Source organism: Arthrobacter sp. AL05, assembly GCF_029960715.1.
Classification (GTDB): Bacteria; Actinomycetota; Actinomycetes; order Actinomycetales; family Micrococcaceae; genus Arthrobacter.
This window is the reverse complement of record NZ_JASBRC010000002.1, coordinates 237,168-294,838: the sequence shown is the minus strand read 5'-3', so window position 1 is coordinate 294,838 and position 57,671 is coordinate 237,168. Positions and strand designations below refer to the sequence as shown.

42 protein-coding genes and 2 riboswitches (2 of these 44 cut by a window edge) are annotated in these 57,671 nt (G+C 67.7%); of the genes, 9 read left to right on the top strand and 33 right to left on the bottom strand.

Going from position 1 to position 57,671, the window contains the following annotated elements; translation table 11 throughout:
- Both QK287_RS03575 and QK287_RS03570 read right to left on the bottom strand, forming a co-directional pair.
- On the bottom strand, positions 1–1,077 hold the 5' portion of the coding sequence (locus QK287_RS03575; protein WP_282359281.1) for a homoserine O-acetyltransferase. The gene continues 108 nt to the left of window position 1, outside the view; the window shows 1,077 of its 1,185 coding nt (coding positions 1–1,077); its start codon is at positions 1,075–1,077; the stop codon falls past the left edge of the window.
- An 11-nt stretch (positions 1,078–1,088) separates the two neighbouring features.
- Positions 1,089–1,204: riboswitch (SAM riboswitch) on the bottom strand.
- Between the two features lie 81 nt (positions 1,205–1,285).
- Positions 1,286–2,602: a bifunctional o-acetylhomoserine/o-acetylserine sulfhydrylase gene (locus QK287_RS03570; RefSeq protein WP_282359280.1), complete on the bottom strand. Its 1,317-nt coding sequence runs from the start codon at positions 2,600–2,602 to the stop codon at positions 1,286–1,288.
- A gap of 64 nt (positions 2,603–2,666) precedes the next feature.
- Positions 2,667–2,782, bottom strand: a riboswitch (SAM riboswitch).
- A gap of 204 nt (positions 2,783–2,986) precedes the next feature.
- Here QK287_RS03570 and QK287_RS03565 point away from each other — a divergent pair.
- On the top strand, positions 2,987–3,625 hold the full coding sequence (locus QK287_RS03565; protein WP_226774623.1) for a VOC family protein: 639 nt from the start codon (positions 2,987–2,989) through the stop codon (positions 3,623–3,625).
- 142 nt (positions 3,626–3,767) lie between these two features.
- Here the strand turns inward: QK287_RS03565 and QK287_RS03560 are convergent, their stop codons facing one another.
- A complete protein-coding gene (locus QK287_RS03560; RefSeq protein WP_282359279.1) occupies positions 3,768–4,541 on the bottom strand; it encodes a CPBP family intramembrane glutamic endopeptidase in 774 nt (257 codons plus the stop codon).
- 51 nt (positions 4,542–4,592) lie between these two features.
- Between QK287_RS03560 and QK287_RS03555 the strand changes: the two genes are divergently transcribed.
- The gene (locus QK287_RS03555; RefSeq protein ID WP_226774625.1) at positions 4,593–5,273 is read left to right on the top strand and encodes a histidine phosphatase family protein; all 681 of its coding nucleotides are present in this window, start codon (positions 4,593–4,595) and stop codon (positions 5,271–5,273) included.
- An 18-nt stretch (positions 5,274–5,291) separates the two neighbouring features.
- On the opposite strand, the gene QK287_RS03550 is transcribed toward QK287_RS03555, so the two are convergent.
- From QK287_RS03550 to tdh, 4 genes are all read right to left on the bottom strand, one after another.
- A complete protein-coding gene (locus QK287_RS03550; RefSeq protein WP_282359277.1) occupies positions 5,292–6,521 on the bottom strand; it encodes an amidohydrolase family protein in 1,230 nt (409 codons plus the stop codon).
- A gap of 12 nt (positions 6,522–6,533) precedes the next feature.
- On the bottom strand, positions 6,534–7,643 hold the full coding sequence (locus QK287_RS03545) for an FAD-dependent oxidoreductase (RefSeq protein WP_282359274.1): 1,110 nt from the start codon (positions 7,641–7,643) through the stop codon (positions 6,534–6,536).
- 70 nt (positions 7,644–7,713) lie between these two features.
- Positions 7,714–8,922 (bottom strand): glycine C-acetyltransferase, encoded by a 1,209-nt coding sequence (locus QK287_RS03540; protein WP_282359273.1) that lies wholly within the window; start codon positions 8,920–8,922, stop codon positions 7,714–7,716.
- A 48-nt stretch (positions 8,923–8,970) separates the two neighbouring features.
- On the bottom strand, positions 8,971–10,017 hold the full coding sequence (gene tdh, locus QK287_RS03535) for an L-threonine 3-dehydrogenase (RefSeq protein WP_282359272.1): 1,047 nt from the start codon (positions 10,015–10,017) through the stop codon (positions 8,971–8,973).
- Between the two features lie 156 nt (positions 10,018–10,173).
- On the opposite strand from tdh, the gene QK287_RS03530 reads away from it, so the two are divergent.
- On the top strand, positions 10,174–11,079 hold the full coding sequence (locus QK287_RS03530; protein ID WP_282359270.1) for a LysR family transcriptional regulator: 906 nt from the start codon (positions 10,174–10,176) through the stop codon (positions 11,077–11,079).
- Between the two features lie 85 nt (positions 11,080–11,164).
- Here the strand turns inward: QK287_RS03530 and gatB are convergent, their stop codons facing one another.
- From gatB to QK287_RS03510, 4 genes are all read right to left on the bottom strand, one after another.
- Complete coding sequence (gene gatB, locus QK287_RS03525; RefSeq protein WP_282359269.1) at positions 11,165–12,670, bottom strand: Asp-tRNA(Asn)/Glu-tRNA(Gln) amidotransferase subunit GatB; 1,506 nt, start codon at positions 12,668–12,670, stop codon at positions 11,165–11,167.
- Positions 12,670–14,235 carry an Asp-tRNA(Asn)/Glu-tRNA(Gln) amidotransferase subunit GatA gene (gatA, locus tag QK287_RS03520; RefSeq protein WP_226774632.1) on the bottom strand — a complete coding sequence of 522 codons (1,566 nt, stop codon included), beginning with the start codon at positions 14,233–14,235 and terminating at the stop codon, positions 12,670–12,672. The genes gatB and gatA overlap by 1 nt, the downstream gene beginning before the upstream one ends.
- Positions 14,236–14,239: 4 nt before the next feature.
- Positions 14,240–14,536 carry an Asp-tRNA(Asn)/Glu-tRNA(Gln) amidotransferase subunit GatC gene (gene gatC / locus QK287_RS03515; protein ID WP_226774633.1) on the bottom strand — a complete coding sequence of 99 codons (297 nt, stop codon included), beginning with the start codon at positions 14,534–14,536 and terminating at the stop codon, positions 14,240–14,242.
- 222 nt (positions 14,537–14,758) lie between these two features.
- Positions 14,759–16,234, bottom strand: a complete 1,476-nt coding sequence (locus tag QK287_RS03510) for an SLC13 family permease (RefSeq protein WP_282359267.1) — start codon at positions 16,232–16,234, stop codon at positions 14,759–14,761.
- A gap of 159 nt (positions 16,235–16,393) precedes the next feature.
- Between QK287_RS03510 and QK287_RS03505 the strand changes: the two genes are divergently transcribed.
- Both QK287_RS03505 and QK287_RS03500 read left to right on the top strand, forming a co-directional pair.
- Complete coding sequence (locus QK287_RS03505; RefSeq protein WP_282359265.1) at positions 16,394–18,115, top strand: ATP-binding protein; 1,722 nt, start codon at positions 16,394–16,396, stop codon at positions 18,113–18,115.
- Positions 18,108–18,779, top strand: coding sequence for a response regulator (locus QK287_RS03500; RefSeq protein ID WP_282359264.1), 672 nt, complete (start codon positions 18,108–18,110; stop codon positions 18,777–18,779). Before QK287_RS03505 ends, QK287_RS03500 begins: the two co-directional genes overlap by 8 nt.
- Here QK287_RS03500 and QK287_RS03495 read toward each other — a convergent pair.
- The 7 genes from QK287_RS03495 to QK287_RS03465 form a co-directional block, all read right to left on the bottom strand.
- Complete coding sequence (locus tag QK287_RS03495) at positions 18,776–19,294, bottom strand: hypothetical protein (protein WP_282359263.1); 519 nt, start codon at positions 19,292–19,294, stop codon at positions 18,776–18,778. The genes QK287_RS03500 and QK287_RS03495 overlap by 4 nt on opposite strands.
- A gap of 89 nt (positions 19,295–19,383) precedes the next feature.
- Entirely contained in the window at positions 19,384–19,887 is a 504-nt protein-coding gene (locus tag QK287_RS03490) for a GNAT family N-acetyltransferase (RefSeq protein ID WP_253033302.1), read from the bottom strand.
- Between the two features lie 107 nt (positions 19,888–19,994).
- Positions 19,995–20,831 carry an inositol monophosphatase family protein gene (locus QK287_RS03485; protein ID WP_282359260.1) on the bottom strand — a complete coding sequence of 279 codons (837 nt, stop codon included), beginning with the start codon at positions 20,829–20,831 and terminating at the stop codon, positions 19,995–19,997.
- Positions 20,828–23,161 (bottom strand): NAD-dependent DNA ligase LigA, encoded by a 2,334-nt coding sequence (ligA, locus tag QK287_RS03480; RefSeq protein WP_282359258.1) that lies wholly within the window; start codon positions 23,159–23,161, stop codon positions 20,828–20,830. The genes QK287_RS03485 and ligA overlap by 4 nt, the downstream gene beginning before the upstream one ends.
- A gap of 106 nt (positions 23,162–23,267) precedes the next feature.
- Positions 23,268–24,242 carry a thioredoxin-disulfide reductase gene (gene trxB / locus QK287_RS03475; protein ID WP_282359256.1) on the bottom strand — a complete coding sequence of 325 codons (975 nt, stop codon included), beginning with the start codon at positions 24,240–24,242 and terminating at the stop codon, positions 23,268–23,270.
- 9 nt (positions 24,243–24,251) lie between these two features.
- Complete coding sequence (locus tag QK287_RS03470; RefSeq protein WP_282359254.1) at positions 24,252–24,674, bottom strand: arsenate reductase ArsC; 423 nt, start codon at positions 24,672–24,674, stop codon at positions 24,252–24,254.
- A 186-nt stretch (positions 24,675–24,860) separates the two neighbouring features.
- Entirely contained in the window at positions 24,861–25,532 is a 672-nt protein-coding gene (locus QK287_RS03465; protein ID WP_226774643.1) for a metalloregulator ArsR/SmtB family transcription factor, read from the bottom strand.
- A gap of 45 nt (positions 25,533–25,577) precedes the next feature.
- Here QK287_RS03465 and QK287_RS03460 point away from each other — a divergent pair, with 45 nt between their 5' ends.
- Positions 25,578–26,318 carry an MIP/aquaporin family protein gene (locus QK287_RS03460; RefSeq protein ID WP_226774644.1) on the top strand — a complete coding sequence of 247 codons (741 nt, stop codon included), beginning with the start codon at positions 25,578–25,580 and terminating at the stop codon, positions 26,316–26,318.
- Positions 26,319–26,351: 33 nt separating this feature from the next.
- On the opposite strand, the gene arsA is transcribed toward QK287_RS03460, so the two are convergent.
- From arsA to QK287_RS03385, 15 genes are all read right to left on the bottom strand, one after another.
- On the bottom strand, positions 26,352–28,118 hold the full coding sequence (gene arsA, locus QK287_RS03455) for an arsenical pump-driving ATPase (RefSeq protein WP_282359253.1): 1,767 nt from the start codon (positions 28,116–28,118) through the stop codon (positions 26,352–26,354).
- 238 nt (positions 28,119–28,356) lie between these two features.
- Complete coding sequence (locus tag QK287_RS03450) at positions 28,357–32,802, bottom strand: FtsK/SpoIIIE domain-containing protein (RefSeq protein ID WP_282359252.1); 4,446 nt, start codon at positions 32,800–32,802, stop codon at positions 28,357–28,359.
- A complete protein-coding gene (locus QK287_RS03445; RefSeq protein WP_226774649.1) occupies positions 32,799–33,530 on the bottom strand; it encodes a hypothetical protein in 732 nt (243 codons plus the stop codon). Before QK287_RS03445 ends, QK287_RS03450 begins: the two co-directional genes overlap by 4 nt.
- Positions 33,531–33,559: 29 nt before the next feature.
- On the bottom strand, positions 33,560–35,191 hold the full coding sequence (locus QK287_RS03440) for a serine/threonine-protein kinase (RefSeq protein WP_226774647.1): 1,632 nt from the start codon (positions 35,189–35,191) through the stop codon (positions 33,560–33,562).
- Entirely contained in the window at positions 35,188–36,900 is a 1,713-nt protein-coding gene (locus tag QK287_RS03435; RefSeq protein WP_282359250.1) for an FHA domain-containing protein, read from the bottom strand. Before QK287_RS03435 ends, QK287_RS03440 begins: the two co-directional genes overlap by 4 nt.
- The gene (locus QK287_RS03430) at positions 36,887–37,867 is read right to left on the bottom strand and encodes a protein phosphatase 2C domain-containing protein (protein ID WP_282359248.1); all 981 of its coding nucleotides are present in this window, start codon (positions 37,865–37,867) and stop codon (positions 36,887–36,889) included. Before QK287_RS03430 ends, QK287_RS03435 begins: the two co-directional genes overlap by 14 nt.
- Positions 37,864–39,330 (bottom strand): RDD family protein, encoded by a 1,467-nt coding sequence (locus QK287_RS03425; protein WP_282359246.1) that lies wholly within the window; start codon positions 39,328–39,330, stop codon positions 37,864–37,866. The genes QK287_RS03430 and QK287_RS03425 overlap by 4 nt, the downstream gene beginning before the upstream one ends.
- A complete protein-coding gene (locus QK287_RS03420; protein ID WP_226773095.1) occupies positions 39,327–41,885 on the bottom strand; it encodes a transglutaminase-like domain-containing protein in 2,559 nt (852 codons plus the stop codon). The genes QK287_RS03425 and QK287_RS03420 overlap by 4 nt, the downstream gene beginning before the upstream one ends.
- Positions 41,882–43,213: a DUF58 domain-containing protein gene (locus tag QK287_RS03415; RefSeq protein WP_226773094.1), complete on the bottom strand. Its 1,332-nt coding sequence runs from the start codon at positions 43,211–43,213 to the stop codon at positions 41,882–41,884. The genes QK287_RS03420 and QK287_RS03415 overlap by 4 nt, the downstream gene beginning before the upstream one ends.
- Before the next feature lie 49 nt (positions 43,214–43,262).
- Positions 43,263–44,237: a MoxR family ATPase gene (locus QK287_RS03410; RefSeq protein WP_226773093.1), complete on the bottom strand. Its 975-nt coding sequence runs from the start codon at positions 44,235–44,237 to the stop codon at positions 43,263–43,265.
- Between the two features lie 91 nt (positions 44,238–44,328).
- Entirely contained in the window at positions 44,329–50,046 is a 5,718-nt protein-coding gene (locus QK287_RS03405; RefSeq protein ID WP_282359245.1) for an Ig-like domain-containing protein, read from the bottom strand.
- A 676-nt stretch (positions 50,047–50,722) separates the two neighbouring features.
- Positions 50,723–51,847, bottom strand: a complete 1,125-nt coding sequence (locus QK287_RS03400; protein WP_282359244.1) for an adenylate/guanylate cyclase domain-containing protein — start codon at positions 51,845–51,847, stop codon at positions 50,723–50,725.
- Positions 51,837–52,442, bottom strand: a complete 606-nt coding sequence (locus QK287_RS03395) for a PH domain-containing protein (RefSeq protein WP_226773626.1) — start codon at positions 52,440–52,442, stop codon at positions 51,837–51,839. The genes QK287_RS03400 and QK287_RS03395 overlap by 11 nt, the downstream gene beginning before the upstream one ends.
- Positions 52,435–53,364: a biotin--[acetyl-CoA-carboxylase] ligase gene (locus tag QK287_RS03390; RefSeq protein WP_226773627.1), complete on the bottom strand. Its 930-nt coding sequence runs from the start codon at positions 53,362–53,364 to the stop codon at positions 52,435–52,437. The genes QK287_RS03395 and QK287_RS03390 overlap by 8 nt, the downstream gene beginning before the upstream one ends.
- A gap of 73 nt (positions 53,365–53,437) precedes the next feature.
- Positions 53,438–54,328 (bottom strand): NAD(P)-dependent oxidoreductase, encoded by an 891-nt coding sequence (locus QK287_RS03385; RefSeq protein WP_226773628.1) that lies wholly within the window; start codon positions 54,326–54,328, stop codon positions 53,438–53,440.
- Positions 54,329–54,620: 292 nt separating this feature from the next.
- On the opposite strand from QK287_RS03385, the gene QK287_RS03380 reads away from it, so the two are divergent.
- The 3 genes from QK287_RS03380 to QK287_RS03370 form a co-directional block, all read left to right on the top strand.
- Positions 54,621–56,204 (top strand): acyl-CoA carboxylase subunit beta, encoded by a 1,584-nt coding sequence (locus QK287_RS03380; protein WP_226773629.1) that lies wholly within the window; start codon positions 54,621–54,623, stop codon positions 56,202–56,204.
- The gene (locus QK287_RS03375; protein ID WP_282359243.1) at positions 56,201–56,437 is read left to right on the top strand and encodes an acyl-CoA carboxylase subunit epsilon; all 237 of its coding nucleotides are present in this window, start codon (positions 56,201–56,203) and stop codon (positions 56,435–56,437) included. The genes QK287_RS03380 and QK287_RS03375 overlap by 4 nt, the downstream gene beginning before the upstream one ends.
- 93 nt (positions 56,438–56,530) lie before the next feature.
- Positions 56,531–57,671: the 5' portion of a DUF885 domain-containing protein gene (locus tag QK287_RS03370; protein ID WP_226773631.1), read on the top strand. The gene runs 569 nt beyond the window's last position; 1,141 of the gene's 1,710 nt are visible here — the first part of the coding sequence; its start codon is at positions 56,531–56,533; the stop codon falls past the right edge of the window.

Here is a 57,671-nt window from a genome sequence, read left to right as displayed (position 1 = left end):
CAGGGCAGCCGCGAGCGCCCGGGACTGGTCCGGGAAGTACAACCGGTCCGAGTCGACGGCCGCCACAAGGAAAGCCGCCGTCGCAGGGGCGAGCGCCTCCGTCAGCGCGCCGCGGCCCCGGCAGACGTCATGGCTCATCAGCGCCTCGGTGATGGCGATGTAGCTGTTCGCATCGAAGCGGCGGACCAGCTTGTTGCCCTGGTGGTCCAGGTAGCTCTCCACCTGGTAACGCCCGCGCCCGGCGAGTGACCCGGCACGCAGCGGAGCCTCGGAGTCCTGGGCGTTCCGGCCGAACCGTCCATCCAGCTCTGCGGCCGAACGGTAGGTGATATGCGCTATCCGCCGGGCCAGGGCCAGTCCCGCCTCCGGCCCGGGACCGCCGTAGTAATCCCCGCCGTTGAAGTTGGGGTCCTGCCGGATGGCGAGTGTTTGCGCCTGGGCGAAGGCAATCTGCTCGGCGGTGCTGCTGGCTCCGATTGAAATAACCCCGCAGCGCCGGACCCGGTCCGGGTAGCTGACGGCCCATTCGAGGGCACGCGCCCCGCCCAGGGAACCGCCGAGCACGGCGTACCAGCTCCGGATTCCCAGCGCGTCCGCGAGCCGGGCCTCGGCGTCGGTGGTATCGCGCAGCGTGACCAGCGGGAACCGTGAGCCCCAGGGCTTCCCGTCGGGTGCCGTCGACGAGGGTCCGGTGGAGCCGTAGCAGCCGCCCAGGATATTGATCGAAACGACAAAGTACTTCCCCGTGTCCACCGGGGCGCCCGGGCCCGCGAGCTGCTCCCACCAGCCCGGCTCCGCACTGGCGCCGCGCGTGACGTGGGTGTCCCCCGTCAACGCGTGCTCGATCAGCACGGCATTGGAGCGTTCGGCGTTGAGGGTCCCCCATGTTTCGTAGCCGAGGGTGGCGTCCGGCAGCCGGGCGCCGGATTCGAGAACCAGGTCACCGATCCGGAGGTACCGGACGGTTCCGTCCGGTACAGCCGCGCCGTCCGCGGCGACGCTGCCGCCGGGGTCCGGGGCATGGGAATGGGAGGTCTTGCTTGCGGATTCACCCTGGCGGGTGGCGGCAATCGTCATGTGAGGACCTAACTTCGCGCTTGCCCGCCGGCAGCTCACCGGCAGGCCAGGTCTTCACCCGGGGCACCCCGCCGCAAATGGAGGGTTGCCGGCCAGCAAGCCGGGGCTGTCGCTGGCACTCATGACCTCCCCTGAGTGTACGAAATGCGGCCGCCCGGTGGCGAAGAATGTGACGCCCGTGTGACTTCCCCCCCCGGGGAACGGTTGGTCAGACGGTCTTGGCGGCGCGGAAACCGGCATCCAGGTCGGCGAGGATGTCGTCGATGTGCTCCAGGCCGACGGAGAGCCGCACCAGGCCGGGGTTCACCCCGGCAACGACCTGCTGCTCCGGCGAGAGTTGGCTGTGTGTCGTCGACGCCGGGTGAATGACCAGCGAGCGCACATCGCCGATATTGGCGACGTGCGAGTGCAATTCAAGGGCGTCCACAAAGCTCTTGCCGGCCTCGCCTCCGCCGGCGATGTTAAAGGAGACAACGGCGCCGGTCCCCTTCGGTCCGTACTTGCGGCCGCGCTCGAACCAAGGGCTGGACGGCAGGCCGGCATAGGCGACGGATTCGACGTCGTCCCTGGCCTCCAGCCATTCGGCGACCCGGCCGGCGTTGGCAACGTGCCGCTCCATCCGCAGGCTAAGGGTCTCGATGCCTTGGGCGATAAGGAAGGCGTTGAACGGGGACACCGCAGAGCCCAGGTCGCGCAACAACTGCACGCGCGCCTTGAGGATATAGGAGAGGTTCGCGCCGAGGGCACCGTCCACGCCGAGGTCCCGGGCGTAGACCAGCCCGTTGTAGCTGGGATCCGGGGTGTTGAAGCCGGGGAACCGTTCCGGGTCCTTGCCGAAGTCGAAATTGCCCGAGTCCACTATCACGCCCGCGATCGCCGTTCCATGGCCGCCGAGGTACTTGGTGGCCGAATGCACCACAATGTCCGCACCCCACTCGATCGGCCGGATAAGGTACGGCGTGGAGAGGGTGTTGTCTACGATCAGCGGGACACCGGCCGCGTGGGCCACCTGGGAGATGCCCTCAAGATCCAGCACGTCCTGGCGCGGGTTGGAGACCACTTCGCCAAAAAAGAGCTTGGTATTGGGCTGCACGGCGTCACGCCACTGTGCCAGGTTGTCCGGGTCCGCCACGAAGGTCACGGAAATGCCAAACTTCTTCAGTGTGTGCGCCAGCAGGTTGTAAGTACCGCCGTAAAGGCTGGGACTTGCCACCACGTGGTCTCCGGCTTCGGCGACATTCAGGATGGCCAGGGTCTCCGCCGCCTGTCCGGAGCTCAGCAGCAGAGCCGCGAGTCCGCCTTCCAGGCTGGCAACCCGCTGCTCCACGGCATCCTGGGTGGGGTTGCCGATCCTGGTGTAAATGGGGGCCAGCTCCGCCAGGGCAAAGCGGTTCGCGGCACTCTCGGCGCTGGGGAACACAAACGACGTCGTCTGGTAAATCGGCAGCGAGCGGGCGCCGGTGGCGCTGTCGGGCTCCTGGCCGGCATGGATCTGACGGGTTTCGAAGGACCAGGCACTTGACATCGGGACACTCCTTAGGGGAGCGGGCACAGCCTGAGCCTGGGCACCGTGGCCCGGGCCCGTGCTGGCGCCGCGCTTGCCTCCCGGCGGGCGCCGGACGGCCAGGTCCTCACCCGGGGCACCCCACCGCGATACGAGGGTTGCCGGCCAGCAAGCCGGGGCTGTGCGCTGGCACTCATGACCTCACCCCAGTCTAGGAACCGGTTGCAGGCGGTGGATAGCTTTATGACAAAGATGAAGCTGGCCCGGCCGCGGCGCTGCTGATGCCATGCCAATGCTGCCACGTGTGCTGCCGAGAGTGTGGCCGGAACAGTCCGGATCCGACCCCAACTGCCAGTAAGGGTACCCTAAGCTGAGAGGCGCATCACAAAGTGCCAAGATGATGGCATGCGCATGGATCACGTCTCTTACGCCTGTGAACAAGATGGCCTCGCTGCCACCACCGAACGAATTGCGTCTGCCCTCGGCGTGGAAGCCGTGAAGGGCGGAGTACACCCCCGATTCGGGACCCGCAACATGATCATCCCGCTAGCGGGACACAAGTACCTCGAGGTGGTGGAGGTCCTGAACCACCCGGCCTCCGACAAGGCCCCCTTCGGCCAGGCCGTCCGCGCCCGCTCCGAAGCCGGCGGCGGCTGGATGGGCTGGTGTGTGGAGGTCGACGACCTCGCCCCGTTCGAAGTCCGGCTCGGCCGCGCCGCCGTCAACGGCAACCGCAAGTTCCCGGACGGCCGGGAGCTGGTCTGGAAGCAGATTGGCATCCTTGGGCTCATCGCCGATCCCCAGGTCCCGTACATGCTCAAATGGGAAGGCGATCCGGAACTCCACCCGTCGAAGGCCTACGAGGGCAACGTCAAAATGTCCGCCCTCACGATTGCCGGTTCGGCCGAGCGCGTCACCGAATGGCTCGGCGTCCCGGTGGAGAAGCCGCTCGAAGACGTGGCCGTGCACTGGATTGCTCCGCGCGGGACACCCGGCATCCTCTCCGTCACGTTTGAGACGGCCTCCGGAGCCGTCACGATCTGAGGCTTCACCGCCCCGCACTTCGGCCGCCATCAGCGGGTGTCAACGACGTCACCCACCGATGGTGGCCGAATTTCTTAAAGCACGTATGGGCCGCCGCAGCCGTGCCCCGCAGATCCCCTCCGCGCAGAACCCCTCCGGCGGCTCAGCCCAGGCCGATGGCCTTGCCAAAGAGGCTGAAGCCGACGAAGGCCACGGTGTCCAGCAGCGCGTGGGCGATCACCAGCGGCATCACGCGCCGCGTTCGGGTGTACACCAGTGCAAAAACGACGCCCATGATCGCGTTGCCGATGAACGGGCCGAAGCCCTGGTACAAGTGGTAGCTTCCGCGCAGCATGGAACTGGCGAAGATGGCCAGCGGCAGGCTCCAGCCGAACTTGCCGAGCCGGTCCAGCAGGTAGCCCACCACAATCACTTCCTCCACGATCCCGTGCCGGACCGCGGAGAGGATGAGCACCGGCACCGTCCACCAGTAGGAATCAAGGGCACTGGGGATAATCGCCGTGGTGATCCCCAGCGCCCGGCCCGCAGCGTACAGGCCCAGGGAAGGTACACCGATCAGGGCCGCCAGCCCGAGGCCCTGGATCAGGTCCCTGCCCGGGCGGGCAAACGTGAATCCCAGTTTCCCGAACGCCGTGGCCCCGCTGCCGGCCGCACCGGACACCCGGTGTTCGGTGAGGAAATAGAGCACCAGGACCACCGGTACCAGCGCGAAGACAATGTCCAGCAGCTGGTAGCTCAGGTCAAAGTATTCGCGGCTGCTCTGGGAGCGGTTCAGGGTGGAAGTCCCCTCCGCCAGCGGCCCCCGGGTCAGCTTGTCCAGCAGCTGAACGACCGAGTACACGGCGGATTGGCCCAGGGACAGGCCCAGGACGATCCAGACTTCTAGCCGCAGGCGACGGCGGGAGGGAACCAGCATGGTCCTATCTTGCCCGGTTTTTCCCGGTCGTCACGCCTATGCTTGGGGTTTATGAGTGCGCCCGGGAAAATCATCATGATCCGGCACGGCCAGTCCGCCGCCAATGCCGACACCTCGATCTACAACCGGGTGCCCGACTACCGGATCCCGCTGACCGGGCTTGGCATCGACCAGGCACGGGCAGCCGGCGAACGGGTACGGCGGCTGCTGGACGGGCAGCCGGCCTGCGTCTATGTCTCCCCGTACCTGCGCGCCTATCAGACCCTGGAGGCGATGAACCTCGGCGCGCTGGTTGAACGCGTGATCGAGGAGCCGCGGCTGCGTGAGCAGGACTGGGCCAACTTCCAGATCGCCGGTGAGATCGAAGACCAGAAGGAACTCCGCAACGCCTACGGCCACTTCTTCTACCGCTTCCGCGAAGGCGAATCCGGCTCCGATGTCTATGACCGGATCTCCTCATTTATGGAAACGCTGTACCGGCACTGGTCCAAACCCAGCTACGCCCCCAATGCGCTGTTTGTGACCCACGGGCTGACCATGCGGCTGTTCTGCATGCGCTGGTTCCACTGGTCCGTGGAGTACTTCGAATCACTCAACAACCCGGACAACGCCGAGGTCCGCACCCTGTACCGCACCGCAGAGAAAAAGTATGAACTCGACAAACCGTTCAGCCAGTGGGAGGCCCGGCGTGTTGATGAGACCGTGCTGAACGCTCCGCGGATGGTGTTCTAGCGGCCGCAGCGGCAGGCGTCAGCGCGCCCGGACCCCGGCCCGCCAGACCGCGTGGGTCAACGGGATGCCGGGCCGGTAAGCCAGATGGGTGGCGGACGGCGCGTTCAGCAGATGGAGGTCCGCGCGGTGCCCGACGGCGATCGAACCGACAGCGCGTTCTCCGTCGGCGTCGTTACCGGACTCCCGGCCAAGGGCCAGCGCACCGCCGTACGTTGCGGCGCGCACGGCCTCATGGACGCTGAGCCGCATCTGCAGCACCGCCGTGGTGACGCAAAACGCCATCGAGCTGGTATAGGAGGTGCCCGGGTTGCAGTTCGTGGCCAGGGCGATTTGCACGCCGGCGTCAAGCAGTTCCCGGCCCGGCGCCAGCGGCTGCCGGGTGGACAGGTCGCAGGCCGGCAGGCAGGTCGCCACAGTCCCGCGTCCGGCGCCAGTGCCGGGGCGCTTCCCGCCGTTACCGCCGTCCCAGCCGGACCAGCTGCCCGCGAGGGCGTCGACGTCGGCGGCGGACAGGTAGTTGACGTGGTCCACGCTGGCAGCGCCGAACTCCACGGCGAGCCTGACGCCGGGGCCCTCGCCGAGCTGGTTGCCGTGCACACGCAGGCCCAGCCCGGCGTCCCGGCAGGCCTGGAGCACGCGCCGGGACTGGTCCTCGGTGAACGCTCCCCGTTCGCAGAAGACGTCGGCCCAGCGCACAAACGGCCGGACGGCGGAGAGCATCGGGCCGCACACGAGCTCCGTGTATTCCTCGGCGTCAATCCCCGCGGGGACAAGGTGCGCGCCGAGGTACGTGACCTCGTCGACGACTGTGGAAGCGATCCGCGCGCTCCGGGCCTCGTTGTCAACGTCCAGGCCGTAACCGGTTTTGGTTTCAAGATAGGTGGTGCCCTGCGAAACAGCTTCGGCTACCCGGCCCATCGCCAGCCGGGTGAGGTCGAAGTCGCCGGTGGCGCGGGTGGCCCCGGCGGTTACGGCGATCCCGCCCGCACTGTAGCTCTCCCCCGCCATCCGGGCCTCGAATTCGGCGGTCCGGTCACCCGCAAAGATGAGGTGGGTGTGCGAATCGACCCAGCCCGGCAGCAGGGCACGGCCGCTGGCGTCGACGGTGCCGTCGGCGGCCGGCGCGTCGGACGCCCGGCCCAGCCAGGCGATCCGTTCGCCGTCTATCACCAGCGCGGCGTCCTTCAGGACCCGGTGGTCCCGGTCCTGGGTCATCAGCTCGGCAATGTTTGTGATCAGGGTACTCATTAAGACCATTCTTCAGTGCCGGATGGACCAGCGCGTCGCCGCCAGCGGCGCCGCTGCACGGGATGCCGGACCGGCGGCAATGGATCCGGCGCCCTGGCCTGCGAGGATAAGTTCCGCGGCCAGCTCGGCGATGCCGGAGGAGGTCTGGAAGCCGTAGCCGCCCTGCCCGGCCAGCCAGAAAAATCCCCGGGCTTCGGCGTCGAATCCCACCACGGGCACACCGTCGGCCGCCTCCGTCCGCAATCCGGTCCAGGCCCGGCGGACACCGCGGATGCCGAGGGTGGTCAGGGTATTAAGCCGGGCGCTCAGCGCCTCGATGTCCCCCGGGTGCGGCTGCGCGTCCTCGGGGCCGCTGGGCACCGATTCCGACGGCGAGATCAGCACCTGCCCGCCGTCCCGGCGGAAGTAGAAGGAATTGTCGGCCGCGCACACCATGGGGCTGGACTCCGGAAGGGGATGCTCGACGTCGACGATAGCCGCGGTGCGCCGGTACGGCTGCAGCTGGACTTTCTCGACCCCGCTGAGTACTGCCAGTTCGTCCGCCCACGCGCCCGCGGCATTGACCACAACGGCGGCTGCGAAGCCTTCCTGCCCGGCTCCGAGTTCCCAGCCGGACCCGAGCCGCTGGGCCGAGTGGACCTTTGCGCCGGTAATGATGTCCACGCCGCCGGCGGCCGCGCGCCGGCGGTGGTCCTCGAGCAGCAGGGGTGCGTCACAGCCGAAGGAGCCGGTGTCCAGGCCCGCGGCGGAGAAGGAGCCGGGGAGCAACGCCGGGCAGAGCTCCATCGCCGCGGCGTGGCTAATCGGCACCATCTGCCCGCTGGACTCGCCGCGGACAGCCTCGTCGTCGCCGATCAGCATAAAGCTGCGGGGCGAGAGCACCGGTTCCGGTAGTTCGGCGTCCCGGGCGGCGATCAGCGCGAGGGTCCGCACCGTAAGCTCCTGGACAACTGCCGGGCCGTAGCTGGGGATCAGCTGCCGGGCCGAGCGTGCCGAGGTGTGGTAAGCCAGGCTCTGCTCGGCTTCCACCAACGCGACGCTGCACTTCCCGGCGAGGGCTGAGGCAAGGGACAGGCCGGCGATCCCGCCGCCGACAATCACAACATCGTAATTAGCTGACATGGTTCCATCCTCGCAGACGCAGAGCCTGCGGCGCCGTTTCCGGCGCCGCAGGCTTACGGTCCGGTGCCGCTTAGCCCGCGACGGCGGCGCGGCTGCGCACAAAGGCCTGCACACAGGCCTCGACGTCTTCGGCGCTGTGCGCCGCGGAGAGCTGTACCCGGATCCGGGCCGCACCCTTGGGAACTACCGGGTAGCTGAACGCCGTGACAAAAACGCCGTGCTCCAGCATCGCGTCCGCGATCTTGGCGGCCAGGACGGCGTCCCCGAACATCACCGGGACGATGGCGTGCTCGCCCGGGAGCAGCTCAAAGCCTTCCTCGGCCATCCGGCGGCGGAACAGCGCGGCATTGTCAAAGAGTTTGCTGCGCAGTTCGCCGGAGTTCTCCACGAGGTCCAGGGCCTTGAGGGTGGCAGCGACGATGGCCGGGGCCAGCGAGTTGGAGAACAGGTAGGGACGGGCCTTCTGCCGGAGCATGGCGACGACTTCGCGGCGGCCGGAGACGTAACCGCCGGAGGCGCCGCCCAGGGCCTTGCCGAAGGTGCCGGTGTAGATGTCCACGCGGTCCGAGACGCCGGCGTGTTCCGGCGTGCCGGCTCCGCTGGCGCCCATAAAACCGACGGCGTGTGAGTCATCCACCATGACCATGGCGTCGTATTTTTCGGCGAGGTCGCAGATCGCTTCCAGCGGGGCCAGGAAGCCGTCCATCGAAAAGACGCCGTCCGTGACGATGATCTTGCGGCGGGCCGGGTTCTCCTGCGTGCTGGCCTCGATCAGTTTCGATTCGAGGTCCGCCATGTCCTGGTTGGCGTAGCGGAAGCGCTGGGCCTTGCAGAGCCGGATGCCGTCGATGATCGAGGCGTGGTTCAGGGCGTCGGAGATGACGGCGTCTTCCGGGCCAAAGAGGGACTCGAACACACCGCCGTTGGCGTCGAAGCAGCTCGAGAACAAGATGGTGTCCTCGGTGCCGAGGAACGCCGAGACGCGTTCCTCCAGGGCCAGGTGCAGGTCCTGGGTGCCGCAGATGAACCGCACGCTGGCCATGCCGAAGCCCCGCTCGTCCATCGCGGACTTGGCGGCGGCAATGATTTCGGGGTGGTCCGCGAGGCCCAGGTAGTTGTTGGCGCAGAAGTTCAGCACGTCCGCGCTGGCCCCGCCGATCCGGCCGGCCTTGATGTGGTTTGCCTGGGGCGAGTCAATGTGCCGCTCGGTCTTGAACAGGCCGGCGCCGCGGATCTCCTCCAGTTCGTGCTGCAGCTGGTTCTTAATGGCTGAATACATGGTGTGGGCTCCTGCGCTGGTGGGGTCGGTGGGCCGAAACGGTGGGGGTTAGAAGCAGGTCCAGTCGAGGACCACTTTGCCGCCGACGCCGGCCCGGGCGATCTCGAATCCCCGGTCCCAATCGGTGGCGGGAAGGGTGTCCGTGACGACGGCGGAGATGTTGGCGTGCAGGACCGGGTTGGAGGACAGCATGGCGCTCATGGCGTACCAGGTCTCGAACATTTCCCGGCCGTAGATACCCTTCATGGTCAGCATGTGCGTGACCACTTTGCCCCAGTCGATGTCGATGGACTGGCTGGGCAGTCCCAGCATCGCGATCCTGCCGCCGTGGTTCATGTTCTCGATCATCTCAGGCAACGCCGTGGGGTGTCCCGACATTTCCATGCCGATGTCGAATCCTTCGCGCAGGCCCAGTTCCCGCTGGGCGTCCTTGACCCGCGTCTTTGAGACGTCGATGGCGAGGTCCACGCCGAGGGTCCGCGCGAGTTCCAGCCGCGGTGCGGAGACGTCGGTGATTGCGATCCTGCGGGCGCCGGCGTGGCGGGCGACGGCGATCGCCATCAATCCGATAGGCCCGGCGCCGGTGATCAGCACGTCCTCGCCGACCAGTGGGAAGCTCAGCGCGGTGTGCACGGCGTTCCCGAAGGGGTCGAAGATGGCACCGAGTTCCGGCGTCACGGAGGAGTCCTGATGCACCCAGACGTTGGTCTCGGGGATAACAACGTACTCGGCGAACGCGCCGTCGCGCTGCACGCCGACGCTGACGGTGTTGATGCACATCTGCTTGCGGCCGGCGCGGCAGTTGCGGCAGATGCCGCAGACGATGTGGCCTTCACCGGACACCCGGTCCCCGACCTTGACGTCCAGGACGTCCTCGCCGGTCTCGACGACTTCGCCGTAGAACTCGTGGCCGGCGATCAGCGGGGCGTTGATGATGCCCTGCGCCCACGCGTCCCAGGACTGGATGTGCAGGTCGGTGCCGCAGATGCCCGTGGTCATGACCCGGATCTTGACGTCCCCGGGGCCGGCCTCCGGTTCGGGGCGGTCAACAAGCTCGAATCCTGCGTGCGCGCCGGCCTTGTAGAGAGCCTTCATGGGCCTTCCTCACTGTGCCGTTCGGCACGTTGGGTGCGCTGCCTGGGACAGCGGGTGTGGGACAACTCACCCCATTAGAGCCGGTGAAAAGCATTAGCACAACCGTACTTTTCTCAATCGACGATTTAGATTCCCCTTGCGCATATACTGGGCGGCATGGAAATCCACCAGCTCGAGGTGCTCCGCGAACTCGGGGCCCTCGGGAGCGTCAAGGCCGTCGCCGAAACCCTGCTCGTTACACCCTCGGCGGTGTCGCAGCAGCTGGCTGCCCTGCAGAAATCCGTGGACGTGCCGCTGACCCGCAAGGAGGGCAGGAACCTGGTCCTGACCGAGGCCGGGCAGGTGCTCGCCGATGCCGGGGCCGCCGTCGTCAGCGCCATGGCCGATGCCCGGACGGCTATCGGCGCCTATCACGGCTCGGCGGTGGCGCCGGTAACGCTGAGCGGTTTCCACAGCGCCGGGCAGGCCCTGTTCGCCCCGCTCGCCCGGCGCCTGGCCGGGCCGGGGCAACCGCGGATCCTGCTCACGGACGAGGACGTGGCCCAGCAGGACTTCCCGGCGCTGACGGCCCGGTATGACCTGGTGCTCGCGCACCGGATGGACCACAGCCCGGGCTGGCCCCAGGAGCGCGTCGCGGTGATCCCGCTCGCGCACGAGCCGCTGGATGTCGCGCTGCCGGCCGGGCACCGGCTGGCCGGCCAGGCGGGGGTGACCGCGGACGACGTCGTGGGCGAACCCTGGGTGACGAGCCGCGCGGGTTACTCCCCCGCTGACGTCCTGGCCGCCCTCGCGGCCGTCTCCAGCAGGGAGCTGAACATCGTCCACCGGATCAACGATTACTCCACTGTGGCGGCGCTCGTGGCGACCGGGGGTGTGATCGGGCTGCTTCCCCGCTACACCGCCCGGCCTGCCCTGAACCCGGGGATTGTGCTGCGGCCGCTGGAGGGCATCAGCACCCGGCGGCGGATCGACGTGCTGGCCCGGCCGGAGAACCTTAAACGCAGATCGGTCATGATCGTCTGCGAAGCATTGCAGACCATCATGACCGAACTGGTCCGTTAACCCAACTGATAACCCAACTGACTCGCAGTTGTGGTCGTTTTGAGCGGGCAAAACGACAACAACTGCGAGCCAGTTGGGCGGGGCGCTAGCCTTCGACGCCGAGGCGCTGCAGGATCAGCTCCCGGACGCGGCCGGCGTCGGCCTGGCCGCGGGTGGCCTTCATAACGCCGCCGACGATCGCACCAATTGCTTGGATCTTGCCGCCGCGGATCTTGTCCGCGACGCCGGGCTGCGCGGCGAGGACCGCGTCGATGGCTTCCAGGAGCGGGCCGTCGTCGGAGACCACTGCGAGGCCGCGCTGCTCGACGATCTCCGCCGGGGTACCTTCGCCGGCGAGTACGCCGTCCAGGACCTCGGTGGCCATCTTGTTGTTGATTTTGCCGTCCTCGACCATCGTGTTCAGTTCCACGATGGTGGCCGGTGACACGCCGAGCTGGCCGGGATCGACGTCGGCGTTCTTGGCGCGTCCGACGATCTCGCCCATCCACCACTTGCGGGCCACAGTGGCCGTGGCCCCGGCGGCGATGGTTTCCTCGATTTCGTCCATCACGCCGGCGTTAACAACGTCGCGGAACTCCAGGTCCGAATAGCCCCAGTCGGCCTGCAGGCGCTTACGGCGGGCGGCCGGCGGCTCGGGCAGCGTGGCCCGGAGTTCCTCGACCCAGGCGCGGGACGCGACAATCGGCACCAGGTCCGGTTCCGGGAAGTAGCGGTAGTCGTCGGCGTCGGACTTGGGCCGGCCAGAGGTGGTGGAGCGGGTGTCCTCGTGCCAGTGGCGGGTTTCCTGGGTGACGGGCTCGCCGGAGTCCAGCACGGCGGCGTGCCGCTGGATCTCGTAGCGGACGGCGTGTTCGACGGCGCGCAGCGAGTTGACGTTTTTGGTCTCGGAGCGGATGCCGAAGCGTTCGCGGCCGTGCGGGCGCAGCGAGACGTTGGCGTCGCAGCGCACGTTGCCGCGCTCCATCTTGGCGTCCGAGACGCCGAGGTTCTTGACGATCTCGCGGACCGCTGCCACGTAGGCCTTGGCGAGTTCGGGGGCGCGGGACCCGGCACCCTCGATCGGCTTGGTGACGATCTCCACCAGCGGCACCCCGGAGCGGTTGTAGTCCACGAGCGAGTAGTCCGCGCCCTGGATGCGGCCGGTGGCACCGCCCATGTGGGTCAGCTTGCCGGCGTCCTCCTCCATGTGCGCACGCTCGATCTCGACCCGGAACACTGTCCCGTCGGCGAGCTCGATGTCCAGGTAGCCGTCGTACGCGATGGGCTCGTCGTACTGGGAGGTCTGGAAGTTCTTCGGGGTGTCCGGGTAAAAGTAGTTTTTCCGGGCGAAACGGCAGGTCTCGGCGATCTTGCAGTTCAGCGCCAGGCCGATCTTGATCGAGGACTCGATCGCGGCCTTGTTTACCACGGGCAGCACGCCGGGCATGCCGAGGTCCACCTCGTTGACGTTGGTGTTGGGCTCGTCGCCGAAGACGTTCGGCGCGGAGGAGAACATCTTCGTTTTGGTGTTGAGCTCCACATGGACTTCGAAGCCCAGGACGGGATCGTATTTCTCCATCGCCTCTTCGAAGCTGAGGGTTGCGTCAGTCATTAGTGGGAACCTCCGTGGCTCGCGACAGCGTCGTTAAGGGATGGGGCCGTCAGGGAAGGAGCCTTATCCAGCAGCGGGCCGCCCCACTGCGCCTCCAGCAGGGACTCGAGCACCGCACCGACCCGGTATAGCCGGGCATCCTGGCGGGCCGGGGCCAGCAACTGGACACCGACCGGCAGGCCGTCCTCGTCGGCCAGGCCGCCGGGCAGGGACAGCCCGGGCACGCCTGCCATGTTGGCGGGGATGGTGGCGACGTCGTTGAGGTACATCGCCAGCGGGTCGTTGAGCTTCTCGCCGAGCTTAAACGCCGTGGTGGGCGCCGTTGGGGAGATCAGCACGTCGGCCTTGGCGAACGCGGCGTCGAAGTCGCGCTGGATCAGGGTGCGCACCTTCTGGGCCGAGCCGTAGTAGGCGTCGTAGTAGCCGGCGCTCAGCGCATAGGTACCCAGGATGATCCGGCGCTTGACCTCGTCGCCGAAGCCGGCGGCACGGGTGGCAGCCATCACGCGCTCAATCGTCATCGGGCCCTCTTCGGGCAGGACCCGCAGGCCGTACCTGACGCCGTCGAACTTGGCCAGGTTGGAGGAGGCCTCGGAGGGCATGATCAGGTAGTAGGCGCCGAGGGCGTACTTGAAGTTGGGGCAGGACACCTCGACGATTTCCGCGCCGGCGCCCTTGAGCAGCTCGAGGGATTCGTTAAAACGGTTTTCGACGCCGGCCTGGTAGCCCTCGCCATGAAGTTCCTTGATGATGCCGATCTTCATGCCGGTCACGTTGCCGATCGACGCGGCGGCCACGAGGTCCTCCAGCGGGTCCGGCAGCGAGGTGGAGTCGCGCGGGTCGTGCCCGCCGATGACCTGGTGCAGCAGTGCGGAGTCCAGTACGGTACGCGAGACCGGGCCGATCTGGTCCAGCGAGGACGCCATGGCGATCGCACCGTAGCGGGACACCCCGCCGTACGTCGGCTTGACGCCTACGGTGCCGGTGACGGCGCCGGGCTGGCGGATCGAGCCGCCGGTGTCGGTGCCCAGGGCCAGCGGCGCTTCGAAGGCCGCCACGGCAGCAGCCGAGCCGCCGCCGGAGCCGCCGGGGATCCGGTCCAGGTCCCAGGGGTTGTGGGTGGGGCCAAAAGCGGAGTGCTCGGTGGAGGAGCCCATCGCGAATTCGTCGAGGTTCGTTTTGCCCAGGATCGGCATTTTCGCGGCGCGCAGGCGCTCCACGACTGTGGCGTCGTAGGGACTGCGCCAGCCTTCGAGGATCTTGGAGCCGGCCGTGGTGGGCTGGCCGATCGTAACAATAAGGTCCTTGACGGCGATCGGCACACCGGCGAGCGCGTGCAGCCCTTCGGCGGCGGCGCCGCCGGCGGCGCGGATCGCGTCCACTTCGGCGGCGACGGCGAGCGCTTCGTCGGTGTTGACGTGCAGGAAGGCGTGGACCTTGCCGTCGACGGCGGCGATGCGGTCCAGGTGCGCCTGGGTTACCTCGACGGCCGAGACCTCACGGGCGGCGAGTTTGCCGGCGAGCGCCGCGGCGGAGGAACGGATCAGTTCGTTGTTCTCAGTCATGTTCTTAGCCCTCATCCAGGATTGCGGGGACCTTGAAGCGGCCTTCGTACGCATCGGGAGCGCCGGAGAGTGCCTGTTCGGCCGTGAAAGTGTGGCCTACTACGTCCTCGCGGAAAACATTCGTCAGCGGGATCGGGTGGGACGTGGCCGGGACGTCATCACCGGCGGCTTCACTTACGGACTTCACTGAATCGACGATGACGGCGAGTTCGCCTGCCATCGTGTCCAGCTCTTCAGCACTCATCTCGATGTGCGCGAGACGCGCGAGATGCGCGACGTCGTCGCGGTTGATCGCAGCCATGGATCTCCCCTGCAAGTTCGGATTATTTTCCGTCCCAGTCTACGTGGCCCTAAGCCCTTCCGCCGTCGGCGGCGGGCCGGACGATCCTCCGCGTGCTCGCTCGTTCCTCGCTTAGACGCACGCTTCCGGATGTCCGTCCCGTCGCCGATGTGCTGCGCTCACCGAACGAGACTGCCGAGTCCGGAAAATTTCCGAACTCGACAGTCTCACAGTTTTGTTTTGTCAGCCGATGCCGATGGCTCCGGTGAGTACTCCGGTGGCCAGCATGACCAGGGAGATAACTGCCGTGCGCCAGAGGACCTTCTTGTGGTGGTCGCCCAGGTCCACCTTGGCGAGGGAGACCAGCAGCAGGATCGCAGGTACCAGCGGGCTCTGCAGGTGGAAGGGCTGGCCGGTAATGGAGGCCCGGGCCATGTCCGCGGCGCTGATGCCGTAGTGGCCAGCCGTTTCACTGAGCACCGGCAGGACGCCGAAGTAGAAGGCATCGTTGCTCATAAAAAACGTCATGGGGATGCTGAGCACGCCGGTGATGACGGCCATAAACGGGCCCAGGTCGGCGGGAATGATGGCCACGAGCCACTGGGACATGGCCTTGACCATTCCGGTCCCGTTCAGCACTCCGGTCAGGACCGCTGCGGCCATCACCATGCTGACGACGGCGACGATCGAAGGTGCGTGCGCGATCAGCTGCGCGCCCTGCTCCTTGAGCCGGGGAAAGTTCACCAGCAGCGCGATGGCGGAGCCGACCATAAAAACAAAGGGCAGCGGCACGAGGTCCGCGACCAGCAGCACCATAATGGCAACCGTCAAGCCCAGGTTGAACCACTGCAGCTTCGGCCGAAGCGTGGACCGGTTGGGATCCAGCGCGGTATCCGCCATGGCCGAATCGCGTTCGTCGGCGAGGTCCCCGGCGTGTTCCAGGACCGCCACGGCCGACCCTGCCGCGGCGGGGCTTCCGCCGGGACCGGACGGCTTTCGGCCGAAGCCGAGGCGGCCGAAGCCGGTGCCGGCGCCGGTACCGGTACCGGTACCGGCGTAGCTGTCGCCGGGGGTATCCGCAGAACCCCAGATCTCGGGGGCGACGGTGCGCAGGCGGTTGCAATCCTGCAGGCCCAGCAGCCAGGCGAAGACGAACACAACGACCAGGCCCGCGATCAGCGAGGGGATCATTGGGACGAACACCTCCGAGACACTGATCTTCAGTGCGGAGGCGGCGCGGGCGGTGGGGCCGCCCCACGGCAGGATGTTCATGGTGCCGTTGGCCAGGCCGGCTACGCAGGTAAGGATCACGGGACTCATCTTCAGGCGCAGGTACACCGGCAGCATCGCAGCGGTGGTCAGGATGAAGGTGGTGGATCCGTCACCGTCGAGCGAGACCGCCGCGGCGAGGACGGCGGTGCCGAGGACCACCTTGGCGGGGTCGTTGCCCAGCCGGCGCAGGATGAACCGGACCAGCGGGTCGAAGAGCCCGACGTCGATCATCAGGCCAAAGTAGATGATCGCGAACATCAGCAGGGCCGCAGTGGAGGTCATCGACTTCATGGAATCAAGCACCATGTCGCCGATGCCAAGTCCGGCGCCGGCGAAAAGCCCGAAAACGGTGGGAACAATAATGAGCGCCAGCACGGGCGTCAGTTTTTTCGTCATGATCAGCACCATAAAAACCGTGATCATGGCGAAACCTAGTAATACCAGCACAGCCGGCTCCTTCTGCAGTGAAGTGCACCACCCCGGTGTGATGCGCACTACAGACGCTAGGGTGGCGCGCGTCACGGCCGGGTCTTTGCCGCATTTGATTGGCATACTGCTTGTTGGACGCATTGTGCGCATTGTGCTCACACCCGAAGGAGGGTCAACGTGCCACGCATAACCGGCAGCACGCCGCTGCGGTTCGCTACCCAGACCCTGCTGCTCCAGCTGGCGGTGGTGGCCCTGGTGGTGCTCCTGACGAGCGCCGTGCACGGCTGGCTCACCTATGACCGGCTGGGCCGCGAGGCCGAAAACCAGGCCCTTACACTGGCCCGGACCGTCGCTTCCGATCCGCAGGTGCGGGCCGCGGTGCAGCAGATCAGCGCGCAGCCAGGCACTCCCCCGCCGGCCGAACTGCTGGCCGGGCCGCTGATGGCAGCAGCCGAGGGCGCCCGCACCCGCACCGGAGCACTTTTTGTGGTCATCACCGACGAGACCGGACTGCGGCTGGCGCACCCCGAGGCTGAGCGGCTGGGCGAGCGCGTGAGCACTGACCCGTCCGAGGCGCTCGCCGGCAAGGAAGTCACCACCCGGAACACCGGAACCCTGGGCCCCTCGGCCGGGGCCAAGGTCCCGGTGTTCGCCCCGGAATCGGACACCGTGGTGGGCGAAGTGAGTGTGGGCTACTCTACCGAAAGCGTCAGCCAGAGCCTGGGCCGGGACATCGTTCCGATCGCCCTGACCGCGGCCGGCGCCCTGCTGGTCGGCGTTCTCGCCTCGTTCCTGCTCCGGCGCCGGCTCCAGCGGCTGACGCTGGGCCTGGAACCGGAGGAAATCAGCACCCTGGTCCACGACCAGGTGGCGGTGCTGCAAGGGGTCGACGACGGCGTGATCGGCGTCGCCGCGGACGGCCGGATCAGCGTGTTCAACTCCGCCGCCCGGCGCCTGCTGGGCCAGCCTGATCTCACCGGCACGCCGTGGGCCGATGCTCCGGTGCCGGCCCGGCTGCTGGCGCTGACCAGGTCCGACGCCGCTGAAGGGGACGCCGTGGAACTTGTTGTCGGCGCGCGGGTGCTGGTGGCCAGCGCCCGCAAGGCCCTGCACGGCCGGGAGGACCTGGGCTGGGTGCTGATGCTGCGGGACCGGACCGAACTTCAGCAGTTGACCCGCCAGCTCGACGCCGTGGGAACCATGTCCACCGCGCTCCGGGCCCAGCGGCACGAGTTCGCCAACCAGCTGCACACCATCGCCGGGTTCATAAGCATCGGCGAGCATCAGCAGGCCCGTGATTACCTGGCCCGGCTGGCTGCCACCGGGCCGCTGAAATTTCCCGTGGACCAGGCCGAACTGCTCCAGGACCCCTATCTGCAGGCCTTCCTCGGCGCCAAAGGGGTGGAAGCGGACGAGCGGGGCGTGAGCCTGCGGCTCGGACCGGAAACCCTGGTCCGGGGACAGGTCACCGAGCCGCAGGACGTCACCACCGTGCTCGGCAACCTGATCGACAACGCGGTGAACGCCGCCGTCGCGGGCCCGTCACCGGACCGCTGGGTCGAGGTGGAAGTGCTTGACGAGCCCGGCACCGGAGGCAACGGCGGCACGCTGTTGATCGTCGTCGGGGATTCCGGTGACGGGCTGCCTGCCGCTGCGGCCGGCGGTGCTGATGACGTGTTCGAGGACGGATTCACCACCGCCGGCCGTCCGGCGCGGGCGGGCGCCGGCCAGGGCCTGGGCCTCGCGCTGGCCCGCCAGCTGGCGCGACGGCGCGGCGGCGACGTGCGCGTACTTGACCCGGGTTCCGCCGGCGGCCCCGGCGCGGTTTTTATGGCGACCCTGCCGGGGACCATTGTGCTCACTGAGACGAAGCCTAACGAAAGGGACAACGATGCCTGAGGACATCAGGGTGTTGATTGTGGACGACGATTTCCACGTCGCCAAGCTGCACGCGGCCTACGTGGACTCGGTGGCGGGATTCCTGGCCCTGCCCGCGGCGGGCTCCACGTCGCAGGCGCTGCAGGCCATCCACAGCCTGCGCCCGGATCTGGTGCTGCTGGACGTGTACCTGCCGGACGCTTCCGGCCTGGACCTGCTCCACCAGCTGGACGTGGACACCATGATCCTCAGCGCCGCCGCGGACGCGGTCTCGCTCCGGCTCGCGTTCCGGCGCGGGGCGCTGGCGTATCTGCTCAAGCCATTTACTGCCGAGTCGTTGTCGCAGCAGCTGCGCTCGTACGCGCGCTACCGGCGGATCCTGGCCCAGCCCGGGAACGTCACCCAGGACACTGTGGAACGGGCCAAGCGGGCGCTCATCCCGGGCGATGTGATGTCCTCCGTCAAGCCCAGGTCCGCCACCGAGGCAGCGGTGCTGGAATCGTTGGCACCGGGTGAGCAGTACTCCGCGGCCGAGGTCGCCACCCTGGTAGGCGTTTCCCGGGCCACCGCACAGCGGTATCTGTCAGCGCTCGCCGACGACGGCCCCGTCGACATCCAGTTGCGGTACGGCAGCACCGGGCGCCCGGAGCACCGCTACGGGCTGGCGGCCGGCGCCGCCGGCTAGCCCAGGTCCCCGTGCAGTTGGAAGGCGTTGCTGCGGGCGTACTCGTGCACGCGGGTGAGAGCCTCGATCTGGTTGCGGGCGTCGTCGGCCAGCGCGGCCAACGTAACAGGGTCGACTCCGAGGTCCGGCGCCAGCTCCGCCAGGACCTGCCAGCCGCCAAGCTTTCCCAGGATTGCGGAGCGCATCAGTTCAGCCTCCAGCACCATGGTCATCGGGGAACGGCTGACGATGCGGCCGTTGAGTTTGAGCCGGCCGGCGTGCTCGCCCAGCCAGGCGGCGGCTTGACGGTGACGGCGCGGCCGCAACCCAAGATCCTTGATGATGCCGCGGAGCACCTCGCGTTCGCTGCTGATCTCCTGGCTGATCCGGGAGAGCTCGCCCGCGACCGGGGTGTCGGCGTAGGCCTCAGCCATGCGTCGGATCCGGGAGACTCCGGCGGTGGAGCCGGTCAGGTGGTCCGAGAGATACAGGCCGAGGAGCTTTGCATCGATTGAGGCGGGGATGCGCGCTGCCATGGGTCCTCCAGAGTGCCTAAGCGTTTCGATTGACACTAACCTACCCCAGGGTGAGCGCCGCAAGGAGGAGTCCTGCCCGTCCGGCCGGGCTACAACTCCTGGCGGTAGACCAGCAGCTTGATGTCGGTGTCCGGCACAACCCAATCGCGTTCGGGGGCCCGCTGGAAACCGGTCTTGAGGTAGAGCCCGTGAGCGCTTTCCCAGGTCAGGCCCGTGGTCAGCGCCACGGCATTGATCCCGGCCAACAGCCTGGCATGTTCGAGGATGGCCTGGACCATGGCCTTGCCTGCACCGCTGCGCTGGACTTCAGGGTCCACCACAAGCATCCGGAATTCCAGCTCGTCGCTTTGGGCGATGTCCGCATAGGGTTCACCGGCGACGGCCAGGGTCACGGAGCCTACGATCTGTCCGGCACGCTCCGCGACCCAGATGGTCGCGTGCGCGGCCCGCCGGGAGACGTCCTGGATTTGCCGCATGTAAGGGTGGTCGGCGCTCTGGAAATAGCCTGCCGCGAGGTAGGCGTCCCGGGTAATGCGCGCGATGGCGTTGTAGTCGGCCGGAACTGCGGGACGGATAAGGATCTGGGGATGCACTTATCCATGCTAAGCGCGCCCGGGCCGCTCTGGCACCGGAACGGCGTTTTCCGTGACTGAACTATCAGAACGGCCGGAAATCAGAACGGCCGGGCAGGCACCGGGGGCTAGAGCGGGAATTTTCCGGACAGCTCCAACGTCCCGGCGCAGGTCCAGGCGGCGAGTCGTTCGTCGTCGGAGGGGCCTCCGGCGAGCGGGCTGGTCAGCCGCGGGCGACGCACCCAGCAGCCGGCCTCTTCGGCGATGAGGGCTCCGGCGGCGAAGTCGTGCTCATTGAGTCCCCGTTCCCCGTAGGCGTCGTGCGTGCCGTCCGCGACGAGGCAAAGGTCCAAGGCGGCGGAGCCGAGGCGGCGGACGTCGGCGAAGCCGTCCATAATGCTGCCCAGCCCGGATGCCTGCTCGGCCCGGACGGGAGGGTCGTAGCTGAAGCCGGTGGCCAGGATCTGTCCGCTGCGGCCCGGCAGCGGCCCGGCAAGTGGTGTCAGCCGGCCTCCTTCCTCGAGCCAGGCTCCGTGCCCGCGGAGCGCGTAGTAGCGCCGGCCCAGGGCAGGGGCATCGACCACGCCGGCCAGCCAAACTCCGTGCGGGTCCGCGACGGCCACCGATGTGCCGTAGTAGACGATGTTGCGGATGAAGTTGGCGGTCCCGTCGAGCGGGTCGATCGACCAGCGGTAGCCGCTGGGCGAGGGCGGCAGTACTGTGCCACCCTCCTCTCCGGTGATGGTATCGAACGGCCTGGCCCTGCTGATCACTTCGCGGACGGCTCTTTCCGCGGCGAGGTCAAAAGCTGTCACCCAGTCACCGGCGTCGCCCTTGTTGCTGATGTCCAGTTCGGCAGCGTTCCGGCCGGCCAGAACGGCGGCACCGGCAGCTGCCGCCCGCCGGGCGAGCTCCAGCAGCGCGGCCGGCAGCCCGGTGGACGGGTCTGGGTTTTCGGCGCTCATTCGGTCATCACATCCTGGTGGTTTTCTTCGGAGTCTTCGCTGCGGCCACCGCGGTCATTGCTGCCACCGCCGTCGTGCTCGCCGCCGCTGTCATTGCCGCCGCCGCCGGATCCGTCAGCGGGCGCGGGGCCGGGTTTCGCGGCCGGCGACGGCTCCGGCCCGTTGGCCAGCAGGGCGCGGAAGCCATCCTCGTCCAGGACCGGCACGCCGAGCTGTTCGGCCTTGTCCAGTTTGGTGCCCGCGTTCTCCCCGGCCACGACGTAATCCGTCTTTTTCGAGACGGAGCCGGATGCCTTGCCGCCACGGATCAGGATGGCTTCCTTCGCTTCGTCCCGGCTGAAGCCCGCCAGGCTGCCGGTCACCACGATTGTCAGTCCTGCCAGGGTCCGGGGCATGGATTCGTCGCGCTCGTCAATCATCCGGACCCCGTCGGCCGCCCAGGTGTCCACGATCCCTCGGTGCCAGTCTTCGGTGAACCATTCGGTCAGGGCGGCAGCGATGACCGGCCCGACGCCGTCGACGTTGGCGAGCTCTTCCTCGGAGGCCTGCCGGATCGCGTCCATGCTGCCGAACGCCGTCGCGAGCGCGCGGGAGGCCCGCGGACCGACGTGCCGGATGGAGAGCGCCACGAGGACGCGCCAGAGCGGCTGGGCCTTCGCCTTTTCCAACTCGCGGAACAGCTTCTCGGTGGTGGCCGTGGGCTTGGACGGGGTCTTGGCGGTGCCCTTGCTGAAGAAGTACGGCACCAACTCGAACTCACCGGTGCCGACACCCTTGGCCCGCTTTTCCCGCCGGATCCGCACCTCCGCGAGGTCAGCGTGGGTGAGCCGGAACAGGTTCGCCTCGCTGGTCAGCGGCGCAGTTTCCGGTTCCGCGGGCTGGGTCAGGGCAATCGCGGCTTCCCAGCCGAGGGCTTCGATGTCGAAAGCGCCGCGGCCGGCAAGGTGGAACACACGTTCGCGCAGCTGCGCTGGGCAGGAGCGGGAGTTGGGGCACCGGATGTCCACGTCCCCTTCCTTGGCCGGCGCCAGCGGGGTGCCGCAGGCGGGACATTCGGTGGGCATCACAAAGTCCCGGACCGGCGGGTCCTGCTGCCCGCGCAAGGCCAGGACGGGGCCGACGATCTCCGGGATAACGTCCCCGGCCTTGCGCAGCACCACGATGTCGCCGATTTTGACGCCTTTGGCCTTAACGACTTCCTGGTTGTGCAGCGTGGCCATCTCAACTGTGGAGCCGGCCACCTTGACCGGTTCCATCACGCCATAGGGAGTGACGCGGCCGGTGCGGCCCACGTTGACCTGGATGTCCAGAAGTTTGGTGTTGACTTCCTCGGGCGGGTATTTGTAGGCAACGGCCCAGCGCGGCACCCGGGAGGTGTAGCCGAGCGCACGCTGGGTGGCGAAGGCGTCGACCTTGATAACTATGCCGTCGATCTCGTGGGCGAGGCTGTGGCGCTTGTCCCCGTAGCGGGTGATAAATTCCAGCACTTCCGCGAGCCCGGGCAGCACCTCGAGGTACGGACTGGTGGGCAGCCCCCATTCGGCGAGCTGCCGGTAGGTATCCGACTGGCTGGCGGTTTCGAGTCCCTCGCGCGCGCCAATGCCATGGACGTACATCCGCAGCGGGCGTTTGGCGGTTTCCGCCGGGTCCTTTTGGCGCAGCGAGCCGGCCGCGGCGTTGCGGGGGTTGGCCAGCGGCGCTTTGCCTGCCGCGATCAGCGCCTCGTTGAATTCAGCGAACGCCTTGGACGGGATAAAGACTTCTCCGCGCACCTCCATTTCGGCAGGGAAGCCGGTGCCGGTGAGCTGCTGCGGGATTTCCTTGATGGTCCGGACGTTGTGGGTGATGTCCTCCCCCGTGCTCCCGTCCCCACGCGTTGCGGCCCGGATCAGCACCCCGTCACGATAGAGCAGGTTGACGGCCAGGCCATCGATCTTGAGCTCGGTGAGCCAGGCCGGCATCCCGTTGCCCAGTTTGGCGATGTTGGCTTCGGCCTTGGCGATCCACGCCTCCAGCTCCCCGAGCGAGAAGACGTCCTCCAGGCTGTACATTCGCTGCAGGTGTTCGACAGCGGTAAAAGCGGCCGACACTTCGCCGCCAACCTCCTGGGTCGGCGAATCATTGGCCACGAGTTCGGGGTGCATGGCCTCGATTGTTTCCAGCCGCCGGTAGAGCTCGTCGAACTCGGCATCGGAAATGATCGGCGCGTCGTCCTGGTAGTAGGCGAAGCGGTGCCTGCGGACCTCCTCGACGAGGACCTCGTACTCTTCGCGGACGGCCCCGGAGGGGTTTTGTGTGTCGGCTTCTGCTGCAGTGTTCCCTGTGCTCACAGACCTATCCTGCCTTAGATCACCGACATTGTCCGGTCAGGATTACCCCGGAGCAGTCGCCCCGGGAGGGTGCCCGCGACGCGCGGCGGCGCAGGCCGGGAGGTGGTCAGGAGTGGGTGGGTTCCTCGACGAGCGCTGTGGCGATGCTGTCCGCGTCCTCGAGTGCGGCGAGGTAGCGTTCGGCGTCCAGGGCGGCCGCGCAGCCGGTGCCCGCGGCGGTGATGGCCTGGCGGTAGCGGTGGTCCACCGCGTCCCCGCAGGCGAAGACGCCGGAGAGGTTGGTGACCGTGGTGGGTGCATCGACCCTGATGTAGCCCTCGGCGTCCAGCTCTACCTGGCCGGTGAGCAGCTCGGTGCGCGGGACGTGGCCGATCGCGACGAAGATCCCGGTGGCAGCCTGTTCCCGGGTTTCGCCCGTGCCGGTGTCGGTCAGGGTGACGCCGGTGACCTTCGCGTCGCCGTGGATCGCGGTGACGGCGGAATTCCAGGCGAAGCTGATCTTGGGGTTGTCCTTGGCCCGCTGGGCCATGATCCGCGAGGCGCGCAGCTCGCCCTTGCGGACCACAACTGTCACGGACTTTCCGAACCGGGTCAGGAAGGTCGCTTCCTCCATGGCCGAGTCGCCGCCGCCGACGACGATGATGTCCTGGCCGCGGAAGAAGAACCCGTCGCAGGTAGCGCACCAGGAGAGCCCGTGCCCGCTGAACTTCTTTTCTTCAGGCAGGCCGAGTTCCTTGTAGGCCGAGCCGGTGGCGAGGATGACGGCGGTGGCTTCGTGGGTCTCCCCGGCCCCGGTGACCACACGCTTAGTGTGCCCGGTGAGCGTCACCTCGGTGACGTCGTCGAACACTACCCGCGCGCCGAACTTTTCGGCCTGCTGCTGGAGCCCGTCCATCAGCTCCGGGCCCTGGACGCCGGCGGGGAAGCCGGGGAAGTTCTCCACCTCGGTGGTGTTCATCAGCGCACCTCCCGCGGTGACTGCTCCGGCGATGACCAGCGGCGCCAGCCCGGCCCGTGCGGCGTAGATCGCGGCGGTGTAGCCGGCAGGGCCGGACCCGATAATGATCAGCTGTTCAGTCATGGCTGCCTGCTACTTTCCGGCGGGAAGGAGTTCGGAAATCAGGGCCTCGATGCGGGCCTTGATGTCGTCGCGGATGGGACGGACGGCGGCCACGCCCTGGCCGGCCGGGTCCTCGAGCTCCCAGTCCTCGTAGCGTTTGCCCGGGAAGATCGGGCAGGTATCGCCGCAGCCCATGGTGATCACAACGTCGGATTCCTGCACGGCCTCGGTGGTGAGGACCTTGGGGATCTCGGCGGACATGTCGATGCCGAGTTCGGCCATCGCCTCGACGGCTGCCGGGTTGACCTGGTCCGCCGGGGCGGAACCGGCGGAGCGGACTTCGATCCCGCCCTTGGAGAGCGTGCTGAGGAAGGCTGCGGCCATCTGGGAGCGGCCGGCATTGTGGACGCAAACGAACAGAACGGAAGGCTTTTTGGCGGTTTCGTAGCTCACGGGTTTCTCCTGGAATCAGCTGTGGGACGGGTGCTTCGCGGTCCGTTTGAGGTCCTGCGCCCGGCAAGTGTGGCGCTCGGCGGAACATTGATAAGAATCGATGTAGAAAGTATTGGACTTTAGATTGATGAATGTCAATTTCTGCCTTATGTCGGCTTGGCCGTCCCGCCTGGTGTCGCGGCCCGGTTAGGCTGCGAGCACGCGCGGCGCGAGGCCATTGACCCGGTGGGCGATGTCATCGAAAGCCTTCTCGAAGGCATCCTCGGTGCCCAGCCGAAGCGGGTCCGGCACCGACCAGTGCACACCACCCAGGCCGGTCAGTTCCTCATGGGCGTTGTCGCACACGGTCACCAGCAAGTCACCTTCTCCCGCCACCTGCTGCAGGCTGCGTGGACGACAGTCTGCCAGGTCCACGCCGTGCCGGCTGGCGACGTCGATAGCGCCTTGTGCGATGCGGTCCGCGGGGTGTGTCCCCGCCGACGTCGAGGGAATTTCGCTGGCCTGCTGCCAGAGGGCGGCGGCCAGCTGGGACCTGGCACTGTTTCGCGTGCAGACGAACACAACGCGGCGTGCCCCGTGCCCGGCTCCCGGCACCAGGCCCGCCAGGGCTCCGGCTGCAAGCCGGATATAGCTGCGCCGCCCGTCGGCTTCGGAGCGGCGGCGGGCGGCCAGCCCGGCCTCTTCCAGCGCGCGCAGGTGGTGGGAGAGCAGATTTGACGGCATTCCCAATTCTGCCTGCAGCTCCGTCGGGGAAAAGTCGCCCAGGGTCAGCAGATCCACGATGCGCAGCCGCGCAGGATCGGCCAGGGCCGCATGCTTGGCCACCCGGGCCCTAAAGCCTACTGTCTCAATATTCATTGGTTCAATTTTGACTGAGTTAATTCTTTGGGTCAAGCTGTTGCCATGACTTTCAACCAGCCGCCGCTGTGGCGCCGTGCCGTGGCCGAATTCCTCGGCACCAGTTTGCTCGTAGCCATAGTGGTCGGCTCCGGCATCGCCGCGCAGCAGCTCTCCCCCAACGACGTTGGCCTGCAGCTGCTGCAGAACAGCACAGCGACGGTGTTGGGCCTGACGGTGCTGATTCTGATGCTCGGGCCCGTGAGCGGCGCACATTTTAATCCCGTGGTCTCCCTTGCCGACTGGATCCTGGGCCGGCGCAGCGGTACCGGGCTGAGCCTGCCGGAGCTTGGCACCTACGTCTTTGCCCAGGTCCTGGGCGCGGTCGGTGGCAGTGTGGTCGCTAACGCCATGTTTGAGGTGGGCACCTCCATCTCCGCCAAGGAGCGCGCAACCCCGGGGCATCTGCTGGGTGAGGTCGTAGCTACCGCCGGTCTCATCCTGCTGATCTTCGCCCTCGCAGCCACCAAACGCGGTGTCCTCGCCGCGCCGGCCGTGGGCGCCTACATCGGCGCCGCGTACTGGTTCACGTCCTCAACGTCGTTCGCGAACCCGGCAGTGACCGCCGGCCGCGTCTTCAGTGACACCTTCGCCGGAATCGCCCCGGCATCCGTTCCGGGATTTGTCCTGGCGCAGCTTGTCGGCGCGGCAGTCGGCCTTGGCCTGATCCTGGTCCTGTTCCCTTCCGCAGCCCGCACCGCGGACGCCGTCGTCCTCCCCCACAGTTCCGAACCGACCAGTTCCTAGCCTTCGCCGGCTCCGGGCGGGGCATCGCCCCCGCTACACGGCGGGTGGGGAGCTGAGGGCGGTCAGGGCCGACAACTTCTCTTCACCAATGGGTTCTTCGGGCAGCAACGGAATGAGGGCGAACCGGTCGGTCAGGGTGTGCACCTTCGTGATCTGTTCGATTTCGCTCGCGGCGCGGGCCCGCAGGAACGGCGTCTGCGGGTGTGCTGCGGCGATCGAGTTGTTGATGACCCAGGCCCACGGGTGGATTCCCGCCCTTTCCAGGTCTTTCTGCAGCTCTTCGGCTTCCAGGACCGGTGTGGTTTCGGCCAGCGTAACGAGGACAACCTTGGTCTGGGCCGGGTCCTGCAGCCGCATAAGCGGTGTTACGAATCCCATGGTGTCGCCAACCTGGCGGGCGATCTCCCGGTGGTACGAACCGGTGGCGTCCAGCAGTAGCAGGGTGTGGCCGGTCGGTGCCGTGTCGATCACCACAAAGTGCCGGCGGGACTCCTGGACCACCCTGGAGAACTGCCGGAACACCGCAACTTCGTCCGTGCACGGGGACATCAGGTCCTCGGCCAGGGCCGCGCGTCCGTCATCGTCCAGGCTCCTGCCCTTGGTCGCCATCACGTGTTCGCGGTACTCCTGGATGGCTGCCTCCGGATCGATGCGCGAAACCGTCAGGCCCGGAATGGAGCCATGGAGGGTTTCGGTCAGGTGCGCTGCCGGATCGGTCGTGGTGAGGTGGACCGCATGCCCGCGCCTGGCCAGGGCAACCGCAATGGCCGCAGCGACGGTGGTCCTCCCGACGCCGCCCTTGCCCATGCACATCAACAGGCCGTGGCCGTCGAGCTCCACGTCGTCCACCAGGGCAGCCAGCGGGGCGTCCGCAATCTCGGGGAGCAGCGCGGCATCACCAGTGATCGCGGCGCCGGAAGTGGGCGCGAACAGGGATTCAAGCGCCGCAATGCCGACCATGTTCCCCGGCTTCAGATCCAGGACATCGCGTGGCAGGCCGGCGACCGCCTCGGGAATGGCAGCGAGGGCCGCGGCTTCCCGGGCGCGCAGGGCCTGTGCGAGCTGCTCCGCACCGGCGGCAGGCGGCAGGACGCCGTTGACAACGACGTAACCTCCCCCGATTCCGATCTGGTTCAGTTCCCGATAGGTCCGCTCGATCTCGGTCAGCGACGAGGTCTGCGCCCGGCTGACCAGCACAAGCCGGGTCCTCGCCGGGTCAGTGAGTGCCTGGACCGCCTTGGCGTAGACCTGCTTGTGCTTTTCCAGCCCTGAGAGGGGTCCGAGGCAGGACGGATCGCCTTTGCCGGCCTCGAGGAAATCGGTCCACGAGCCGGGCAGCTGCAGCAGCCGGATCGTGTGACCCGTCGGGGCGGTATCGAAGATGATGTGGTCGTAGTCCCCGTAGGCCGTGTCGTCGGCGAGCAGGCTGGTGAACTCATCGAAGGAGGCAATCTCCGTGGTGCAGGAACCGGACAGGCTCTCGGCAATGCCGGCCAGTTCGGTCTCGGGAAGGAGGCCGCGGACGGGGGCAATGATCCGCTCGCGGTAGGCCTCGGCCGCCTGCTCCGGGTCAATTTCCAAGGCGGAGAGTCCCGGCACGGCCGGGATGGGAGTGACACTGTTCCCGATTCTTATGCCGAAGACCTGGCCAACATTGGAGGCGGGGTCGGTGCTGACCAGCATGACTGCCTTGCCGGCCCTGGCCAGGGTGAGCGCTGTTGCGCATGCTACGGAGGTCTTGCCCACGCCGCCCTTGCCGGTAAAGAACAAAAAACGGGGCGTGTTCTCAAGAAACTTCACGCCGGCAACTCCCCCGTGGGTTCGCTGGCCAGGTTGTGGCGCGCAATGCCGGCGCCCGGGCCCCGGAGATGCGGCACCGGGCCGCAGGCACCAGGGCCGCAGGCACCCATGTCGCAACAGGGGGCGGATTCGCAGGTTCGGATAGCAGGCATGTGGTCCTCCCTAGACGGCAACTCCCCCTAGCGTATCGACAATCATCGATAACCTTAAGCAGGGCCGGCGCGCCGCTGGCAGCGGCCTAGTTCCGGTTCTCCGGCGGCAGCGCGAGCTGGAGTTTGCGGACCTTGCCGCGGCCCACGATGTAGCCGCGGCCGGGGACGAAGTCAGTGCTGATCCGGCCCAGCGAGGTGCTGAGCAGGCTGTCGCCGTCGATGTCGCCCGGGTTCAGCAGCAGGCCACGGCGGCCGGACTTGAACGGTTGCGCGAGGGACCAGGCCGAGGACCAGGTGGAGGTTTCGGACTCGCCCACCACCCACTGTTCGGCCTTGATCGAGGCAGTGACGAGCCGTTCGATCCCGGATTCCGCCCCTGTGTCGGTGAAGTCGGTCAGCCCCTCGATGAAGATTGCGAGCTTGCCCGGGGTGCCGGTGGAGTAGTCCACGAGTTCGTCAAGTGCCTCCTCGACGTCGTCGGCGCCCACCACGGAACGGTCCCAGAGCTTCAGGGACGCTGCCGCCGAGCGGCGGGAACCGATGTAGAAGAGCTCGACGCCGGGGTTTGACCGGCGCAGCGCGTAGGCAAGGGTCACCAGTGCCACGGTGCGGCCGGCACCGGGAGGGCCGGCGAGGAGCAGCGGGCCCTTGGCCAGGATCTCGGCGGGCTGGAGCGTTTCGTCGTCGACGCCGATGACCGGCAGGTCAGGGCTGCCGGCGGGCAGGATGTCGAGGTCGATCTGGTCCGGCAGGCGTTCAATCTGCGGGGCCGGTTCGACGCCTTGGCGCAACATGGCCTGGCTGAGTTTGTTGACCTCGCGGGCCTGCACGGCCAGGTTGGAGTTGCCGCCAAGCACGGCGAGCTGCACTTCGAGGTTGCCCAGCAGGCCGCGCCCCGGCGGCGAGGCCTGGCCCAGGACATCCTTGGGCACATCCATCGAGAGGTAGTCGTCCTCGGAGGACAGCCGCAGCACCAGCCGGCGCTGGATCGAGGCCAGCAGCGACGCCGGCACCGAGTTGGGCCGGTCCCCGCTGATGACAAGGTGGATGCCGAGCGGACGGCCGTCGGTGGCGAGCTGCAGGAAGATGTCCCATAACGCGGAGAGCTTGCTGTATTCGTAGGCTTCCCGGAAGGCGGACATACCGTCCACCAGCACAAAGATCCGCTTTTCCGCCGGCTGCTCCGCCAGGGTCCGGTACTCCACGATGGTCGACGCCCGGACCTCCGAGTAGCGGGCCGCCCGGTCGTCGGCCAGGTCCCGGAGCCAGCGCAGCAGCCGGCCGACCCGCTCGACGTCGTCGCCGTTGATGATTTCGCCGACGTGCGGCAGTCCGTCGAGCATCTTCAGCCCCGAGGAGCCGCAATCGATGCCATAGATGTTTACCGGGCCGCCGCGCGGGGTGACAGCGGCGGCGATCGCGATGCCGCGCAGGGCAGCGGACTTGCCGGATCCGCCGGTGCCGTAGATGGCCATGTTGCCGTCCCGGTCCGGCTCGTAGAACACCGTGGGCTGGTCCTGGTGCGCCGGGTCGTCCGCGACGCCCAAGAGCAGCCGTTCGTCAGTGCGGGGGTTGGGCAGCCGGGAGAAGTCATAGGTCGTGGCGAGTTCGTCGAGCCAGGGTTTGCGGGGAGGCTCGATGGAGAGTACGTCGGCGGCTTTGATGATGTTCGCCGTCATCCTGGCGATGTCGTTCAGGCCCGCCGCTTCTTCCTGCACCGGGTTCTCGGGTGCCGGCGCGGCCCAGGCCGGACCTGAGCCGAAGGCCATCTCGACGATCTCGATCTGCGGCCGCTGCGGCTTCTCGGTGGTCCAGCCGCCGGCGTAACCGGTCTGGAAGCCCTGGATCCGGCCGGGACCGGTCTTGGCGGCGCCGCGTCCGGGAATGGAGGGGTCGAAGTACGCAGCCGTCGGCACGCCGAGGATGTCGATCGCGTCATCCTCATCGGCCATCCGCAGCGCCACCCGCAGGTTGGTGTTGGCGCGCAGGCTTTCCTTGATCACCCCGGCCGGGCGCTGGGTGGCCAGGATCAGGTGCAGGCCCAGGGAGCGGCCGCGGGCGGCGACGTCCACCACGCCGTCGACAAACTCCGGGACTTCGGTGGCCAGCGCCGCGAACTCGTCCACGATGATGATCAGGTACGGCGGCGCGTCCGGGTCCGCTTCGCGCTGGAGCTCCAGCAGGTCCTTGGCCTTTTTCCGGTTCAACAGCCGTTCGCGGTAGTGCAGTTCGGCCCGCAGGGAGGTCAAGGCACGGCGGACAAGGTGCTGGGACAGGTCGGTGACCAAGCCCACGGTGTGCGGCAGCTGCAGGCAGTCCGCGAACGCGGCGCCGCCCTTGTAGTCAACGAAAAGGAAACTTACCCGGTCCGGGCTGTACGCTGCGGCCATTCCCATCACCCAGGACTGCAGGAACTCGGATTTTCCGGCGCCGGTGGTGCCGCCAACAAGTGCGTGCGGTCCCTCGTTTTTGAGGTCGAGGTAGAGCGGTTCGATGCCTTTGGAGCCGACCAGTGCCCGGAGCGTGCCGTTGTCCTTGCGGTTGGGCACCGCGGAGGCCCGGACGGAGTTGTTCTCGGTCCAGCGTTCGGCCACGACGGCCGGGTTGTCCAGGAAATCCTTGCCGATCAAGGTGGCGTAGGAAACTGCCCGGGGCAGGTCGGATTCGTCCTCGAGCGGCTTGCCGACGTCCACAACGGGGGTGAGCATCCGCGCCAGTTGGGCTGCCAGGCCGGCATCGAGGCTTTCGCAGCTCACCGGGAAGGTGTGCCGGCCGAGCCGGACCTGGCCGGTGGTGGTTCCGTGCTCGCCGTCGATGGCCATAAAGTCCCGGCACGCGGCCGGCAGTTGCTGCACCGACGAAGCCACCCACATCACGTGTACCCCCGAGTCGGGGCCGCGTTCGAGCATCCGGGTGAGCCTGCCGCGGTCCACCGGGGCGTCGTCCTCGACGACCACCAGCACGGTGGGCAGCAGCGGCCCGGCAAGGTCGGTGCTGAGCGGGTCGACGCCGGGCCGCAGGACGGGGCGGGGCGTCTGGGATGCTGCCTCGCGCTGGTCGATCAGGTCTTCCAGTCTTGACAGCAGGGCCGAGCCGCCCCCCGGGCCGGCGGCAAGATGGTCGCCGCTGAGCGGGCTGTGGCCGGAGCCGACGTGCGGGAGCCACTGCAGCCACTCCCAGCGTTCCTTGGATTGCGCCGAGGTGATGGCGGCCAGCACCACTTCCGCTGGCGAATGCAGGCCCGCGAGCTGCAAGACCATCCCGCGGGCAACATCGTCGACCAGGCCGCGGGGACCGGCGAGGCCGAAGGAGCCGGCGGAGCGCAACTGCGAGACGATCGGCACACCTTCGATGTCCCGGAACTGTGCCAGGCACTGCTGGATTTCGGCCATGTACTCGGCTTCGGTATCGCTGCTGTTGGGCTCTTCGAACTGGATCCTTGAGGGCGCGGTGCCCAGGCCGAAGCGCAGTCCCAGGAAACCGGTGTGCTCGGGCCGGTGGGTCCAGAGCAGCGGGCCGAGCTTGTAGATCGAGTCCACGGTGTCACTGACCGAGGGTGTTTCCTGCAGCCGGACGGAGCGTTCCACGTTCTGCAGCCGCGTAGTTTCGGCCCGGAACGCCGCCATCGACTCGCGGAACTGCTTTAGCTGTTCCTTCCGTTCCCGTTTGGCCTGCAGCTTCTGGTCTACGTAATGGCCCACGATGAACAACGGCATCATCAGCATAAACACCACCGAGAGCACATTTTGGGTGACGGCAAACAGGATTCCGCCCATCATCAGCGGCGCCAGCAGCATGATGTACGGGAAGGCGTGGTGCTCCTGGCGCTTGGGTCCGGCCGGGAGCATCCGTTTTTGCAGTTCGAAGCGCGGCACCACCCGCGGGGAGCGGTTGAAGTCGATCAACGGGGAGCTTGGCGCGGAGCTGTGCCCGGTGCCAAGGGAGACCACGGAGACGGTTGTGTCGCCCAGGGCCACCGTGTCCGAGGAGTTAAGCGTCGCGCGGGTGACCGGCAGCCCGTCCATCAACAGCCCGTTGGCCGAATTTGTGTCCACGATCTCGACTGTCTCGCCGACAGTGATGCGGGCGTGCCGCTTGGAAGTCAGGGGGTCCGTGAGCCGGACGTCGGCGTCGCGGCCGCGGCCGAGGTAGCTGGTGCCCGAGGGCAGCGAGAATTCGCGTCCGACGTCGGGTCCGGAGAGCACACGCAGCGTTGCCGCCGCCGGACCGCGGCTCGCCCCGGGCGTCCCGAACTGCTCGCTGAGCCGGGCGAGCGAGACAATGGAGCCCGGCCGCAGCCCGGATTCGAGCAGGTTGTCCCCGCGGTCCAGGACGCTGCCCTTCATGCCGCCGGCGGCGAAGGCTTCCTCGATGCTCAAGGACAGGTTTGGCGGCGGCGCAGTGCCCCGCCGGGAGGGGTCGGCCGCCCAAAGCTGGGTGGCGATGTCAGCCACGGTAGCTAGCCCGTCAACGGTGACGGCAAGGTCTTTCGCTTCGGCCGGGTCGCGGCGCAGCGTCAGTCGGATTCTCACGCTTCCTCAACTCCGTTCAGGTCATGAGCGGGCTGGCCCAGGCCGGGCCCGCCCAGCAGGTGCAGGTCCGCCGCCGTCACCAGGTGTGAGGTGATGGCATGTTCAACGAGCCGTGCGCGGCGGTTGCTCGCAAGTTTTCCGCCGCCTCCACGCAGGCCGGCGACCCCCGCTTTGTCGAGCTTGTCGCACACATTGTCCAGCTTTCTGTTGAACCGGGTCAGGGCCCAGCCCAGCGACCTGGCGGCCTCTGCCGAGGACGGGATGGCGCTGAAGCCGGTCCCGTCGCGGCGCAGCATGGGTTCGGCGAGGGCCACGATCAGGGCCTTCTGCGAGTCGGTAAAAAGCACCGGGCCGATAGTGGTGTCTCCGCTGCTGTCCGCGTCGCGGGATTCCTGCCGAAACGCAGGAGTCCGCAGGTGGACGGCAAACTCGTAGGTGGTGGGGCCTGCGGTGAAGATGACGTTGGTCAGGCTAAAGACCAGTGGAATCCGTGCGCCCGGCGAGAGCCAGGCCTGCATCCCGCCGGAGGCGTCAGCGATGGTGGCCGAGAGCCTGCTGCCGACATTGTTCAGCCACCAGATGCCGTCGTAGCGGGCGATCTGCAGGAACTGCCGGTGCAGGTACGGATTGTCATCCACCTCAAGGTCGCCTTCGCGGCCGATGCTGAAGATGTCATCGTCCGCGGGCTCATGCCACTCGCCGCAGAAATCTATCGCCAGATCCCCCATATGCCATGCCTTTCTGGACATTGTTGCTGCTATTTGCTGACGCAGGCGATCGAATCCGGACCCAGCGGCGAAGACGCCCCGTCGGTGCGGACGATCATCACCTGAATGCAGCTGGGTTCGGCCGGATTCGCGGCAATTTCAGCGGCCGGCCCGGCGGACGACTGGTAGTCCCCGTCACCCTTGAGAGTGTGGACCCGCCACTTGTAGCTGTCGCCGGGTTTCGGCTGCGGGTTGGTCCAGGTGAAGCTGACCTTCCCGGCCGCCCCGGCCACCCCGGCCAGCGCGGTGACGTCGGGCACTGTGCCGTTGTCCAGGGCGTCGGCGGGCGGTTTGCTGACCTGGTCGGTGGCTTTCGGAGCCGGCTCGGACCCGGTGGTTGACGCAACTATTCCGAGCACGGCGGCGGCCACCAGGACGGTGCCGCCGACAATCGAGAGCAGCAGCGTACGTCGGCCGTGGCCGGCCGGGTGGGCCTCCGCGCCGTCGTTTGGGCTGGCCGCGGGGGCCGTGCTGGAGCGGTTGACCGTGGCCGCAAGGTCATCTTCGGGGGCCGCAGCTCCTTCGGCGGCTCCGGTTACGGGGGCCTCGAAGGCCGGCAGCGCCGGCGGGCGGTGGATGGTTGCGTTGTTGAACGTTGTTGCGTTGTCCACTGTGGAACTGGTGTCAGCGCCGCCGAACCGGGCCGGGAAGGTCGGTGTGTTGCCGGTGGCGTCCGGGTCGATCGCGGCGACGCTGCGGACCCTGGTTTCTTCGAAGCCGTCGTCCGGATGGTTTTCCTCCGCGCGCGGTTCCTCCAGGACCTCGAACGGTGTCACGGAGAGGTTCAGCTCGGCCTGGATCCGCTGCAGGGCCAGTGCGAAAGCGTGCGCCGAGGAGTATCGGGATGGTGCGGCCTTGGCCATCGCCGTCGCGAGCGCCAGTTCCAGGGATTCCGGGACATCGGCGCGGCCCAGCTTGGGCACCGGCAAGTTGGTGATCCGTGAGATCAGCTCCCGCTGGGAGTTGTCCGCCCCCGGCAGCACAAACGGGGACCGGCCGGCCAGCAGGGTGTACAGCGTGGCGCCGAGCGCCCAGACGTCCACCAGGACCCCGTCGACATGGTGGCCGGTGAACTGCTCGGGCGGCGACCACGGGATGGACATGCCGGCGTCCTCGTCCGAGTCTCCGGCGAGGGTTCCGGAGATCCCGAAGTCAGTCAGGGCCGGCCGGTTGTAGTCGGTGACGAGGATGTTCGCCGGCTTAATGTCGCGGTGCGCTATCCCGGCCCGGTGGGCGGTCTCGACGGCGGACGCCACCTGAATGCCGACTGCGAGCACCTCGTCCACGCTGAAGGGCTGCCGACGGTAGCGGACGTCCAGGCTGGGCCGCGAGCAGTACTCCATCGCGAGGTAGGAATGCCCGGCGTCGGTGATTTCGGCTTCGAAGATCGTCACGATGTAAGGGTGCGAGGACAACTGCGCCATCAAGTTTGCTTCGGATTCGAAGCGGCGGCGGGCACCCTCGGTCTTCAGGTCCGAAAGCAGTACCTTGACGGCGACATTGCGGCGCGGCCGCTCCTGCCCGTAGAGATAGACGTCGGAGAATCCGCCGGAGCCGAGCAGGCTGATGTAATTGAAGCCCGGAATCACCGGCGGCGGGGCTACCGGCCGTTTGGAGCTCACGGGATCTCCTCAAAACGCAGCGAGATGCCGTCGCCGACCTCGGCGATGTCACCGTCCAGCACGATTGCCATTTCGCCCTGGGCGAGCCGGCGCGGGGGTTGTCCTTCGCGGACCAGTACCGTGCCGTTGGTCGCCTTCAAATCACACAGCATCACGTGCCAGCCTTCTAGCCGGACCTCCACATGCGAGCGGGAGATGTCTCCGCTGGGGCTCGCTACTTGAATCAGCTTGGGCATCACGGCGCCCTGGACGCGGGACACCGAAGGCTGGCGTCCCACGATGAGGGACTGGGTCAGGTCGATCAGCTCACCGGTGGACAGGCGCATCTGGCCGAGGCGGGGCCGCCTGACCTGGACGCCGTCACCGGGCAGCGGCTGGCCGCAGCGGCCGCACTGGGCGCACGTGGACGGGTTGGCGTGGCCCTGCGGGCAGACCCGGGCAAGCACCATCGGTCCGGTAGCCTGTTCCGCCGGCGCGCGCTGGGTGCTGGGCGGCTGCGGGCCGGCACCGGCGAGGTCGCCCTTGATGATGGTCTGGCCGTCGTGGTCGGCGTCCGTTTCGGTGCGGGCGGCCGGGAGCATCGGAACGTGCTGCTGTGCCGCCGTCGGCAGGGGGACCGCCGGCAGTGGCGCAAGCGCGGGTGCCGGCGCGGGCGCAGCCGGCGAGGAACGGTCCCCGCCGGTGTGCCAGGGGACGGAATCGATCAGTCCGGTGGACACCGGGTGCGGGGCCGCGGGTGGATCCGGGGCAGGGGCGGAAGCGGCTGCTGGTTCCGCCACCGCCACCGCCGCGGCCGGCTCAGGCGTCGGCCCTGGGGGCGTTTCGGCAAAGTCACCGGAGAGTTCCGAGTCGGCGTCCGGGTCCTCGCGGACGGCTGCGTCTTCGATATTCCGCATCACCGTTTGTTCCCAAAGGTGATCGTAGCTGCCTGTCGGCTCCTGTTCGGCGGGCTCCGATGCGGCGGGCTTTTGCGCTCCGGAGGCTTCCTGATCCTGATCCGGACCGGCGGGTTCCCGGCCTGCGGCCGCCGGTTCCGGTTCGGGTTCCGGTTCAGCGGCCGCCGGTTCCGGTTCGGCCGGCGCTGCGGCCGCCGGTTCCGGTTCCGGTTCCGGTTCCGGTTCCCCGTGCAGCGTCCGCTCCAGCTCCAGGTCCTCGACGGGATATGCCAGCACGGTCTCTGCCGACGCACCGTCGGCGCCCGCCCCGGCGGCCGTCAGTGCACCCGGCAGGGCAGCCGCACGAAGGTCCATCCGCAGGCCCTTGAGCAGAACCACCCCGTCTGCCAGCCGCAGCTCCGCGGCGGCGCGGGGCGCACCTGCGGCCTCCGCACCGGGAATTCTCAGGCTGAATCCGTCGGCAGCTTCGAACCGCCGTTCGGTCCACGTGGTCACGTCTCGGCCGCTCAGTTCCACCGGGCCGCCGGGCAGCTCCACCGTCAGGTCGATCCCGCCGCGCAGGAACAACTGGAGAGAACCGGTGCCGGCCACTATCGCAAACCACGGCAGCCGGGCAAGTGACCCGCCCGAGGCCGCGGACAAGGTATCGAGGACTTCGGGCGCTTCCGGTCCGGTGCCCAGAAGTTCCCACAGCGACTCAACGAGGGCCGGTGTGCTGTCCGGGTGCAGCAGCACCACGGTTCCCGAGCGCACCACCCCGAGCCAGCTGCCCGGTGTGTAGCGCACTGCAGCGGTGGCGTTAGTGCTTGGCATCGTTGGGGTCCTTGCCCGGTCCACCAACAGCCGGTCCACCAACAGCCGGTCCATCAACAGCTTGTCGCTCAACAGCATGTTCGCGCGCATCGGCCCTGGGCAGGGTGTCTTCGTCTTCCGCTGCGGACGCACTGCGCGGCGCTGTCCGCACGACGCCGTCGTCGTTGCTGACATCGGTGGCGTCCAGCACAATGCAGGTGACGTTGTCCCTGCCGCCGCTGCGCAGGGCCGCCTGGATGAGCTCATCCACGGCTGCCTGCGGGTCCGCCCGGGAGCGCAGGATACTGCCGATGTGCTCGTCGTCGAGTTCGCCATTGAGCCCGTCGGAACAGACCAGGATGCGGTCGCCTTCCTCAATCGGCAGCAGCCAGTAGTCGGCTTCGATTTCGTCGCCGGTGCCCAAGGCCCGGGTGACAACGTGCCGGCGCGGATGCACGGCGGCCTGCGCCGGGCTGATCTGCCCGGCATCAACAAGTTCCTGGACTTCGGAATGGTCCACGCTGACCTGGCTTAGTTGGCCCTGACTGAGCCGGTAGGTCCGGGAGTCACCGATGTTCAGGACCAGCCAGTAAGGCACGCCCGTCTGCTCCACCACCACAACCCCGGAAAGTGTGGTCCCGGCGCGGGAACCGGTGGCTTCCCGGATACTTTCGTCGGCCAGCAGCAGGTATTCCTGCACAACGCCGGCGGTGGCATCACGCCCGCCGCTCGCCAGCTGCGGGATCCGGGCAAGGGTGCGGACGCAGATGCCGCTGGCGATTTCGCCGGCCTCGTGCCCGCCCATGCCGTCCGCGACGGCGAAGACGGGATCGGCGGCGATGTAGGAATCCTCGTTCATCTCGCGCCGCAGGCCCCGGTCCGTGCCGTAGCCGCAGCTCAGCCGGAGTCCGGAGGTACCGCTGGGGGGCCCGTCGGGGGCGGTGCCTGGGGTGGCTGGGGAGGGAACGGCGGCCGGCTGGGGAATCATGCCTGTCCTAGGTAGAAGGAGCGGTCACCGAAGTGCACGGTGGAACCTGGGCGGACGTGGGTGGGTACCCCCGCCGCGAGGACGGCATGGGTACCGTCCGGGGTGCTGACGGCGCTGCCGTTGGTGGAGTTGCGGTCTGTCACCCAGACGCCCCCGTTTCCGGCGTGCAGATGGAGGTGGGTCTTGGAAATGGAACGCCCGGGATCGGCGACCGGGATAAGCTGCACCGGCCCCTCGCCGGGGTGCCCGGCGGGGTTCCGGCCGACCAGCACCGTGCGGTCCAGCTCAATCTCACGGCCGTCATCAAGCCGGATCCGGAGCATCGCCACGGTGATCGGGGCCTGCGTGTCGCGGACCTGGGTACGGTCGTGGTCCTCGTCGGGGTGCGCGGCCGGCAGGACGCTTGCGACGGCGGCCTCCGGTGCTGGGCCGGGCCGCGGTGCTGGCCCGGGCTGATGGGCTGGCCCGGGCTGCGGCCCGAGCACCGGCGGCTGCCATTGGCCGGCGGCGGGCGCCGCGGCTGCGGCCGGGGCGGACGCGGGCGCCGCGGCTGCGGCCGGGGCGGGCCGGGCGGACGCGGGCGGCGCGGCGGCCATGGCTCCGGCCAACGGCGAAGCGACCTGCCGGACCGCTGGAAGGTCAAGGGGCGCGAAGCTGTAAGGGCCTTGGATCCCACCGGTCGTGATCGGGTTGCGTCCGGCCTTTACATCGAAGACCAAGGTCTTCGCGGCAGCGTCGTGCCAGCCGCGGAGCTTCCCGTTCCGATCCCACGAGCTGGACAGGACCACCAGGACAGCCCAGGCAGCGCCGAGGAACACGAGGGGCCCCAGCACCACCAAGGCCACACCAAACCACTGGAAAATCACCACGGCAGCCGCAGCGATCACGGCGAGCAGCAGACCGGCCCCGGTGATAAGGCCACGCAGGAACACCGCTCCCCCGCCCGGCGCGAAACCATCGGCGTCCGAGCTGCGGATGCCCATCAGGCTGTTGCCGGCCGTCACGCCGGAACGGCCCTCAAGCACGGCAAGAACCACTGTGTAGATCAGGGTGAGGCCTGCACCAATGCCGCCGAACAGCACCAGGGACGAGGTGTTGTACACGATAAAGCCGCCGCTCTGGCTCCGGGTAATACCGGCCAGCCCGATGGCCAGCAGCACAGTCAGGATGGTCACCGGCGCCAGCCAGTCCAGCACTGCCGCACCCAGCCGTTTCCCGGCAGCCGCGGGTACCAGCTCCAGCTTGTGTGGCACCGAAGGACCTCCCCCTTGTCCGCGGGCCGGGGCGGGGCCCTGCGTTACGGGGATCCTACCGGGGATCCCGTGCGCATGCGAAGGCTCCCGCACGTTGTGCGCGTTCCGCGCGGAACGGTTGCTCAGCGGCGTCCCGCAGGAGGTACAAAAGGCAGCCCCCGGCCGGAGCGGCTGTTGGCAGCGCGGGCAGCGTTCGACGTCGTCGGTCATGGCTCGTTGTGGTTCTTCCTGGCGGTCTGGCTGGCGTCGGCTGCAGAGTCGGCGGCAGCAGCAACGGAGGCTGCCTGCACCGGGCCGGACTCCACTGTACCTGCCGGTGTTGCCGGAGCTGCCTGCCGGCCGCGTTTTGTGCCCGGAACGCGGGGTTTGAGGCCCCGCAGGGTGAGCGCCGCCCGGCCGTCAGCCAGCAGGGAGCGCGGCGAGAACCGGGCCCGCTGCCGTCCCCAAAACCCGAGCGCTCCGGTCATCTCCTGCAGCGAGCCGTCCACGATTTCCCAGTACTGCCGCACCTGGTCCTCACTGGGCTGGCCGGCGCCGAAGATTGCGGCATCGGCCCGGTTGGCGAGCAGGATGGTGGTCCCCCGGGCGGACGGAAACGCCTCGGCAAGCACAACGGCGGACTCCCGGCGGGTCGCGCGGCTGTCCACTTCGGCGCCGAGGTCGGCCGCGAGGCTCACCACTTCGCGCCAGCCACCGCCGACACGCTGCGCAGCCGGTCCGTCACTGAAGCGCGCCTTCCGGCGCCGCGACTTCAGCAGCGCGATCAGCAGCAACGGCAGCGCGAGGATCCCCACCGGGATCAGCGCGAACCCGATCGCCGTCAGGAGCGGTCCCCAGAACAGCCAGGGGTTGTTTTTCTTCTCATCCGCGTCCAGCGCATCCGGTGAAGAGTCCGGCGGAAGGTCCGCGGGTTCCTGCGGCGGGGGCGGCGGCTGCAGCACCTGCGGCTTGGGTTTGGACTTGTTTTCCGGGTCCGGCGGGATCGGCACATTGTCCTTCGGCGGCGTCGGGTCGAAGGACACCCAGCCCACACGGTCGAAGGCGACCTCAACCCAGGCGTGAACGTCCTTGCCGGTGATCTTCACCTCGCCGGCACCGTTTTCCGGGCTTTTCGGGTCCGGGTAGAACCCCATCACTACCCGGGACGGGATGCCGAGGTGCCGGAGCATCAGGGACATCGCGACGGCGTACTGTTCGTCGTCGCCGAGCATCTGTTTGGCGGTGAGCAGGCTCCGGATCCGGTTCGCGCTGTGACCGGAGACGCTGGGCAGCTGGCCGTCGGCGATCAGGCCGTTGCTGAAGGCGCCCTTCTTCTGGAAGTGAGCCTCGACCTGGCGCACCCGGTCAATGGCCGTAGGGGCGTCGGCCGCCAGCTCGTTGGCCTGGGACCCGACAACCGGCGGTACCTCGGCGGCATCCGGCAGGGCTATCTTGGCGAAGTCGTACTGCGTCAGCTGGCCGTGTTCCAGGGTGGCGGGATCTGCTACCTGGACCCGGTAGGAGTCGCCCTTGGCAAGCCCCTTGGTCGTCACAGCGGTGTCCGTGCCGGCATTAAAGTACAGGCCGGACGCCGCGCCGGAGCCGTCGCGGACAAAGCTGATCCCGGTGGTTTTGCGGCCGCCGGGCAAGAAGTAGCCCTGGTAGTCCCCGATCGTGATGTCCAGGGCGTAATTGTTGCTCGGGACGATCCCGCCGGCGTCGGCCAGGGTGTTGATGGACTTGGCGTCGCCGACCTTGCTGAAGCTGCCGGAGCCGTTGGGATCCATGTTGTAGTTGGTGCCGTTGAAGGAGTCGAGGGCGGCGAGCCGGACCCGGGCGTCCTTGGGCAGGCCCTTGACGACAAAGAGGTTGTCGTCCTTTTTGTCCTTGACGAAGTTCCGAAAGCTCGCCAGCGGGGTGACGTAGTCCTTGGGGTCGAACGGCGGAACGATCGTGTTGCGCAGCACCCGGCGGTCCTCGCCCGCGGTGACCAGCGGGGACGCGACGGCGGTGACCCCGACGGCGACGGCGATCACGGCCGCGGCGGTGCCCAGCCGGCGAAGGGTGGCGGAGCGGGCGTTGGCCGGGTCCGTCTCCAGCCGGTTCACGGAGACCTTGCGGGTGTCGCTGCGGCGCAGCGCGTCGCGGCGAAAGGTGGCCCAGGCGATAGCGACAACCGTGAGTGAGATACCGCGTTCGACCGTGAGGAAACTGGCGTTTGTGCTGAACGCAATGCCCGTGATGAACAGCACCAGCACCGGCAACAGCGGCCAGTACGGGCTTTTCAGCCGCCAAATCAGCAGCCCGGCGGCCAGCGCGGTGAGGAGCGAGCTCAGGAACGGCACAATCAACGTTCCACCGGCGGTGCCGACCGGAACGCCGACGGTGAGCATATCCTTCCAGGCGAACACAACGCCCAGCAGCAGGGTGCGCAGCGAGGCGAGGGTGGGCAGGACGCCGGCGAACGAGGCCTCCGGGACCGCCAGTGCCGTGCCGAAAACGAGGTATACAGTAAGTGTCAGGGCGGCGGTAATCAGGAGCCCGAGCCGGTAGTGCACTGTGGCCGCGGCCAGGGCGAGGCCCAGCAGGATGCCGCCGAAGCCCGCGACCAGGTAGTACGGGTCGCCGCCGAAGCTGAGGCCGAAGCCCAGCACGCCGAGGCCCAGCAGCACGGTGAGGGCACCGGCGTCGAGCGCGAGATGCCATAGCGGCTGGCCGCCGGCGAATCCGGAACGTTTCGGCGCGGCGGCGTTGCTGCGCCGCCGGGCCGTTGTGGCGGTGCTCATGCTGCCGCCTTCCGCAGCACTGCGGCCAGGTCTGAGAGGTCTCCGAGGGTCAGCACGGTCAGGTCCCCGATGTTGGCCCTGGCCGGCGCGGCTCCGGACTGGAGCCGGACCGCGAGGCTGCGGACACCCAGCGGCACCGAGGCCGAGGCGGAGCGCAGCTGGGTGGGGGTGACGTTGCTGCCGACGAGCAGGAACACAACGGAGGCATTGGGGACGGTGTCCGCCAGGCTGCGGGCCAGGTCGACGGCGGTTTTGCGCTGGGGTGCGCCGACGATCCGGGTCATGTCATCGAGCATGTTGCGGCCCGTTTCGCAGCGCAGCGGTCCTTTTTGGGTCAAAACGTCGAGGTCGCGTTGTTCGCGGATGGCCTGCCGTCCGATCGAGGCCGCCGCTGAGACGGCGAGCTCGAATTCCTCCTCGGAGGCGTATTCGTTTGTGTTGATGGACAGCGAGATGGCGAGGTGGGCTCGGCGGGTTTCCTCGAACTGCCGGACCATCAGCTTGTTGGTGCGGGCTGTGGTTTTCCAGTGGATGTGCCTCCGGTCATCGCCGGGCACATAGTCGCGCAGGGCATGGAAGGAGACGTCGGCGCTGGAAAGGTCAGTGGTGGGCATACCCTCGAGGTCTCGGATGAAACCGGCAGCCGAGCCGGCCAGTGCCACGGTTTTCGGGTGCACAAACAAGTCCTCTGGTTCCGTCCACAGCACCTGGCGGCGCAGCAGGTGCAGCGGATCGGCGCGGACCGACCGGACCGGGCCCACAACAATCACGGCGCGGCGCGCGGTGGGGATGGTGAACAGGTCCTCATGGGTCTGCTGCGGTTTCATCCGGGGCAAGTGGAAAACGGCGGTGGCGGCACCGACCGGAAGTTCCAGGTCCGCCGGCAGCAGGGGCCGGACGGAGGTGTTGGAGACCGAGATGCTGCCGACGGCGCTGTCGCCGACTGCCACCCTGCTCCGGGCCAGGTCCAGCACGACGCCGTAGGACGAGCGGCCCAGGACGAAGCCGACAGCAAGCACAAACAGGACAAACGCGGCGATCGCGGCCGCCTTGGCTTCCTGCCAGCCAAAGGCCTGCCCGACGGTCCACAGCAGGGCCGCGGCAGCCAGCACGAACCAGCCCAGCACGCTCACCAGGGAGAGCACCGGCCACGCGTAGCGCAGCCAGAGCGCCCGCAGGCTGCGGCGGGCCGGGGCCAGGGCAAGGCCCGCGGTGCTCCCGGCCTCGGCCCAGAGGGAGGCCGGGTGCAGCCGGGTCGGCCTGCCGTCCCGGTGGAAGGGCCGTTGCAGGCGTTCAGCAAGCCGGGCCAGCGGAGTGCTGGAGGACATATGGGTGCCTTTGTTCGTTCGGGGTGACGGGGAGCGCTACTCGGTGCCGCTACAGCGCGGCGGCGCGTTGCTGCGGTGCGGCAACTTCGCCCAGTACCCGGGCCAGGACGGCCTCGGGGCTGGCGCCGGAGAATTCGGCTTCCGGGTCCATGACCAGGCGGTGGGTCCAGACGACGGCGGCCAGGTCCTTGACGTCGTCCGGGAGCACGAAGTTCCGGCCCTGGCTGGCGGCCCAGACTTTTGCGGCACGGACCATGGCGAGGGCACCGCGGACGGAAACGCCGAGGCGGGTTTCCGGGGCGTTGCGGGTTTCCTCGCAGAGCCGGGAGATGTACTCCAGCACGGCGGTGTCCACGTGGGTGGTGGCGGCGAGGTCCGCCATGTCCGCGATCGCCTGGGTGGTGATGATTGCGGTCATTCCCTTGGACCGGTCCTTCAGGTTGGCGCCGCCGAGCAACTGCACCGTGGAGGCGTGGTCCGGGTAGCCGATGGAGGTCTTGATCAGGAAGCGGTCCAGCTGGGCCTCCGGCAGCCGGTAGGTGCCGGCTTGTTCGATCGGGTTCTGGGTGGCCATCACCATAAACGGCCGTCCCGCCTCGTAGGTGGTGCCGTCCACCGTGACACGGGATTCTTCCATCACCTCAAGCAGCGCCGACTGCGTCTTGGGCGAGGCCCGGTTGATTTCATCGGCCAGCACGATGTTGTTGAAGATCGGTCCCTTGTGGAACTCGAACTTCTGCGTCTTCTGGTCATAGATGGTCACGCCTGTGACGTCCGAGGGCAGCAGGTCGGGGGTGAACTGGATGCGGTTGTTGGAGCCCTGCACGGTGGCCGCGAGGGCGCGTGCAAGCGAGGTTTTGCCGGTCCCCGGGGCGTCTTCGAAGAGGACATGCCCCTCGGCCAGCATCGCGGTAAAAGTCAACCGGATGACGTGGGCCTTGCCCAGGACGGCCTGGCCGACGTTGGCGACGAGTTTTTCGAAGGTGCCGGAAAACCATTCGGCCTGTTCGGTGGTCATGGTCATGGGGTGGTCCTGTTCTGTTCTGGGTGGAATTGCGTGGGGTGCCGGCGGCGGGGAGCCCCGCGGGGGGCGGCGTTGGGGACAGTGGCAGGCATCAGCAGCCGCCGGGCCGGGGTCCGTACAGATCCACTGTGGTGGACTTGACGAACCAATTTGGGTGGCTGCCCTGGGTCACACGGAACCAGGGTGTGCCGTTGCCGTAAATGTCCTTGGTGCAGTTGATGGTGAGCTTGCCCTCGGCCCGATCCACCCAACCGACACCGCAGCTCGAGGGGGAACCGGGGACGAAGGAATCAGGCTTTCCCGGCTGGCCCGGGCACGTCCGGACGCTTGAGGCATCGACCTGGATCTGCGAGGCAGGCGGCGGCGGTGTGGGATCGTTCCCGGACGTGGCCGATGCCTGTCCCGCCCCGCCGTAGGCCACTGTGAAGGCCCTCACCTGCAGGGTCCTGGTCTTGTCCCAGCCGCCCCCGGCAGCATCGAACCTGTTGGCCGTGCCAACGGATGTCCAGCCGCCGCCGTCGAGGTTCACTTCATACCGGGCCAGGGGCCGGCCGTTGGTGCTGGGGTTGTTCCACGTCCAGTGGACCTGGCCATCCCCGGCACCTGACTTGCCGCCGTTGACGTTGGGGGCGTTCGGCGGGGCGTATGGATTGCCCGTACCGATCGCGTTCGCGTCCCCGGCGACATTGTTTTTGGTGGAGGCGGCGATGATGTTGACGGTGACGTTCTGGCCGTTCGGCTGGCCGCCGATGGTGCCGCCGCCGGCGTTGATCGGGCCGGAGCCACTGGCGGTGGACCAGCGGTAGGTGATCTCCGTGGCCTGGGAGCCGTTGCGCTGGGCCTGCGTGAGCGGCGTGAACGTCACGGCCAACTGGCCGCTGGTGCCGGTCTCCTTTACGGTCCCGCTGCTGACCGTGCCGGGCTTGCCTGCGGCCCGGATCCGGGCTGACTGCGGACTCACTCCGGAGGTCCCGGCCTTGTTGGTTGCCGAAACAGTAAAGGTGTAATCCGCTTCCGAATTCGCCACCGTGACGTTTTGCGAGGTGCCGGCGACCTGTTGGGTCGATACCGGCGCGCCGCCGTTCAGGGTAGTCAGCGTATAGGCCGAGACCGCGTCGCCGTTGTTGTTCGGCGCCGCCCAGGAAATCTTAAGCTGGCTCTGGTTCCCCACGGAACCGGCCTGGCTGGCGCTCGGTGCCGCCGGGGTCACCGGGACCCCTGCCGGAGTCTCGGCGGCCGAATAGGCGCTCCACTCGGAGGGCTCCTTCGCATCGTTCCGGGCCAGGACGCGGACCTTGTAGGCGACACCGTTTTTGAGGCCCTTCCAGAGGTAGCTCACCGAGGTGAGGTTCTGGATCTGGGCGTTCTGGCCTGCCGGCGCCGGCGAGATTTCCAGGTCGTAGGACTTGACCGGCGAGCCCTTGGACGCGGGGGCCGTCCAGGCCACGGCGAGCTGGGTGTCGCCGAACTTCAGGGCCGGCGCGGCCGGGGTGTCCGGCTTAACGTCGGGGCGTACCTCGGCCGATGCCGGGGACCGCTCCGAGGTGCCCAGGGCGTTGGTGGCCGTGACCTGGAAATGGTATTTGGTGTTGTTGGTCAGTCCGGTCAGCGTGCAGGAGTTGGCCGGGCAGTCCTGGCTGTAGCCGCCCTCCCCAAACACCGTGTATTTGGTGATGGCCGAGCCGCGGTCCGCTGGCGCGGCCCAGTTCAGCAACGCAGTGCTGTCCCCCACGCTCGCGGCCTGCGGCGTGGTCGGCGCCAGCGGCTTGTCCTTGACCGTCAGCCGGATCCGGGCCGTGGCGTAGCGCGAGGACTCGCCGGTCTTATCCGCCACCGTGTAGGCCACGATCATGGTTCCCGAGAACCCGTCGGCAGGGGTCACCGTGACGGTGTCGCCGGTGGCGGCGGCGGTGCCCTGGCCCGTCTCGGTCACTGCCGAGACAATCTTCAGCGCGGTCTCCGGAAACGGGTTGGCATCGTTGTCGAGCACCCTGACGGTGACGGGCTTCCCGGCGGCGGCGTTGGTTTCGACGTCGTCGTTGGCGACCGGTTTGGGCCTGTTGGAGGCGGTCACGGTGAGCTGGTAGGTGGCCGTCGCCTCGAGTCCCCGGGGGTCCTTGGCCTTGACCTGGACGGCGCCCGCGGTCCCGGCATTGGTGCCGTCCTTGGCGGCGGCTCTTAGGGTCTTGCCGTCGATGCTGGCATCGAAGCCGGCCGGCACGCTGCCGACGAGCTCGTATTTCATCGTGTCGACGTCGCCGTCATCCGGATCGGTGGTCAACTTGGCCAGGTCGGTCGTGGCGGAGTCAGCCTTGGGCACGTCCACCTGGCTGCCCAGCAGCACTGGCGGGTTGTTGCGGTTGGGGTCCGGCAGCACCCTGGTGCGGATGCTGAGGGTTGCTTTCAGGCCGGCGGGGTCGTCCGGGCCGGAGCCGTCGGTGACCTCGAAGCTGAGGGAACCGGGACCCGCATAGTCCTTGCCCGCACTGTATTTCAGGGCAGTGCCGTTGCCGGCCACGGGGTCGGAGCCGTCGGCGCCAATAAGTTTGATCCGGTCCGTCTGGGTCAGGCGCGGCGTGCGGCCCTCGCGGACCTTGACCCACTCCTTGAGGTCCACTGGCACGGACTGCCCGGCGATAACCTCGATGACCTCGTCCTTGGCCAGGGTGGGTACCTGCTGGCCCAGCCCCGGGACCCAGATGATGGCGGTGGACTGCTGGCCGTCCACGTCTTCGACGGTGTAGGGGATCAGCTGCGGCTGCTCCGTCAGCTCCACGATCATGTTGCCGTCGGTGCCGGGCTTCGCCGTGGGCACCTCAGAGGCGATCTTGAGGTTCTCGCCCACGCCGTCAGGGTCCTCGTCGTTCTTCAGGACGGGGACGTCGACGGCCGTTTTCCCGAGCGTCTGGGCAGAGGTCACCCGGTCATCCCGGGCAACCGGAGCCAGCAGCGGGACGTTCTTGTCGACCTTGACGGAAATGGCCGCCTGGGCCGTCGCGCCGCGGTCGTCCGCCACCGAGTAGCGCACGTTAACGGTGCCTTCCCCGCCTGGTGCAAGCAGGATGATGCGGGAGCTCTGCTTGCTGACTGTCGCCTGCAGCTCCGGGGCGGCCTCGATGCCGTCGCCGGCGATCCGGATGGGGTCGCCGTCGGGATCGGTATCGTTGCGCATGGCGTCCACCGCGATCTGCCGCCCGGGCCGGACCTTGACCTCGTCATCGACAGGGGTCGGCTTTTGGTTGGTGTCACCGCGCGGGGCGATCCCGACGGTCACGGTGCCGGTGTTGATGGCTCCCTGCCGGTCCACGACTTTGTAGCGGAAACTGTCCGTTCCGGCGCCGTCCCCGGCTGCCGTGAAGTCAATGAAGTTGCTGCCCGCTGTGGCTGTGCCCATGGCGGGGGTGCTGTCGATGCCGGTCAGCTGGACCGAGTCGCCGTCGGGGTCGATCCCGTCGAGTTCCACCGGGATCCGCACGGACCCGGTCGCCACGACGCGGGCGGTGAGGTTTTTCGGCTGCGGCCGGGTGTTTTGGGCGCCGTCGAGCGGCAGGATGTGGATGGTGACGGCAGCGGCGCTCTTTTGGCCCTGCGGGTCCACGGCGTTATAGATGGCGCGGACCGTCTTGGGCTCGGCGCCGGCGATGAAGCGCAGCGTGTTTTCGGAGATAAAACTCTTGCCGTCGGCCGACGGGACGGGCTGCGGGAGCACCGGGTCCACGCTCAGCTTTTCGCCCTGCGGGTGCGTGTCGTTGGCCAGCACCGGGATGGTGACAACGTCGTTGACCCGCACGTTCACTTCGTCCGGTTTGGGCTGGGGGGCCTCGACGACGGCGGGGGCCGGGACCGGGACCACGGCGACGCTGCCCGTGGCCGACCTGGTGCCGTTGGACATGGTGTAACTGAAGGTAAAGGGTTCCTTGGTGCCCACAACGTCAGTGATCCGCAGCATGCTGTGATCGATCACGCTGACAGAGGCTGTTGTGTTCTCCGGCAGCTGGACGGACTGCAGCACCAGCACTCCCCCGGACGGGTCCGAGTCATTGGCCAGCGGGTCCAGGAGCACACTGCCGCCGACCGGCAGCAGCGCGACGTCGTGGACGGCCACCGGCTTGCCGGAGTCCTTGCCGGATTCAACGTCTACACGAATCAGGCCCTGGCTGCTCTGCGGGCCGTTGCTGGCAATGTACGTCAGGTAAACCGGTCCGGGGGTGTCGCTGCGGAAGGTGAAAGTGCCACCGTCCGTCACGGGTCCCAGCTGGGCGGTTCCGGCGCCTTCCACCTGGGCGAGGCGCAGGGCGCCGCCGTTGGGGTCGACGTCGTTTTTCAGCGGCGCGATCAGAAGGTCCTGGCCGACGACGGCGGTGACGTGGTCCGCGTTGACCACCGGCTGCAGGGCGCCGGGGGGCTGGACGTTGACGATGACTTTGGCAGTGGTGGTGGCGCGCCCGTCCCAGATGGACACCGTAACGGATTTTTTACCGGGCGCGGCGCCGGAGTCCTGGTACGTGAGCAGGCCGTCGCGGCGGACCTTGACCTGGTCCTGTTCGTTGTCCGCCTTGGCGTCCATCAGCACCAGGTCATCGCCGTCGGGATCAGTCCAGTCGGTGAGGATGTTCTGGCTGACGGTTTTGCCCTGCTCCACCAGCATGGTGGTGGGGTCTCCGCGTTTGAACAAGGGCGGCCTGTTCTCGTCCGGGCCCACGACGCTGAGGGTGATGCTGCCGGCGGCGGAGAGACCGCGGCCGTCTGCGGCGCTGTAGCCGAACGTTTCGGTGCCCGGTTTCGCGTCGGCCGGCACTGTGACCTGGAAAGCTGTGCCGCCGTAGATGTTCTCGAGGCCGCCGGAGGCGGGGCCTTTGTCGCCCACGGAGGCCGTGAGGACGTCGCCGTCGGGGTCGGAATCGTTATCGAGTACGGACAGGACTGTGGTGCGGCCCGGACGGACGCCGACGGCGTCCGGCTTGGTTTCCGGCGGCCGGTTGGGTTTGGTGCGGTCCGGCAGGATATTGATGGTGTTGTTGTCCGCCGACTCCTGGTCCTGGTCATCGGACTGGTTCTTGGGCGGGATAACGTCGTCCCAGTTATTGACCAGCTGCATGTTCTGGTTCACCAGCCACACATTGCCCGAATTCACATCGTTCAGGACCACCAAATCCCGGTTCACCCGGAACACATACGACGGCGAAGCACTCGCCTTCGGCACATCCACGCTCTTGTCATCAGCATCATTAACACACTCACGGACATACTTATTCGCCCCCGACCACGCCGCATGAATGCACCCCGCAAGCTGCACCGGCGCCGCCGGCACACCCTGCCCGCCAAAGCTGACAGTCTTCGCCGTCGACCCGTCCAGCGGCTGTTTCAGCAACGCCTTCGGCGTGGCAACGGCGACCGAGTCCGCAGCCGGACCCGAAAGCTGCAACTTCGCATCCCGCGCCTGCTCCAACGCCAACTCACGCCCGCCCGGCAGGAACAACTTTCCCCGCCCCGCATCCAGGACCACCGGCGCATCCCCCACCACGCTCAGTTGCAGGTCCCCAGCACCCTTCAGCCCGTCCCAGACGCTGACGCTCGAGCGCTCCACCTTGCCCTCAGCATCCACCGAGGTCACCGTCACCTGACCGGTCTTCGGATCCGCACTGTAAATCCGGTCATCGGAACCCACCGCAGAGACCGTCCCGGCCGAACCAGCCAGCACCGGCTCGGACTCCTCAGCATCAAAACCATTCACCGTCGAGGGCGAGAGCGCCCACACCGTACCCTTCGCCGGATCCGTCACCGCAATAACCGCCGAACCAAAACTCACCGCCGCCGAACCCGGCAACTTCTTATCCCCACCCAACCGCATCTGCGCCGCCGACACCTGATTCAACGTCGAACCCGCACTATCATCAACAAACACAGTCCCGGCATCCTGCAACACATCAAAAGTCGAACTCGCCGGCGTCACCGCACCATCCAAAACCCGGGACGGATAATTCAACCGACCCACCGCATTCTTCGACTTCGACACCACCCACACCCCGCCATCGTTCAACTGAACCTCAGCGGTCTTAAACCCCGGATAAATGATGGCAGCAGCAACCAGGACGGCCGCAGCAGACACAATAGCGGCACCAGCAATAAGCTTCTTGCGCCGTGCGTTGGACCCAGGATGGCCGGATCGCGGCTTCGTTGATCCGGGTTTCTTGGATCCCGGCATTTTGGATTCCAGCGTGGCGAGCAGACGTGTCACAGCTCAGATTCCTTCAAGATTGCGTTGTGGTTCCCCGGCAGACCCGAGACAGGGCCGCGCACTTCCCGCCACAGCCTACCCAATGATCCGGCGGCATGCGATGGGGAGGACTGCCCGTCATCCACGAGCCAAGGGCCGTCGCCCGTGGTGCCGGATATCCTCGACTATCGCATATTAGCTATCGATTAGAGAAACCTGGCGGGGTCTGGCCCGGACGGGACGGCATCGGCGCAGCCCGGCGGCTGCTTTAGTCCAGGACCAGTCCGCGGCCACTGCCGCGCTGCAACTGGACCGGGTGGATTTCGCCGAAGCCGCGGACGTCTTCGGCCGGCCGCGGCTGAAGGACGAAGCGGTCGTCCTGTTCCAGCGCGGCCGCGGTCATCGAGTCAACGAGCACAGTGCCCGGGTCCGCCAGCGCGGTGAGCCGGGCCGCCAGGTTCACCGTGGGTCCGTAGATGTCGCCGAGCCGGGACAGGATCCGGCCCCACACCATCGCCACCCGGGCCTGCGGCAGGATCTCATCGTCGGTGAAGGCCTGGCACAGGGCGAGGGAGATCTCGGCGCCGGCTGCGGGTGTTTCGGCAATGTAGAGGACTTCATCGCCCACCGTCTTGACGAGGCGGCCGCCGCCCACCGAAATAATCTCGGCGCACTTGTTCTCGAAACGCTGCACCAGCTGGGCAAGGGTCTTTTCGTTCATCCGGCGCGACAGGCTCGTGTACGAGACCAGGTCCGCGAAGCCGACCGCCCTGGCCAGCGGAAGCGGGGCGTCATCCTCGTCACCTTCGCGGCCTTCCTCACTGGAAGCCAGCCCGGCCTCGGCGCGGACAGCCAGGCGCTGGACGCCGGCGTTGAGCTGGCGGCGCCAGGAGTAAACCAGCATCTCCTCGAGCGCGTCCACGAGCGAAGGCAGTTGGCTGACCATGTTTTTGCGGGCGACAGGGTCTGAGACGCCCTGCTGGTCAACCATGTCCTCCACCAGCGCCTCGACCTGCCAGACAACCATCCGGTCCGTCATCTGGCCGATGGCGCGGGTGACGGAAATCGCGGCTTCCTCGGTGAGTTTGCCGGCGCGGACCAAATCCACGATGGTATTCAGCGCGGCCTGGTCACGTTCGGTAAAGGCGACGTCCTCGTCGCCGATGTTGGGAAAACCCAGGGCACGCCAGAGTTTGCGGGCGGAAAGCAGCGAGAGGCCCGCGCCGGCGGCGACTTCACGGCGGCGGAGCTTGCGTTCCCCGCCGAGCAGCCGCTGCTCCAGGGCTTTCAACGCGATGCGTTCGGCGGACATGGTCCCGGTGGGAGGGGCGACGGCGTCCGGTTCTGCTGGTTCAGCCCGGGGCTGCTCCGGGGGAACGTTCTCAGCGCTCATTTCTTCCACCTTCTCTCGTCTCCCCCGGCCAGACCGGATCGGGGTTGTGCATCAGATCCACGGCGCCTGGAACCTCCCGCGGGAGTTCATTAATGGCGTCGAGGATGAAATTTCGGAACGTCGCGACTTCCGGGACGTCGGGAACCACCATGCCCGCGGGGTGCCCGGCTTCCAAGGATATATTCCCGGAGCGCAATACGCGTTGGAGCAACGACTGGTGGATCACCACATTACGGACTGCGGCCAGGAAAACCTGCTGATCCCGCCGCCTGAGCATGCCGTACCGGGCAATCAGGCGTTGGCTGGTCAGGATGTACTTTGTGGTCTGCCAGGTTATGGTCCGGGGCAGGCAATAGCCCAGCAGCACCGAGGCGGCGAGAACCACACAGCTCCCGATCAGCCAGGGCGTCGCGTTTGCCGCCTCATTTGCGAGGACCGGGGCGAGCTTGGCCGGTCCGCCCTTGACTATCCAGGCGCTGGCAAAGGCCGCGAGGGCAGGAACAAGGATAAACGCCAACGCCGGCCACAGCAGGGTCCGCGGCTGCGGCCGGGTGATCACAATGACCTGCTCGCCCGGGAGCAGCTCTTTACGCATAACCGCTTGGGGCACTTCCGGGGTTGGTTCCCTCGCCTGGCGGCGACCAGGGCCGCAGGTGCACAACGTCACCGGCAGTCACCACGTGCTCGTGCCCGCCGGCGTCCACCACCAGCAGGGAGCCGTAGTCATCCAGGCGGGTGGCGTGGCCGATGATTTCATGGTCCCCCGGGAGCTGCGCGCGGACCTGCTTACCCAGCGTCGTCAGCACATGCTCGACCCGCTTGTGCAGTGCGGGACCCCCTGCCAGCCCCGCGGCGGGATCGCCGTCGGCGTTGCAGAAACTGCGGTAAAGGGTGGCGAACCGGGACAGGTAGCTCTTCAGCAGTTCGGTCCGATCCACTGTGGTCGGGTGCTCCAGCAGGACGGACGTGGCGGTAGGCACCGGGAGTTCGGCCTGGGTGAGGGTAACGTTCAGCCCCGTCCCCAGCACCACGGGCGGCACGGCGCCGCCGTCCCTGGGGCCCAGCTGGGCCAGGATGCCGGCAATCTTCCGGCCACGGACCAGAACGTCGTTGGGCCATTTGAGTTCCGCGGGAATTCCGGCCGTTTCCAGCAGTGCCTCACGCAGGGCAAGGGCCGCCAGCAGCGAAAGCCAGGAGTAACTCTGGGTAGGCAACGGCCTTCCCCCGGCATTGACCGGGCGCAGCACCACCGAGACGGAGATTGAGCTTCCGGCAGGGGCCTCCCAGCGCCGGTCAAGGCGGCCGCGGGCGGCGCTCTGGTATTCGGCGGTGAGCACTGTGAGATCCGGGTACGAGCGGGGGTCTTCGGTGACACCGCGGAGCAGGTCCGCGTTGGTGGAACCGGTCGAGTCGACCACCGTCAGCTGCGGTATCCCGGCCGCGGCGAGGAACGCCTGATCGCTGAGGGCGTTGAGGTCAAAGGGCGGACGGTCCGGGGCTTCCTGCGCGGCTTCCATGCTTTGAATCCTACCGAGTCAGCGCCGGGGTGGCGCTTCCCGCTCCGCCGGCGGCACCGAAACCACAGTGAACTCAGAGGAAGATGTCAGGAATGAGCCGGTCTTCCGGTGCGCCAAGGCTGTAGCCGGTGAAGTCGGTGACGCCGGCGGCGGCCAGGACCTGCTCGTCGGTGTAGAAGTTCCCGCTCCAGCTGCCGGATTCCGGAATCGCATTGCTGCTGGTCAGCACCGCATGGGCGGCGTCCGCCATGATTTCGGGGCCGCGGGCACCCTGGACGATCTTTTCGCCTCCCGGCATATTGCGGATTGCGGCGGTGTTGATCAGGGTGCAGGGCCAGAGCGAGTTCACGTTGATTCCGTCGATCTTCAGCTCCTCGGCGAGGCCCAGGGTGGTCAGGCTCATGCCGTACTTCGCCATTGTGTAGGCCAGGTGCAGGCCGGCCCACTTGGGGTCCAGGTTCAGCGGCGGGGAGAGCGTCAGGATCTGGCCGGCGTCGGATTCGCGCAACGCCGGCAGGGCGAGCTTGGAGAGCAGGAAGGTGCCGCGGACGTTAATGTCGTGCATCAGGTCGTAGCGCTTCATGTCGACTTTGTCGGTCTTGGAAAGATCGATGGCGGAGGCGTTGTTGATGACTATGTCGATCCCGCCGAAGCGTTCGACGGCGGCTGCGACGGCGCCGGCAACATCCGCGTCGTTGCGCACGTCACCGACCAGCGGCAGCGCCTGCCCGCCTGCCGCCTCGATCTGTTCGGCGGCGGAGTAGACAGTTCCCTCCAGCTTGGCGTGCGGCTGGCCGGTCTTGGCCATCAGCACGATGTTGGCGCCGTCGCGCGCGGCGCGGGTAGCGATGGCCAGCCCGATGCCGCGGCTTCCCCCGGAGATGAGGATGGTGCGGCCCTGGAGGGAACCGGCGGCCTGGTAGGGCCCTGCAGCGGCGCCCGAAGCATCAGTGCTCGAAGTCATAAGGACACTCTAGCCGACTCATGTTACCGACCAGTAACACTGATGCGGCGCCCGGCGATGCTCCGGTCCGGACAATTTCCGGGCCGGCCGGGGTGGTGGTGCCGGTGAGAGTCGGGGCGATTATTGTAGGTTTTCTACAGCAGCCTGGGCCAATAGCGTCACTAGACTTGCCAACAAGGACCGGTTTTTGTGGAGACCAGCTAAAGCGCCACACGGACGGGGCCACCGCACCGCGCACCATGAATACCACCACGATTCAGCAGAACATCAGCTACAGAGCCGGAGACACTTGATGAGCCACGATCTGACCACGACCGCGGGAAAGATTGCCGATTTCCGCGACCGCCAGGCCCGAGCTGTTCAGCCCTCCGGCCCGGAAGCGATCGAGAAGCAGCACGCCCGCGGCAAAAACACCGGCCGCGAGCGGATCGACCTGCTGCTCGACGCCGGCTCCTTCGTCGAGTTTGATGCCCTGGCCGTGCACCGCTCCACGGCCTTCGGCATGGAGAAGAAGAAGCCGCTCGGCGATGGCCTGGTTTCCGGCTACGGCACGGTGGACGGCCGGCCCGTAGCCGTGTACAGCCAGGACTTCTCCGTCTACGGCGGCTCCCTGAGCCAGGTCAACGGCGAGAAGATCGTTAAGGTCCAGGAATTCGCGCTGCGCAACGGCTGCCCTGTTGTTGGCATCCTCGACGGCGGCGGAGCACGGATCCAGGAGGGCGTTGCCTCGCTGGCGATGTTCGCGGACATCTTCCGAAACAACGTCCATGCCTCCGGCGTTGTCCCCCAGATTTCCCTCATCATGGGCCCCTCCGCCGGCGGCGCGGCCTACTCCCCCGCCCTGACCGACTTCGTGGTGATGGTGGACAAGACCTCCCACATGTTCATCACCGGCCCGGACGTGATCAAGACGGTCACTGGCGAAGACGTGGACATGGAAACCCTGGGCGGCGCCCGCCAGCACAACACCAACACGGGAACGTCCACCTATCTGGCCTCCGATGAGGCCGACGCGGTCGAGTTCGTCCGCGAACTCCTGGACTTCCTGCCCTCCAACAACCTCGCCGAGGCCCCGGTGCTGGAGCATTCCCAAGAGCTGGAACTCGACGACGAAGACTTCGCCCTGGACGCGCTGATCCCGGACTCGGCCAATCAGCCGTACGACATTCGCAAGGTCATTGAGCAGATCGTGGACGACGCACACTTCCTGGAGATGCAGTCGCTGTACGCACCGAACGTCATCATCGGCTACGGCCGGGTCGAAGGCCACACCGTGGGCATTGTGGCCAACCAGCCCATGCAGTTCGCGGGCACGCTGGACATCGCGGCCTCGGAGAAGGCTGCCCGCTTTGTCCGGCATTGCGACGCGTTCAACATTCCGATCATCACGCTCGTGGACGTGCCAGGCTTCCTGCCCGGCAAGGACCAGGAATTCCAGGGCATCATCCGCCGCGGCGCCAAGCTGCTCTACGCCTACGCCGAAGCGACAGTGCCGAAGCTGACGGTCATCACCCGCAAGGCCTACGGCGGAGCGTACATCGTGATGGGCTCCAAAAAGCTCGGCGCCGACCTCAACCTGGCGTGGCCGACCGCGCAGATCGGTGTGATGGGCGCCCAGGGCGCCGTCAACATCCTGTACCGCCGCGAACTCGCCGCAGTCGCGGAAGCCGGCGGCGACGTCGAAGCCAAGCGTGCCGAGGTCATCCGGCAGTACGAAGAGGAGCTGCTCAACCCCTACCAGGCAGCCCAACTCGGCTATGTGGACGCAGTGATCGCCCCGTCCGAGACCAGGGTGCAGATCATCAAGGGCCTCCGTGCCCTGCGGGACAAGCGCGCCAGCCTGCCTGCGAAGAAGCACGGGAACATCCCGCTGTGACGTCGGCAGTCGAGCCCGGGGATGCGCAGCCGGCGGAGCACCCACTGCTCGCCGTGGTCAAGGGCGAGCCGACACCCGAGGAACTCGCGGCCCTGACAGCAGTGGTGCTTTCCCTGGGCAGCAGCGAGCCGGCCGGCACGGACAAGCCAAGCGCCCGGCACTGGATCCGCCGGCAGCAGCTGCAGCTGGCACCCGGGCCCGGGCCTGGCTCGTGGAAGCGCAGCCGGGGCTGAGCCTCCCTCCCCAGGTTGGGTTCCGGCCGTCAGCCACCGGGGAAAGTGCAGCAACCCTTTCATAACGGCCCGGGCCCGGCTAGTGTCTGTCGGGTGAGTATAGAAACCCCTGACACCACAGCTGCCAACAACCCGGGTCCCGGGCGGGCGCACACCGCCATCGACGCCGTCGCCGACGCTTTTACGGAGACCCTGATCCGGCTCAACCCGAGCTTCGCCACCGAGCTTGGCCTTCCGGGCCACGAGACGGAATACCAGGATTACTCCCCCGCCGGGCACGAGGGTTTCGCCGCTGCCGCGCGCGAGGCCCTAACGGCGCTGGACGGCCTGGAACCGGCGGACGACGTCGACGCCGTCACCCTCGATGCCATGCGCGAGCGCCTGGGCCTGCAGCTGGAAATCCACGACTCCGGCTGGGGCTTGGCGGAGCTGAACAACATCGCTTCCCCGGCGCAGGAGATCCGCGCAATCTTCGACCTGATGCCGACGGACACCGCCGCGCAGTGGGACCACATTGCCGGCCGCGCGACCAACGTTCCCGACGCGCTGGACGGCTACATAGTGTCGCTGCGCGCCGCCAAGGAGGGCGGCAAGGTCGCCGCCGCCCGCCAGGTGGAGATTGTGATCGAGCAGACCACCAAGCACGCCGCAGAGGACGGTTTCTTCGCCAGGCTGGCCGCCAACGCCAAGACCACGGCGGGCCCGCTGCCCGAGGACGTGCAGTCCAAGCTCGACGCCGGGGCTGCCGCCGCGCGCGTCGCCTACTCCCGGCTGGCCGGCTTCCTCGAGTCCGAGTTGCTGCCCGTTGCCCCGGCGAAGGACGCAGTGGGCCGTGAGCGCTACGCGCTGGCCTCCCGCGCGTTCCTGGGCGCCACCGTGGACCTCGAGGAAACCTACGCCTGGGGTGTGCAGGAGCTCGACCGGCTGATCGCCGAACAGGAGCATGTGGCCGGGCAGATCCGTCCCGGCGCCACGATCGGGGAAGCCAAGGAGATCCTCAACAACGACCCCGCCCGGCAGCTTAAGGGCACCGATGCCCTGCAGGCCTGGATGCAGGAGCTTTCCGACAAGGCCGTGGCCGACCTCGCGGGAGTGCACTTCGACATCCCGGAGGTGATGAAGACCCTGGAGTGCAAGATTGCCCCGACTGATGAAGGCGGCATCTACTACACCGGACCCTCGGACGACTTCAGCCGTCCGGGCCGGATGTGGTGGTCCGTCCCGCCGGGTGAGG

Coding starts and splice junctions, on each gene's coding strand:
- QK287_RS03545 (WP_282359274.1), bottom strand. CDS start 7,643: ATGTCAGCTAATTACGATGTTGTGATTGTCGGCGGCGGGATCGCCGGC.
- QK287_RS03445 (WP_226774649.1), bottom strand. CDS start 33,530: ATGGGGGATCTGGCGATAGATTTCTGCGGCGAGTGGCATGAGCCCGCG.
- QK287_RS03540 (WP_282359273.1), bottom strand. CDS start 8,922: ATGTATTCAGCCATTAAGAACCAGCTGCAGCACGAACTGGAGGAGATC.
- QK287_RS03500 (WP_282359264.1), top strand. CDS start 18,108: ATGCCTGAGGACATCAGGGTGTTGATTGTGGACGACGATTTCCACGTC.
- QK287_RS03460 (WP_226774644.1), top strand. CDS start 25,578: ATGACTTTCAACCAGCCGCCGCTGTGGCGCCGTGCCGTGGCCGAATTC.
- QK287_RS03570 (WP_282359280.1), bottom strand. CDS start 2,602: ATGTCAAGTGCCTGGTCCTTCGAAACCCGTCAGATCCATGCCGGCCAG.
- gatC (WP_226774633.1), bottom strand. CDS start 14,536: ATGGCTGCGATCAACCGCGACGACGTCGCGCATCTCGCGCGTCTCGCG.
- QK287_RS03465 (WP_226774643.1), bottom strand. CDS start 25,532: ATGAATATTGAGACAGTAGGCTTTAGGGCCCGGGTGGCCAAGCATGCG.
- QK287_RS03395 (WP_226773626.1), bottom strand. CDS start 52,442: ATGCGTAAAGAGCTGCTCCCGGGCGAGCAGGTCATTGTGATCACCCGG.
- gatB (WP_282359269.1), bottom strand. CDS start 12,670: ATGACTGACGCAACCCTCAGCTTCGAAGAGGCGATGGAGAAATACGAT.
- QK287_RS03380 (WP_226773629.1), top strand. CDS start 54,621: ATGAGCCACGATCTGACCACGACCGCGGGAAAGATTGCCGATTTCCGC.
- QK287_RS03550 (WP_282359277.1), bottom strand. CDS start 6,521: ATGAGTACCCTGATCACAAACATTGCCGAGCTGATGACCCAGGACCGG.
- QK287_RS03435 (WP_282359250.1), bottom strand. CDS start 36,900: ATGCCAAGCACTAACGCCACCGCTGCAGTGCGCTACACACCGGGCAGC.
- QK287_RS03385 (WP_226773628.1), bottom strand. CDS start 54,328: ATGACTTCGAGCACTGATGCTTCGGGCGCCGCTGCAGGGCCCTACCAG.
- QK287_RS03390 (WP_226773627.1), bottom strand. CDS start 53,364: ATGGAAGCCGCGCAGGAAGCCCCGGACCGTCCGCCCTTTGACCTCAAC.
- QK287_RS03415 (WP_226773094.1), bottom strand. CDS start 43,213: ATGTCCTCCAGCACTCCGCTGGCCCGGCTTGCTGAACGCCTGCAACGG.
- QK287_RS03565 (WP_226774623.1), top strand. CDS start 2,987: ATGCGCATGGATCACGTCTCTTACGCCTGTGAACAAGATGGCCTCGCT.
- QK287_RS03430 (WP_282359248.1), bottom strand. CDS start 37,867: ATGATTCCCCAGCCGGCCGCCGTTCCCTCCCCAGCCACCCCAGGCACC.
- QK287_RS03485 (WP_282359260.1), bottom strand. CDS start 20,831: ATGAGCGCCGAAAACCCAGACCCGTCCACCGGGCTGCCGGCCGCGCTG.
- gatA (WP_226774632.1), bottom strand. CDS start 14,235: ATGACTGAGAACAACGAACTGATCCGTTCCTCCGCCGCGGCGCTCGCC.
- tdh (WP_282359272.1), bottom strand. CDS start 10,017: ATGAAGGCTCTCTACAAGGCCGGCGCGCACGCAGGATTCGAGCTTGTT.
- QK287_RS03495 (WP_282359263.1), bottom strand. CDS start 19,294: ATGGCAGCGCGCATCCCCGCCTCAATCGATGCAAAGCTCCTCGGCCTG.
- trxB (WP_282359256.1), bottom strand. CDS start 24,242: ATGACTGAACAGCTGATCATTATCGGGTCCGGCCCTGCCGGCTACACC.
- QK287_RS03420 (WP_226773095.1), bottom strand. CDS start 41,885: ATGAGCACCGCCACAACGGCCCGGCGGCGCAGCAACGCCGCCGCGCCG.
- QK287_RS03555 (WP_226774625.1), top strand. CDS start 4,593: ATGAGTGCGCCCGGGAAAATCATCATGATCCGGCACGGCCAGTCCGCC.
- QK287_RS03425 (WP_282359246.1), bottom strand. CDS start 39,330: ATGACCGACGACGTCGAACGCTGCCCGCGCTGCCAACAGCCGCTCCGG.
- QK287_RS03530 (WP_282359270.1), top strand. CDS start 10,174: ATGGAAATCCACCAGCTCGAGGTGCTCCGCGAACTCGGGGCCCTCGGG.
- QK287_RS03400 (WP_282359244.1), bottom strand. CDS start 51,847: ATGAGCGCTGAGAACGTTCCCCCGGAGCAGCCCCGGGCTGAACCAGCA.
- QK287_RS03410 (WP_226773093.1), bottom strand. CDS start 44,237: ATGACCATGACCACCGAACAGGCCGAATGGTTTTCCGGCACCTTCGAA.
- QK287_RS03560 (WP_282359279.1), bottom strand. CDS start 4,541: ATGCTGGTTCCCTCCCGCCGTCGCCTGCGGCTAGAAGTCTGGATCGTC.